The 54,157-nt window shown below is 72.5% G+C and carries 57 protein-coding genes, 2 tRNA genes and 2 riboswitches (1 of these 61 running past the window's edge); of the genes, 14 read left to right on the top strand and 45 right to left on the bottom strand.

All coding sequences use genetic code 11. The annotated features are described in order from the left end of the window. Positions 1–107 precede the first annotated feature (107 nt). From ACIQFX_RS31955 to ACIQFX_RS31965, 3 genes are all read right to left on the bottom strand, one after another. The gene (locus ACIQFX_RS31955; RefSeq protein WP_402470421.1) at positions 108–701 is read right to left on the bottom strand and encodes a lytic polysaccharide monooxygenase; all 594 of its coding nucleotides are present in this window, start codon (positions 699–701) and stop codon (positions 108–110) included. Positions 702–828: 127 nt separating this feature from the next. Then, positions 829–3,081, bottom strand: a complete 2,253-nt coding sequence (locus tag ACIQFX_RS31960; protein ID WP_402470423.1) for an SPFH domain-containing protein — start codon at positions 3,079–3,081, stop codon at positions 829–831. 287 nt (positions 3,082–3,368) lie between these two features. Next, entirely contained in the window at positions 3,369–4,997 is a 1,629-nt protein-coding gene (locus ACIQFX_RS31965) for a peptidoglycan-binding protein (RefSeq protein ID WP_402470424.1), read from the bottom strand. A gap of 184 nt (positions 4,998–5,181) precedes the next feature. On the opposite strand from ACIQFX_RS31965, the gene ACIQFX_RS31970 reads away from it, so the two are divergent. Then, a tRNA-Lys gene (locus ACIQFX_RS31970) sits at positions 5,182–5,255 on the top strand. Positions 5,256–6,206: 951 nt separating this feature from the next. Here the strand turns inward: ACIQFX_RS31970 and ACIQFX_RS31975 are convergent. The 13 genes from ACIQFX_RS31975 to ACIQFX_RS32035 form a co-directional block, all read right to left on the bottom strand. Next, on the bottom strand, positions 6,207–6,872 hold the full coding sequence (locus tag ACIQFX_RS31975) for a class F sortase (protein WP_402470425.1): 666 nt from the start codon (positions 6,870–6,872) through the stop codon (positions 6,207–6,209). Next, positions 6,869–7,489 carry a hypothetical protein gene (locus tag ACIQFX_RS31980; RefSeq protein ID WP_402470428.1) on the bottom strand — a complete coding sequence of 207 codons (621 nt, stop codon included), beginning with the start codon at positions 7,487–7,489 and terminating at the stop codon, positions 6,869–6,871. The genes ACIQFX_RS31975 and ACIQFX_RS31980 overlap by 4 nt, the downstream gene beginning before the upstream one ends. A 73-nt stretch (positions 7,490–7,562) precedes the next feature. Next, positions 7,563–8,342, bottom strand: coding sequence for an HAD-IIA family hydrolase (locus ACIQFX_RS31985; RefSeq protein WP_402470431.1), 780 nt, complete (start codon positions 8,340–8,342; stop codon positions 7,563–7,565). Between the two features lie 80 nt (positions 8,343–8,422). Further along, on the bottom strand, positions 8,423–9,964 hold the full coding sequence (locus ACIQFX_RS31990) for an alkaline phosphatase family protein (protein WP_402470433.1): 1,542 nt from the start codon (positions 9,962–9,964) through the stop codon (positions 8,423–8,425). Between the two features lie 210 nt (positions 9,965–10,174). Continuing rightward, complete coding sequence (locus ACIQFX_RS31995; protein ID WP_402470435.1) at positions 10,175–11,233, bottom strand: 2-aminoethylphosphonate ABC transporter substrate-binding protein; 1,059 nt, start codon at positions 11,231–11,233, stop codon at positions 10,175–10,177. A 95-nt stretch (positions 11,234–11,328) separates the two neighbouring features. Then, entirely contained in the window at positions 11,329–12,126 is a 798-nt protein-coding gene (locus ACIQFX_RS32000; RefSeq protein WP_402470437.1) for an ABC transporter permease, read from the bottom strand. Further along, positions 12,113–13,000, bottom strand: coding sequence for a 2-aminoethylphosphonate ABC transporter permease subunit (locus ACIQFX_RS32005; RefSeq protein ID WP_402470439.1), 888 nt, complete (start codon positions 12,998–13,000; stop codon positions 12,113–12,115). The genes ACIQFX_RS32000 and ACIQFX_RS32005 overlap by 14 nt, the downstream gene beginning before the upstream one ends. Continuing rightward, on the bottom strand, positions 12,993–14,045 hold the full coding sequence (locus ACIQFX_RS32010; protein WP_402470441.1) for an ABC transporter ATP-binding protein: 1,053 nt from the start codon (positions 14,043–14,045) through the stop codon (positions 12,993–12,995). Before ACIQFX_RS32010 ends, ACIQFX_RS32005 begins: the two co-directional genes overlap by 8 nt. Next, positions 14,042–14,719, bottom strand: a complete 678-nt coding sequence (locus ACIQFX_RS32015) for a phosphonatase-like hydrolase (protein ID WP_402470443.1) — start codon at positions 14,717–14,719, stop codon at positions 14,042–14,044. The genes ACIQFX_RS32010 and ACIQFX_RS32015 overlap by 4 nt, the downstream gene beginning before the upstream one ends. A gap of 5 nt (positions 14,720–14,724) precedes the next feature. After that, the gene (locus tag ACIQFX_RS32020; RefSeq protein ID WP_402470446.1) at positions 14,725–15,858 is read right to left on the bottom strand and encodes a TIGR03364 family FAD-dependent oxidoreductase; all 1,134 of its coding nucleotides are present in this window, start codon (positions 15,856–15,858) and stop codon (positions 14,725–14,727) included. Positions 15,859–15,989: 131 nt separating this feature from the next. Beyond that, positions 15,990–16,748, bottom strand: coding sequence for a GntR family transcriptional regulator (locus ACIQFX_RS32025; RefSeq protein WP_402470447.1), 759 nt, complete (start codon positions 16,746–16,748; stop codon positions 15,990–15,992). 51 nt (positions 16,749–16,799) lie between these two features. Next, complete coding sequence (locus tag ACIQFX_RS32030) at positions 16,800–17,651, bottom strand: hypothetical protein (protein WP_402470449.1); 852 nt, start codon at positions 17,649–17,651, stop codon at positions 16,800–16,802. Between the two features lie 128 nt (positions 17,652–17,779). Continuing rightward, positions 17,780–19,006, bottom strand: coding sequence for an ROK family protein (locus tag ACIQFX_RS32035; RefSeq protein ID WP_402470452.1), 1,227 nt, complete (start codon positions 19,004–19,006; stop codon positions 17,780–17,782). Between the two features lie 71 nt (positions 19,007–19,077). Here ACIQFX_RS32035 and ACIQFX_RS32040 point away from each other — a divergent pair, with 71 nt between their 5' ends. Next, a complete protein-coding gene (locus ACIQFX_RS32040) occupies positions 19,078–20,166 on the top strand; it encodes a Gfo/Idh/MocA family oxidoreductase (protein WP_402470454.1) in 1,089 nt (362 codons plus the stop codon). After that, positions 20,163–20,645 carry a heme-degrading domain-containing protein gene (locus ACIQFX_RS32045; RefSeq protein ID WP_402470456.1) on the top strand — a complete coding sequence of 161 codons (483 nt, stop codon included), beginning with the start codon at positions 20,163–20,165 and terminating at the stop codon, positions 20,643–20,645. The genes ACIQFX_RS32040 and ACIQFX_RS32045 overlap by 4 nt, the downstream gene beginning before the upstream one ends. On the opposite strand, the gene ACIQFX_RS32050 is transcribed toward ACIQFX_RS32045, so the two are convergent. The 5 genes from ACIQFX_RS32050 to ACIQFX_RS32070 all read right to left on the bottom strand — a co-directional run bounded on the left by ACIQFX_RS32050 (position 20,617) and on the right by ACIQFX_RS32070 (position 25,246). After that, positions 20,617–22,389 (bottom strand): choice-of-anchor A family protein, encoded by a 1,773-nt coding sequence (locus tag ACIQFX_RS32050; RefSeq protein WP_402470458.1) that lies wholly within the window; start codon positions 22,387–22,389, stop codon positions 20,617–20,619. The genes ACIQFX_RS32045 and ACIQFX_RS32050 overlap by 29 nt on opposite strands. Positions 22,390–22,465: 76 nt before the next feature. Further along, on the bottom strand, positions 22,466–23,323 hold the full coding sequence (locus ACIQFX_RS32055) for a fumarylacetoacetate hydrolase family protein (RefSeq protein WP_402470460.1): 858 nt from the start codon (positions 23,321–23,323) through the stop codon (positions 22,466–22,468). A 137-nt stretch (positions 23,324–23,460) separates the two neighbouring features. Beyond that, complete coding sequence (locus ACIQFX_RS32060) at positions 23,461–24,204, bottom strand: YidC/Oxa1 family membrane protein insertase (protein WP_402470463.1); 744 nt, start codon at positions 24,202–24,204, stop codon at positions 23,461–23,463. A 99-nt stretch (positions 24,205–24,303) separates the two neighbouring features. Then, a complete protein-coding gene (locus ACIQFX_RS32065; RefSeq protein ID WP_402470465.1) occupies positions 24,304–24,600 on the bottom strand; it encodes a DUF6412 domain-containing protein in 297 nt (98 codons plus the stop codon). A gap of 64 nt (positions 24,601–24,664) precedes the next feature. After that, positions 24,665–25,246 (bottom strand): winged helix-turn-helix transcriptional regulator, encoded by a 582-nt coding sequence (locus ACIQFX_RS32070; RefSeq protein WP_402470467.1) that lies wholly within the window; start codon positions 25,244–25,246, stop codon positions 24,665–24,667. Positions 25,247–25,522: 276 nt separating this feature from the next. Here ACIQFX_RS32070 and ACIQFX_RS32075 point away from each other — a divergent pair, with 276 nt between their 5' ends. After that, positions 25,523–26,983: an MFS transporter gene (locus ACIQFX_RS32075; protein ID WP_402470715.1), complete on the top strand. Its 1,461-nt coding sequence runs from the start codon at positions 25,523–25,525 to the stop codon at positions 26,981–26,983. A gap of 30 nt (positions 26,984–27,013) precedes the next feature. Here the strand turns inward: ACIQFX_RS32075 and ACIQFX_RS32080 are convergent, their stop codons facing one another. Then, entirely contained in the window at positions 27,014–27,832 is an 819-nt protein-coding gene (locus tag ACIQFX_RS32080) for a class E sortase (protein ID WP_402470469.1), read from the bottom strand. Between the two features lie 63 nt (positions 27,833–27,895). On the opposite strand from ACIQFX_RS32080, the gene ACIQFX_RS32085 reads away from it, so the two are divergent. After that, positions 27,896–28,906, top strand: coding sequence for an SEC-C metal-binding domain-containing protein (locus ACIQFX_RS32085; RefSeq protein ID WP_402470472.1), 1,011 nt, complete (start codon positions 27,896–27,898; stop codon positions 28,904–28,906). Between the two features lie 79 nt (positions 28,907–28,985). Beyond that, on the top strand, positions 28,986–29,288 hold the full coding sequence (locus ACIQFX_RS32090; protein WP_402470474.1) for a hypothetical protein: 303 nt from the start codon (positions 28,986–28,988) through the stop codon (positions 29,286–29,288). 15 nt (positions 29,289–29,303) lie between these two features. Here the strand turns inward: ACIQFX_RS32090 and ACIQFX_RS32095 are convergent, their stop codons facing one another. From ACIQFX_RS32095 to ACIQFX_RS32110, 4 genes are all read right to left on the bottom strand, one after another. After that, positions 29,304–30,515, bottom strand: coding sequence for a DUF445 domain-containing protein (locus ACIQFX_RS32095; RefSeq protein WP_402470717.1), 1,212 nt, complete (start codon positions 30,513–30,515; stop codon positions 29,304–29,306). Between the two features lie 70 nt (positions 30,516–30,585). Continuing rightward, positions 30,586–31,566 carry an ATP-binding cassette domain-containing protein gene (locus ACIQFX_RS32100; protein WP_402470476.1) on the bottom strand — a complete coding sequence of 327 codons (981 nt, stop codon included), beginning with the start codon at positions 31,564–31,566 and terminating at the stop codon, positions 30,586–30,588. A 12-nt stretch (positions 31,567–31,578) separates the two neighbouring features. Continuing rightward, positions 31,579–32,478 carry an ABC transporter permease gene (locus ACIQFX_RS32105; protein WP_402470478.1) on the bottom strand — a complete coding sequence of 300 codons (900 nt, stop codon included), beginning with the start codon at positions 32,476–32,478 and terminating at the stop codon, positions 31,579–31,581. Next, a complete protein-coding gene (locus tag ACIQFX_RS32110; RefSeq protein ID WP_402470720.1) occupies positions 32,471–33,271 on the bottom strand; it encodes an ABC transporter permease in 801 nt (266 codons plus the stop codon). Before ACIQFX_RS32110 ends, ACIQFX_RS32105 begins: the two co-directional genes overlap by 8 nt. Positions 33,272–33,488: 217 nt before the next feature. Between ACIQFX_RS32110 and ACIQFX_RS32115 the strand changes: the two genes are divergently transcribed. After that, positions 33,489–35,699 carry a transglycosylase domain-containing protein gene (locus tag ACIQFX_RS32115; protein ID WP_402470481.1) on the top strand — a complete coding sequence of 737 codons (2,211 nt, stop codon included), beginning with the start codon at positions 33,489–33,491 and terminating at the stop codon, positions 35,697–35,699. Here ACIQFX_RS32115 and ACIQFX_RS32120 read toward each other — a convergent pair. From ACIQFX_RS32120 to ACIQFX_RS32130, 3 genes are all read right to left on the bottom strand, one after another. Then, positions 35,693–36,013, bottom strand: a complete 321-nt coding sequence (locus ACIQFX_RS32120; protein WP_015033851.1) for a multidrug efflux SMR transporter — start codon at positions 36,011–36,013, stop codon at positions 35,693–35,695. The two genes, ACIQFX_RS32115 and ACIQFX_RS32120, sit on opposite strands and share 7 nt — an antisense overlap. A 33-nt stretch (positions 36,014–36,046) precedes the next feature. Beyond that, positions 36,047–36,114: riboswitch (guanidine-III (ykkC-III) riboswitch) on the bottom strand. Positions 36,115–36,183: 69 nt separating this feature from the next. Further along, on the bottom strand, positions 36,184–36,522 hold the full coding sequence (locus ACIQFX_RS32125; RefSeq protein ID WP_367824000.1) for a co-chaperone GroES: 339 nt from the start codon (positions 36,520–36,522) through the stop codon (positions 36,184–36,186). A gap of 46 nt (positions 36,523–36,568) precedes the next feature. Further along, the gene (locus ACIQFX_RS32130; protein ID WP_402470485.1) at positions 36,569–36,889 is read right to left on the bottom strand and encodes a DUF3618 domain-containing protein; all 321 of its coding nucleotides are present in this window, start codon (positions 36,887–36,889) and stop codon (positions 36,569–36,571) included. A gap of 126 nt (positions 36,890–37,015) precedes the next feature. Here ACIQFX_RS32130 and bcp point away from each other — a divergent pair, with 126 nt between their 5' ends. From bcp to ACIQFX_RS32145, 3 genes are all read left to right on the top strand, one after another. Next, positions 37,016–37,483, top strand: coding sequence for a thioredoxin-dependent thiol peroxidase (gene bcp / locus ACIQFX_RS32135; protein WP_402470486.1), 468 nt, complete (start codon positions 37,016–37,018; stop codon positions 37,481–37,483). Positions 37,484–37,698: 215 nt separating this feature from the next. Further along, the gene (locus ACIQFX_RS32140) at positions 37,699–37,902 is read left to right on the top strand and encodes an HNH endonuclease (protein ID WP_402470488.1); all 204 of its coding nucleotides are present in this window, start codon (positions 37,699–37,701) and stop codon (positions 37,900–37,902) included. Continuing rightward, positions 37,903–37,987, top strand: a tRNA-Leu gene (locus tag ACIQFX_RS32145). A 54-nt stretch (positions 37,988–38,041) separates the two neighbouring features. Here ACIQFX_RS32145 and rdgB read toward each other — a convergent pair. The 4 genes from rdgB to ACIQFX_RS32165 all read right to left on the bottom strand — a co-directional run bounded on the left by rdgB (position 38,042) and on the right by ACIQFX_RS32165 (position 40,186). Continuing rightward, positions 38,042–38,650 (bottom strand): RdgB/HAM1 family non-canonical purine NTP pyrophosphatase, encoded by a 609-nt coding sequence (gene rdgB / locus ACIQFX_RS32150; RefSeq protein WP_402470489.1) that lies wholly within the window; start codon positions 38,648–38,650, stop codon positions 38,042–38,044. 8 nt (positions 38,651–38,658) lie between these two features. Further along, a complete protein-coding gene (locus ACIQFX_RS32155; protein WP_402470491.1) occupies positions 38,659–39,060 on the bottom strand; it encodes a hypothetical protein in 402 nt (133 codons plus the stop codon). Between the two features lie 75 nt (positions 39,061–39,135). After that, positions 39,136–39,867 (bottom strand): ribonuclease PH, encoded by a 732-nt coding sequence (rph, locus tag ACIQFX_RS32160; protein ID WP_402470493.1) that lies wholly within the window; start codon positions 39,865–39,867, stop codon positions 39,136–39,138. A gap of 85 nt (positions 39,868–39,952) precedes the next feature. After that, positions 39,953–40,186, bottom strand: coding sequence for a glucose PTS transporter subunit EIIB (locus tag ACIQFX_RS32165; protein WP_402470496.1), 234 nt, complete (start codon positions 40,184–40,186; stop codon positions 39,953–39,955). Positions 40,187–40,421: 235 nt separating this feature from the next. Here ACIQFX_RS32165 and ACIQFX_RS32170 point away from each other — a divergent pair, with 235 nt between their 5' ends. Then, complete coding sequence (locus tag ACIQFX_RS32170) at positions 40,422–41,729, top strand: PTS transporter subunit EIIC (RefSeq protein WP_402470499.1); 1,308 nt, start codon at positions 40,422–40,424, stop codon at positions 41,727–41,729. A 286-nt stretch (positions 41,730–42,015) separates the two neighbouring features. Beyond that, on the top strand, positions 42,016–43,281 hold the full coding sequence (locus ACIQFX_RS32175) for a PTS transporter subunit EIIC (protein WP_402470502.1): 1,266 nt from the start codon (positions 42,016–42,018) through the stop codon (positions 43,279–43,281). A 119-nt stretch (positions 43,282–43,400) separates the two neighbouring features. Here ACIQFX_RS32175 and ACIQFX_RS32180 read toward each other — a convergent pair whose 3' ends face one another. Beyond that, positions 43,401–44,153 carry an MBL fold metallo-hydrolase gene (locus ACIQFX_RS32180; RefSeq protein WP_402470503.1) on the bottom strand — a complete coding sequence of 251 codons (753 nt, stop codon included), beginning with the start codon at positions 44,151–44,153 and terminating at the stop codon, positions 43,401–43,403. A gap of 203 nt (positions 44,154–44,356) precedes the next feature. Between ACIQFX_RS32180 and ACIQFX_RS32185 the strand changes: the two genes are divergently transcribed. Further along, positions 44,357–44,854, top strand: coding sequence for a type II toxin-antitoxin system PemK/MazF family toxin (locus tag ACIQFX_RS32185; RefSeq protein WP_402470505.1), 498 nt, complete (start codon positions 44,357–44,359; stop codon positions 44,852–44,854). Positions 44,855–44,865: 11 nt separating this feature from the next. On the opposite strand, the gene ACIQFX_RS32190 is transcribed toward ACIQFX_RS32185, so the two are convergent. The 11 genes from ACIQFX_RS32190 to clpS form a co-directional block, all read right to left on the bottom strand. Further along, entirely contained in the window at positions 44,866–45,816 is a 951-nt protein-coding gene (locus ACIQFX_RS32190) for a PLP-dependent cysteine synthase family protein (RefSeq protein WP_017237081.1), read from the bottom strand. 5 nt (positions 45,817–45,821) lie between these two features. Then, positions 45,822–46,100: a MoaD/ThiS family protein gene (locus tag ACIQFX_RS32195; RefSeq protein ID WP_376480262.1), complete on the bottom strand. Its 279-nt coding sequence runs from the start codon at positions 46,098–46,100 to the stop codon at positions 45,822–45,824. A gap of 102 nt (positions 46,101–46,202) precedes the next feature. Next, on the bottom strand, positions 46,203–46,319 hold the full coding sequence (locus tag ACIQFX_RS32200; protein ID WP_402470508.1) for a putative leader peptide: 117 nt from the start codon (positions 46,317–46,319) through the stop codon (positions 46,203–46,205). 44 nt (positions 46,320–46,363) lie between these two features. Further along, the gene (locus ACIQFX_RS32205) at positions 46,364–47,149 is read right to left on the bottom strand and encodes an ABC transporter ATP-binding protein (RefSeq protein ID WP_402470511.1); all 786 of its coding nucleotides are present in this window, start codon (positions 47,147–47,149) and stop codon (positions 46,364–46,366) included. Positions 47,150–47,180: 31 nt separating this feature from the next. Next, on the bottom strand, positions 47,181–48,260 hold the full coding sequence (locus ACIQFX_RS32210) for a FecCD family ABC transporter permease (RefSeq protein ID WP_402470512.1): 1,080 nt from the start codon (positions 48,258–48,260) through the stop codon (positions 47,181–47,183). Then, a complete protein-coding gene (locus tag ACIQFX_RS32215) occupies positions 48,257–49,243 on the bottom strand; it encodes an ABC transporter substrate-binding protein (RefSeq protein ID WP_402470515.1) in 987 nt (328 codons plus the stop codon). Before ACIQFX_RS32215 ends, ACIQFX_RS32210 begins: the two co-directional genes overlap by 4 nt. 61 nt (positions 49,244–49,304) lie before the next feature. Beyond that, positions 49,305–49,379: riboswitch (cobalamin riboswitch) on the bottom strand. A 35-nt stretch (positions 49,380–49,414) separates the two neighbouring features. Beyond that, the gene (locus tag ACIQFX_RS32220) at positions 49,415–50,029 is read right to left on the bottom strand and encodes an HD domain-containing protein (RefSeq protein WP_402470516.1); all 615 of its coding nucleotides are present in this window, start codon (positions 50,027–50,029) and stop codon (positions 49,415–49,417) included. Between the two features lie 158 nt (positions 50,030–50,187). Next, complete coding sequence (locus tag ACIQFX_RS32225; protein WP_402470518.1) at positions 50,188–50,613, bottom strand: Mov34/MPN/PAD-1 family protein; 426 nt, start codon at positions 50,611–50,613, stop codon at positions 50,188–50,190. 76 nt (positions 50,614–50,689) lie between these two features. Then, positions 50,690–52,126, bottom strand: coding sequence for an amino acid permease (locus tag ACIQFX_RS32230; RefSeq protein ID WP_402470520.1), 1,437 nt, complete (start codon positions 52,124–52,126; stop codon positions 50,690–50,692). Between the two features lie 321 nt (positions 52,127–52,447). Continuing rightward, positions 52,448–53,032 carry a DUF2017 domain-containing protein gene (locus ACIQFX_RS32235; RefSeq protein WP_402470522.1) on the bottom strand — a complete coding sequence of 195 codons (585 nt, stop codon included), beginning with the start codon at positions 53,030–53,032 and terminating at the stop codon, positions 52,448–52,450. After that, positions 53,032–53,337, bottom strand: coding sequence for an ATP-dependent Clp protease adapter ClpS (gene clpS, locus ACIQFX_RS32240; RefSeq protein WP_402470525.1), 306 nt, complete (start codon positions 53,335–53,337; stop codon positions 53,032–53,034). The genes ACIQFX_RS32235 and clpS overlap by 1 nt, the downstream gene beginning before the upstream one ends. 137 nt (positions 53,338–53,474) lie before the next feature. Here clpS and ACIQFX_RS32245 point away from each other — a divergent pair, with 137 nt between their 5' ends. After that, positions 53,475–54,157, top strand: partial view of a nicotinate phosphoribosyltransferase gene (locus ACIQFX_RS32245; protein ID WP_402470527.1) — the 5' portion only. 646 nt of this gene lie beyond the right edge of the window; only the first 683 of its 1,329 coding nucleotides appear in the window; the start codon lies at positions 53,475–53,477; its stop codon lies beyond the right edge, outside the window.

Here is a 54,157-nt window from a genome sequence, read left to right on the forward strand (position 1 = left end):
ATTAAACAACATATCCCCCCTCCCCCCCCCCCCCCCCCCCCCCCCCCCCCCCCCCCCCCCCCCCCCCCCCGGCCCCCCCCCGGCCCGCCCCCCCCCCCCCCGACCGGTCAGAACTTGACGTCCGAGCAGGCGTAGAACGCGTTCGCGGTGTCCGCGATCGTCCACACCGCCAGGATCAGGTGACGGCCCGTCTTGCCCGCCGGGATCGTCCCGGAGTGCGAGAGCGTCGCCGGCGGCTGCTGGTTGTTGTAGGGGACGGTCAGGAACGGCTGGGGGTCGAGCGCGGCCCGGGTCAGCTTCTGGGTCGGGTCCCAGCCGTTCCTGGTGATGTAGTACTTGAAGTCGGTGGTGCGGTGCCGGGCCGTGAACTGCCAGCGGAAGCTGTAGCTCTGCCCCGCCGTGAGGCTCGTCGCCGGCCAGGTGCCGCCCCGGGGGTCGTCGAGCTGGGCGAACTGGGTGAGCCCGGCCGAACAGATCCTGCCGTCGTCGGGACCGGCGGCCGGGAACCCCTTCGGGCCCTCGACCGACTGCGGCTCCCACTGGATGGATCCGCAGTTGGTCACGGTGCCGTTGGCGCAGAGCTTCTGGCGGCTGATCGGCGAGTCGGTGTAGCCGTGACTGCCGGCACCACCGGTGCCGAGGAGGGTGACGCCGGCGACGCCGAGCGCCACCACCGCCGCCCCGACTGACTTGTTGCGCATGCTGTCGCTCCAGGAGAACGTGGGGAGTTCCGTTGGGTCGTGCTGCACGCGTGCTGTCTTGCGGGTGACTCACTTTGGTCTGGACCAAGTACCAAGGTATGGACGGAAGTTGAACATGTCCATCCCCTCACGCGCCCTCGACCGGAGCCGTCCGCCCCGTGTAGAACGCCACCGTCAGGTCCTTGACCAGCGCCTTGCGCTCGTAGTCGTCCAGTTCCACCAGACCACGACTGGTCAGCCGGTGGACCACGTCGTCCACCGCGTCCACCACCGACGTCAGGACACTGTCCCGGTGCTTCGCGTCGAGCGCCGCGATCCGCCGCCGCTGCATCGCCGCCGCGACCTCGGGGGCGTACTCGATCCTCGTCGGCTGCGCCGAGAACACGTCCACCCCGACCGGAGCGCACTCCGCCGACAGCATCCGCGTCAGCGCCTCCCCGACCGCCTCCGCGTCCCTGAGCGTCGGCGCGTCCTCGTGGAACGCGTCCGCCGGCAGCTGCGACAGCACCCGCGCCATCGCCGCCTCCACCTGCTCCCGCAGGTACTCCTCGTGCCCGTCGATCCCCAGCGCCGCCCGGACCGTGTCCCGCACCCGCCAGACCACCAGGACCACCACGTCGAGCGCCGTGCCCTTGGCGTCCACCGCCGACAGCGGCTCACTCCGCCAGTGCCGGAGCCGTACGTCCACCCGGCGCCGCAGCAGCAGCGGGCTCACCCACACCAGACCGGTGCGTCGCACCGTCCCCCGGTACTCGCCGAACAGCGTCAGCACCCACGCGTAGCCGACCCGCCCCCGGCCCAGACCGCCGAGCGCGAACAGCGTCGCCACGACACCGAGCGCCAGCAGCGCCCACTGCCCCAGATGAATCCCGTTGTACGGCCGCACCGGCAGCCGCAGCATCCGCGCCACCGCCTCCGGTACCGCCCCCGTCCACCACAGCACCGCCGCCGACCCGACCACGGCCACCGCCGCCGCCACCACCCCGACCCACCCCGGCAACACCGGCCCGGGCCGCTCCACCAGCCCCGGATCCGCCGTCGGCGCGGGCCGCGAGCCCGACACCGCATCGGACTGCCGGGAGTTCCGTACGCCCTGCGGGGGCTGGAGTTGCTGGGGTGGCTGGGGTTGCCGGAGCTGCTGGGCCTGCTCGCCCGGCTTGGGCTGCCTGGACGGCTTGAGCCGCTTCGTCTGCTTGGGCTGCTTGGCCTGCTTCGTCTGCGCGGCCGCGGCCGGAGCAGTCGGCGCAGCCGGCGAATGCACCTTCGACGGGGCCGGAATCGCGGGCCTCGCCTTGCTCCTCGACGCGGGCGAGCCGTTCGACGTCACGGGCCCGGCCATCGCGACGGTGTCGGGCCCCCCGTCGTCGGCCACCCCCGCCGGAGCAACGCCCTCCGGCTCGTCCCGGAACAGCAGATGCACCGGAATCGACCCGGTCGTCTCGGCCCCGATCACGTTCTTCCGCCGCGCCACCCTCACCACGGCCGCCACCGGCACGGCCACGACACCGACTTCCGCGCCGGCGATCCGCCCGAAGTCGGGGAGACGGCCACCGGTTGCGGTGTTGGTGTCGGTCGTGGGGTTGGTGTCGGTCATGGGATTGGTGTCGGTCGTGGGATTGGTGCCGGTTGCGGGATTGGTGTCGGTTGCGGGGTTGGCGTTGGTTGCGGGGTTGGTGTCGCCGACGGTTCCGACTTCCGCTGCGGTGCCGGTGAGGGTGGCGGCCACCGGAATCCCCGGCGTGCCGCCGACCCGTACGGCGGCGGACGCGAAGACCTCCGCCGACTTGCGGGTGGCGATCCCGACCTTGGGCGCGGCCGTGAGCACGGCGGAGCCCGAGGGCGGAGCCGATGCCGAAGCCGGGAGGGGGGTCGGGAGGGGAGCCGGGTCCGCCTGCTCGACCGTCCGCTTGACCGCCTCCTTGTCCTCCTGCTGGACCGCTTCCTTGATCGTCTCCTTCGCCGTCTCCTTGATCGGCTGGCTGACGGGCCGGTTGACGGGCTGACTGATCGGCGTCGCAGCTGAGGGCCGGGCGGTGCCGAGCGGTGCGGGCGGTGCGGGCGGTGCGGGCGTCCGGTTCTCCGTGACATTGCCGGGCGCCCCGGTAACGGCCGAAGCGGTGCGGGGAAGCGGGGAGACTGCGGGTGGGGAGACGACGGGCGGGGAGGCGACGGGCGGGGAGGCGACTCCGGAAGCCGGATTCGTGGGGACCCCCCGCGACGCCGGTGCCGAAGCCTCCCGTGCCGGTGCCCCGGAGGCGGCCGGGCGGGCGGGGGTTGGGGCCGCCGCCTCGACGGCACCCGCGGGCACCACGGCCTGGGGCAGGGGCGCCGAGGTGAGTGCCCCGGTGGCGCCGTCGGTCACCGAAGGCCCGGTCTCCACCTCCACCTCTCCCCCTGTCCCTGCCGGTGCCGGCGCCGCTGCCGCTGCCGCTCCGGTCCCGGTCCCGGTCCCGGACTCGGCGTCGCCATCGACAGGGGCGGGGGCGGGGGGCGACGGGGGTTCGGTCGGGGTCGGGGGTTCGGTGGGGGTCGGGGGGGAGGTGCGGGGAAGGGTGCCGCTGGTGAGGCGTCTGGCCGTGCGGGCCGCGTCACGGGAGGCGGCCGCGCCGGAGTCCGCGGGGTTCGGGGTCGATGCGGTCATTCGGGGTCCACCTCATGTTCTCGGGGTCATCGGAACAAACGCCGCCAGGTCTCCGGGCCCGGGTAGCCGTCGGCCGCTCCGCCGCGCCAGCCCTGTGCCCGCTGGAACGCCTCGACGTTGCGACGGTCCGCCTCCGTCCAGCGCGGACCGGGTCCCGACAGGTAGTGCTTGCCGAAGCCCCGCTTCACCAGTTGTTTGCCCAGCTTCTCCACATATGCGTTGGATTGCCCCGGACGGAAGTAGCCACGCCCGGGAAACCCCGTCGCATTCGTGCTCGGACCGCTCGAACCACCCGATCCGCCGATGCTCCTGCCCCCGCCGGTCACGAGGAGCTTCCACGTATCGGGGCCGGGAAGGCCGTCCGCCTCCTTGCCCCTCCAGCCCTGCGCCAGCTGGAACGCCTGGGTCGCCCGACGGTCGGCCTCGCCCCACTTCGGGCCCGGGCCCTTGCTGTAGTACTTCTTGCCGCCGCGCGCGACGAGGAGCTTCCCGAGCTGGGTGACGTACGCGTTGTTGGCGCCGGGGCCGAACTTCGCCGCGCCGGGGTACGGCGTCGGCGTCGCGGTCGCGCCGCCGGTCGCGCCGCCGCTGACCACGCCCTTGTAGCGGTAGGCCACGTACCGGTCGGAGTTCTCCCAGTACGCCATGGGCGTCGCCTGCTTCCGCGTGCGCGGCTTGGTCTGCTCGTACGCGACGTAGGAGGTGTGGGTGTAGTCGGTCCAGCCGCCGAAGATCGTGACGTGCGAGCCGCGGGTCGGGTTGGCCGGGTTGTGGAAGAGCAGGATGTCGCCGGGCTGGAGCTCGGTGCGGTCGATCCGGTCGGCGAAGCGGTCGAGGCTTCCGGTCCACTCGTTGCTGCGGAGGTTCCAGGCCATCGAGATGTATCCGGAGCAGTCCTGCCGGTAGCCGTCCGACCAGTGCTTCTCCATGGAGTACGGAACCTGGGCGGCCACCCACAGCTTGGCCCGGTTGATGATCTCGGCCCGGGTCGTCTGCCGCAGCGAGCCCGTCGAGATCTGACCGGTCGTCGGGGTCGCGTTCGGGTTCGGGTTCGAGGCCTGGTCGGCGGGCGGGTTCGGCCCCGCCTGCGAGCCGGGCCCCGGCGCTCCGTGCAGCGGCCCCCGCCCGCCCTGCGGCGTCTCGGGCCCCGGCCAGGGCGTGTCCCCGGAACCGGTCGGGCCGGTCGCCTCCCGCAGGACCGCCGGGTCGGCCGCGGTCGCGTCGGCGGTGGCAGTGGCAGTGGCGTCCGCACTGTCGGCGGAGGTGGTGCCGTCCGCACTGCCGGCGGAGGCAGTGGCGTCCGTACCGCCGGCGGCGCCGGCGCTGCCCACCGTGCCGGCGGTTCCCGCGGTGCCGCGGGCACCCCCGGTGCCGGTGGCGCCCGCGGCGCCCCCCGCGTCCGCCGGGGTGAACGGCCCCACCGGGGCAGCGGGCTCCGCCGGGTGCGCGAGGGCGGCCGCCACGCCTCCCCCGCCCCCACTCAGGACCACCCCCGCCGCGGTCACCAGGACCAGCGCGCGACGCGCTCCGTGTGCGGCCGGGTGACCGCCCGCCCGGACAGGCAGACCCAGCACGAGGTCACGGCGGTACTGGGCGCAGCCCGGGCAGCCGCAGTCGGCCGCGGGTTCGAACTCCTCGAAAACCGGCACGCTCATGCGATTCCCCTCCACACTCGTCAAGATCTTTCTGACCCTTGTGTCGGGCGCCAGTGTCTCAACTGTCTGGACAAATCGCATTTTGACGGATCGAAGGCCTGATACGACCATCCGACAGGCCGGGGCCGACCACTATTGGTCGGGAGCACGCCTTCACGTCAGGTAGAGTTCTCTTTGTCAGCAGGCGCCGCTAGCTCAGTTGGTTAGAGCAGCTGACTCTTAATCAGCGGGTCCGGGGTTCGAGTCCCTGGCGGCGCACGCGAGACTGAGGCCCCCACCACTGGTGGGGGCCTCAGTCGTTCCCAAAGCCGCCGGACCGCCGAACTACCGTACGTCACGCGCCAGTTCCAGGGCGTAGCTCCCAGCCCGCCGCGGGCCCGGCGGACGACGGGCCCCGCCCTCACCGCGGCCCCGGCGAACGCCGTCCCGCCTTCGTTGCGCACCCAACGGACGGCGCCCCCGCCCGGCCCGGCCCACCCCGTCGTGGGCAATCGTTCCGCTGGGGCGGAACGGGTGGGCACAACGGAACGGCGCCCTTTGCCGGGCCTAGGCACCCCGCACCTACGACGCCCACGAGGCCCCGACCCTCTGACCAGCGCCCCCACCAGGTGGCCCGGGGCACAAACAGGGGGCGGCTGATCGCCGTGGTCAGGTTGCGCCCACCCGTTCCGCCCTTGCGGAACAGTTGCCCACAACCGGGGGCGCGGGCCCTGCGCAAACCCGAGCAACGCGGGCCCACAACCAGGGGGCGCGGGCTCGACGCCGGGCACAACCGGGCAGGACGTCCGGGCGACGCACAGCCACCACCGGGGCGCCCAGGTGGCGCGGCCACAACCGGGCGGGCCCGGCGGGCCGCGGAGCCGCAGGCAGGGCAGCGCAGGCGGAGACCCACGCCCGGGGGCCGCCGGGCGGGGTTCGCGACCAGGGGCGCGGGCAGCGGGGCAGAGCCCCGGTCCAGAGGGGAGGCCCGCAGCGCGGGGGCGGGACAGCGGGGCGAAGCCCGGAGAGCCAGGCGGGCGACGGGACGAAGCGCCGAGAACCGGGGGGGCCACGGGGCGAGGCCCGCAGCGCGGGGGCGGGACAGCGGGGCGAAGCCCGGAGAGCCAGGCGGGCGACGGGACGAAGCGCCGAGAACCGGGGGGCCACGGGGCGAGGCCCCGAAAGGCGGGGGTTGCGGGGCGGGGCCCGGGAAGGCGGGGGCGAGGGGGGTTAGGGGCCGGTGAGGTAGGCGGAGATCACCACGTTGGCGGTGTAGGTGCGGGAGGTGGGGTCGAAGGTGCCGCCGCAGGTGATGAGGCGGAGTTCGGAGCGGCGGGGGTCGCGGGGCCCGTAGGCCTTCGTGGGGTCGAAGCGGTCGCGGGGGAAGACCTGGACGTCGTCGATGGTGAATTCGGCGCGGGAGGCGTCGGCGCGGGTGACGAGGACCTTGGCGCCGGGCCGGGCGGCGCTGAGGCCGTAGAAGACGGCGGGGCGGGTCTCGGTGTCGACGTGGCCGACGAGGAGGGCGGCGCCGGGGGCGCCGGGGCGGGTGCCGGGTCCGAACCAGCCGACGGTGTGGGACATCTCGAAGGGCGGCGGGTCGATGGCGCCGGTGCTGTCGAGGCCGCGGGCGACGACGGGGGCGGAGATGCCGAGGGAGGGGATCTCGACGCGGCGGGGTTCGACGGCGGGGAGGGGGTCGCGGGCCGGGGGGAGCGCGACGCCGAGGGGGCGGCCGACCGCGGCGATGTCGCCGGTGGTGGGCGCGGAGAGGCCGCCGGGGCCCTCGGTGATGTCGCGGCCCCAGAGCCAGAGGCCGAGCAGGAGCAGGGCCCAGGCCACGCCGGTGACGAGTCGCCCGGTGCCCGCCGGGCGGGTTCCGGACGGCACGGTCACTCCTCGGCGCTGCCGGGGCCGGCGGAGGGCCCGATGGCGGGCCCGGCGGCGCGGCGGCGGGAGCTGCGGAAGGCGACGGCGACGGCGGCGAGCGCGGCCATGCCGAGGCCGAGCAGGGTGTACGGGGTGCCGAGGCCGCTGTCGCCGGCGGTCTGGGCGACGCCGGGGGCGGCCGGGGCGGCGAACGCGGCGGTGCCGCCTCCGCCGGCGCGGACGGGGGCGACGGGGCTCGGGTGGTGGGTCGGCCGGTGGGTGGGCCGGTCGCGGCGGACCTGCAGGGTTCCGACGTCCGGGTGGTCGTGGCCGTCACAGGTCACGCTGACCTTGTAGGTGCCGTCCTCGAGGCCGGACCTGAGGGTGGTGTCGCCGAAGAGGGGGTTCTTGCCGCCGTCCCTGCCGGTGAGCTCGGCGTCGGCGACGAACGCCGGGGACTTGGCGGCACCGGTGGTGCCCTTGCAGCCGTGGACGCGGACGTCGACGTCGGCGCCGGGTGACGCGGTGGACGGGGTGACGGTGGCCTGCACACCGTCGTGGGCGTACGCGCTGCCGGCCGCGGGTGCCAGCACGAGTACGAGCGCCGCCCCTGCGGCACGGAGAGCAATGGGACCTGAACGCATCGTGACCTCCTGGTACTGGCAGGGTCACCCGGATCGGCGCTCTTCGCATCCGCAGGGGCGGGGCGGGGGTGGGTCAGACGCGGTCGACGATGTCCGCGATCGAGTCGACGATCTTGGACGGGCGGAACGGGAAGCGGTCGATCTCGGCCTGGCTGGTCAGGCCGGTGAGGACCAGGAAGGTCTGCATGCCCGCTTCGAGGCCGGCGAGGATGTCGGTGTCCATCCGGTCGCCGATCATGGCGCTGGTCTCGGAGTGGGCGCCGATCGCGTTGAGCCCGGTGCGCATCATGAGGGGGTTCGGCTTGCCCGCGAAGTAGGGCTCCTTGCCGGTGGCCTTGGTGATGAGCGCGGCGACGGAGCCGGTGGCGGGGAGGGGGCCTTCGAGGGAGGGGCCGGTCTCGTCGGGGTTGGTGCAGATGAAGCGGGCGCCGGCGTTGATGAGGCGGACGGCCTTGGTCATCGCCTCGAAGGAGTACGTCCGGGTCTCGCCGAGGACGACGTAGTCGGGGTCGTGGTCGGTGAGGACGTAGCCGATGTCGTGCAGGGCGGTGGTGAGGCCGGCCTCGCCGATGACGTACGCGGTGCCGCCGGGGCGCTGGTCGTCGAGGAACTTGGCGGTGGCGAGGGCCGAGGTCCAGATGTTCTCGACGGGCACGTCGAGGCCCATGCGGCGGAGGCGGGCGTGCAGGTCGCGGGCGGTGTAGATGGAGTTGTTGGTGAGGACGAGGAAGGGCTTTCCGGTCTCCCGCAGCTTCTTGATGAACGCGTCGGCGCCGGGGATGGGCACGCCCTCGTGAATGAGGACGCCGTCCATGTCGGTCAGCCAGGATTCGATCGGCTTGCGCTCTGCCATGGGTGCGGGACTCCTGCCGTACAAACGTGCGGTGTGCTGGGGGCGCCGCGACAGCGCTGTGGCGACGCCCCCCAGCGTAATCAGGATGTGGTGACCTTGACCCCGTCGATCGTCCAGTACCAGTTGTTGGCCCCGGTGTAGCGGAAGCGGAAGCTGACGCTGGAGGCGCCGGCGGGGACGGGGACGGCGAGGGACTGCGGCTGGGAGAGGACGTCGGCGGTGTAGCTGCGGACGACCGTCGGGGTGCCGCCGTTGAAGCTCGCCAGGACCTGGGCGCTCTGGGCGCCCTCCTGGCGGTAGAGGGTGGTGAAGTCGAGGGTCGCGGTGGACGCGCCGGTGACGTTGTACGCCGGGGTGACCAGGGTCGAGTCGTACGGACCGGAGAAGGCCTTGTCGGCCCACTCGTCGGAGTCGGCGACGGCGAAGACGCCGCGGGCGCGGACGTTGAGTTCGCGGGACTGGTCGCGCTGGGTCCGGGACCAGAACTCGTCGGTGGCGAAGGACCAGCCGCGCCACTCGGTCATGCCGCCGGTGCCCATGGCGTTGTTGACGACGGACCAGCCGCTGGGCGCGGTGTGGGTGAAGCCGAGGATCCCGGTGGGGATGCCGGTCTCGTCGACGCGGCCGGAGAGGGACGGGTAGAGGGCGTCGAAGGGGTCGGTGGAGCGGAGCTGGATCGGCTTGCCGTCGAGGCCCCAGGCCGGGTCGGGGACGATGCCGAGCTGCTGGAAGACGGTGGCGGCGACGTCGACGAGCCGGGTGTCGATGGGGCGGGCGCCGGCGGCGATGCCGGGGCCCTGGGCGATGACGAAGGTGCGGCGTTCCTCGATGCTGGAGCCGCCGTGGCCGCCGCCGTCGGTGTGGCCGTGGTCGGTGGCGACGATGACCGTCCACCGCTCGGTGGCGTACGACGGGCGGGCCTTGATCGCGGCGAGGAGCCGGCCGAGGTAGCCGTCCTGGACGTCGATGGCGTCGGTGTACCTGGGGCTGGCGGCGCCGTACGTGTGGCCGATCTCGTCGGTCTCGCCGAAGTAGACGAAGAGGACGTCGGGGTTCTGGTTGCGGAGGACGTCCTCGGTGACGTCGGTGATGACGAGGTCGTTGACCGCGTAGTCGTTGTTGTGGACGAGCTTGGCGTCGGCGCCGGGGGTGACGGTGCCGTGGGTGTCGAGTTCGGGCCAGTCGACGGCGGCGAACAGGGAGAGTTCGGGGCGGACCTGGTTCAGGCGGGCGAGGAAGCCGGGGTAGCGGCTGTAGTTCTTTCCGGTGAAGGTGTTGTCCTTCACGCCGTGCTTGTCGGGCCAGACACCGGTGGAGATCGTGGACCAGCCGGGGCCGGAGGAGGTCGCGGCCATCGGGTTGGCGTAGAGCAGCGAGCGGCCGTAGGTGCCGTTCGCCATCAGGGACTTGAGGGTGGGTGCCTGGGCGGCGTCGATCCGGTCGTACCGCAGGCCGTCCATGCCGACGACCAGCACCTTGTCCTTGCTGGTGCCGTTCGGGAGCGTCGGGGCGGCGGTGGCGGCCTGGGCGGCGGGCGCGGCCGCGAGTCCGGTCGCGGCGACGGCGGCGGTGGCGCCCGCGGCGGCGAGCACGGTGCGGCGGGAGATGCCGTTGATCGGCATGTCGGAGTCCTCCGTAGGGGGGCGAAGAGGTGCGAACGCACGCCAACGCCCCTGATTCCTCAGGGGCGTTGGTCCGTACCCGTTATCTTTCCGCGATGTGCGGGGAGTGTTCCAGGGTCGTACGGTGAACTCTTGGCTTCCGGTCGGCTTCCGGTCGGCTTCCGAACGACGGCCGGTCGGCCGGTGCCGGTGCCGGTCAGGCGGTGCCGGTCAGCTGCCGGTCGCGGACTTCCAGGCGTCGACGTACGTCGTGAGGTTCTTGTCGATGTCGGCCCAGTCGGGCTCGAAGACCTCGACGCCTTCCATCAGCTTGGCGAGTTCGATGGCGTTGGCGTCGGTCGGCCTGACGTCCTTGCGGGCGGGGAAGCCGCCCCCGATGGCGCTGACCTCGCGCTGGGCCCGCTCGCTCAGCATGAAGTCGAGGAGCTTCTTGCCGTTCTCGGCGTGCGGGGCCTTGTTCACCAGGCCGGCGGCGTACGGCAGGGCGAAGGTGGTCGGCTTGCCGCCGTCCTTGGCGGGGAACCAGATGCCCAGGTTCGGCATGGACTTGGACTGGGCGAAGTTCATCTGGACGTCGCCGTTGGCGACGAGGAGTTCGCCCTTGTCGGTCTTGGGGGCGAGCTTGGAGGTGGAGGACGACGGGCCGACGTTGTTGGCCTGGAGCTTCTTCAGGTAGGCCATCGCCGGCTCCTGGCCGCCGAAGTCGTGCATGGCCTTGATGAGGACGGCGGTGCCGTCGCCGGCGACGCCGGGGGTGGAGTACTGGAGCTTGTCCTTGTACTTGGCGTCGAGCAGCTCCTCCCAGGTCTTCGGGGCGGTCGGCAGCTCCTTCTTGTTGTGCACGAAGCCGAAGTAGTTGTTGACGACGGAGATCCACTTGCCGTCGTCGGCCTTGTCGCCGCCGGCGACCTGGTCGGCGCCCTGGGGCGTGTACGCCTGGAGCAGCCCCTTGGAGTCGGCCTGCTGGATGAAGGGCGGCAGGGTCACGATGACGTCGGCCTGGGTGTTGCTCTTCTCGCGGAGGGCGCGCTGCACCATCTCGCCGGAGCCGCCCTCGACGTACTCGACCTTGATGCCGGTCTCCTTCTCGAAGTCGGCGAACACCTTGTCGTACCAGCCGTCGCCCGCCTCGCCCTTGAGGCCGTCGGCGCTGTAGACGGTGACGGTCTTCTCGTCGGAGGCGGCGGAGGAGCCGCCGCAGGCGGTGAGGGTGGCGGCGAGGGCGAGCGCGCCGGTGACGGCGGCGATCGGCTTGGCGTACGTGCGCATAACGTTGTTCTCTCCTAGCGGTACGAGCGATACGAGCAGGACGAGCGGGACCGGCGGTACGGGCAGGGCCGGCGGTGCGGGCAGGACTCGCGGGGCTAGCGGTACGAGGCCTTGGTGCGGATGCGGGAGACGGCGAGGAGGGCCAGCAGGGTCGCGGCCATGAGGACCACGGCGAGCGCCGAGCCGGTGAACAGGGAGCCCCGGTCGGTGGAGGTGAAGACGAGGACCGGCAGCGGCGTCCAGTCGGGCGGGTAGAGCATCATCGTGGCGCTCAACTCACCCATGGACAGGGCGAAGCAGAGCCCGACGGCGGCGGTCAGGGACGGCAGCAGGAGGGGCAGCTTCACCCGGAACAGGACGTACGAGGGGCGGGCGCCGAGGCCGGCCGCCGCCTGTTCGTACATCGGGTCGAGGCGGCGAATGGCAGCCGAGACCGACTGGTGGGCGAAGGCCGTGACGAGCACGGTGTGGGCGAGGATCACGATCCACCGCGTGCCGTTGAGGAGCACCGGCGGCTGCGAGAAGGCGACGAGCACGGCGAGGCCGACGACCACGGACGGCACGGCGACCGGCAGCATGAACAGGGCGTCGAGGACCCGCTTGCCCTTCTTCCCGAGCGCGGCGGCGGCGAGCGCGGCCCAGGTGCCGACGGTCAGCGCGACCACGCTCGCGGTGACGGCCGTGACCAGGCTGGTGGTCAGCGCCTGGAGGGACTCCCCGCGGACGGCCGCCGTGTAGTGCGCGGCGGTGGGGCCGGAGGGGAAGGCGCCGGACCAGTGGGTGGAGAACGAGGCGGCGAGGATGACGAGCAGGGGCAGGGCGAACAGCGGGACGAAGAGGACCGCGAAGCCGGCCCACACCGCCCACTTGCCCGTACGGCTATGCACCAGCACGGCGGCTGACCCCCCGGTAGAGGACGTAGAGGCCCACGGACAGGGCGACGTTGACGACGGCGACCACGCAGGCGGCGGCGTAGTCCGATTCGAGGATCGCCTTGCCGTACACGAGCATCGGGAGGGTGGTGACCCCCTTGGCGCCGGTGAACAGGACGATTCCGAACTCGTTGAGGCACATGACGAGGACGAGGCTGCCGCCGGCCGCGAGCGCGGGCAGCGCCTCGGGCAGGATCACCTGCCGGACGATCCGCAGCGGCCGGGCGCCGAGCGAGGACGCCACCTCCAGCTGCGCGGTCTCCAGCTGCGAGAACGCGGCCAGCAGCGGGCGCATCACGAAGGGCGTGAAGTACGTGATCTCCGCGAGCAGCACGCCCCACGGCGTGCTCAGGAACCGGAACGGTCCGCTCGCGTCCCCCGTCAGGTCGGTCCACATCCCGTTCGCCACTCCCACCGTCCCGTACAGGAACAGCAGCGCGAGCGTGATCAGGAACGACGGGAAGGACAGGAAGACGTCGATGGACTTCGACACCGCCTTCCCCCCGGGGAAGGGCACGAACGCGATCACGACGGCCAGGACGAAGCCGAGGACGAGGCAGCCCGCGGTCGAGGCGACCGCCAGCCACACCGTCGTGACGAGCGCGTCCCTGAACGACTCCGACGCGAACACGTCGGCGTACGCGCCGGGGGCGAGGGACTCCTGGACGACCAGTGCGAGGGGGTAGAGGAAGACGACGGCGAGGACGGCGACCGGGGGCAGGGCCCAGACCCAGCGCGGGACGGAGGCCCTCGGTGCGCTCTCCGCGGGGGCGGGGCGGGTGGCGGCCTCCGGCGCGGGCGGCCGCTCCACGAGGCCCTGCGCCCCGCTACCCACCGTTCACCCCCGCGGCCAGCAGCACCGCGTCCTCGGGCGCGAAGTGCAGCGTGACCTCGGTCCCCAGCGACGGCGTCTCCCGCAGCTCCCGGACGTCCGCCTTCACCCGGTGGCCGCCGACCTCGACGTACAGCCGGTGGGTGGAGCCGCGCCACTGGACCTCGGCGACGCGGCCGCGCAGCGCGTTCGGGCCGTCGCCGAGGCCGACGAGGTGGGGGCGGACGCAGAGGGTGGCGGTGGCGCCGGGCGCGGCCTCGGGGGCCGGCACCTCCAGCGGGGTGCCGTCGAAGGTGACGCCGTCCACGGCCACCGTCACCGGCAGCAGGTTCGCGTTGCCGACGAACGAGGCGGTGAACTCCGTACGGGGGCGGCGGTAGAGGTCCTGCGGGGTGCCGCAGTCCTGGAGGCGGGCCTTGTCCATGACGGCGATCCGGTCGGCGAGGGTGAGCGCCTCGACCTGGTCGTGGGTGACGTACAGGATCGACACGTCGGGCAGCTCGCGGTGGAGCCGGGCGAGTTCGGCGAGCATGCCGGAGCGCAGCTGGGCGTCGAGCGCCGAGAGGGGTTCGTCCAGGAGGAGGACGCGGGGCCGGATGGCGAGGGCGCGGGCGATGGCGACGCGCTGCTGCTGGCCTCCGGAGAGCTCCCGGGGGTAGCGCCGGGCGTAGGCCGCCATGCCGGTCATCTCCAGGGCCTCGGCGACCCGGCCGGGGATCTCGGCCTTCGGCGCCTTCTGGGCCTTCAGGCCGAAGGCGACGTTGGCGTCGACCCGCAGGTGCGGGAAGAGGGCGTACTGCTGGACGACCATGCCGATGCCCCGCCGGTGGGGCGGGAGCGCGGTGACGTCGCGGTCCCCGATGAACACCCGCCCGGAGGCCGGCCGGACGAAGCCGGCGACGGTCCTCAGGGCGGTGGTCTTGCCCGAGCCGGAGGGCCCGAGGAGCGCCATGACCTCGCCGGGCTCGACGGTCAGGTCGAGGGAGTCGAGGACGGTGGTGCTCCCGTAGGTGACGGTGACGCCGTCGAAGCGGATGCCGCTGGTCATGCCTCGGACTCCCGTATCAGTGCGGGGAGTCCGGCGACGGAGGCGAGGACGTGCGTGGCGCCGTGCTCGGTGAGCGCCGTCCCGTCGTGCGCGCCGGTGAGGACGCCCGCGACGATCCCGGCGCCCGCGCGGGACCCGCTGAGCATGTCGTACGAGGTGTCGCCGGCGACGACGGTCCGCCGGACGTCGTCCACGGCTCCGGTGCGGAGGAGGGCCGCGAGGACCATGTCCGGGTACGGGCGGCCCCGGCCGCCGGCGTCGGCCGGGCAGAGGGTGAGCTCGACCAGGTCGCGCCAGCCGAGGGCGTCGAGGATGGCGTCCTGGGTGACGCGGGCGAAGCCGGTGGTGAGGACGACGGTCCTGCCCTGCTCCTTCAGGGTGGCGATCGCCTCGGCGGCGCCGGGGACCGGGGCGATCAGGCCGTCGGCGACCAGTTCGCCGTACGCCTCCTCGAAGGCGAGGTTGGCCTGGTGGGCGCGGGTCTCGTCGCCGCCGAAGAGGTGGCGGAAGACGGAGATCTTGGACTCGCCCATGGTGGCGCGGACGTAGTCGATCATCGTGGCCGGGTCTTCGCCGAGGCGCTCGGCGGCGGTGGTGAAGGCCTGTTCGACGAGGCCGCCGTCGGCGACGGTCGTGCCGGCCATGTCGAGGACGACGAGGTTCAGCTTGTTCATGTGGTTCACCAGCCCAGTTCGTTCGCGGTCGTCTCGGCTATGGCGGGCGAGCAGGTCATGCCCCGGCCGCCGGGCCCGGTCACCAGCCACACGCCGTCGTCGACCCGCTGGCGGTGCACGACCCGACTGGTGTCGGTGCACTGCGCGTACACCCCGGCCCAGCGGCGGCGGATCTTCGGCAGCGGGCGGCCGAGGAACGATTCGACGACGCGGGTGAGGTGCTCGTAGGGGTCTTCGAGGGTGTCGAAGGCGAAGGGGTGCTCGTATTCGTGGGTGTCGCCGATGGTCAGCCCGCCGTCGAGGCGCTGCACCATGAGGAGCTGCATCTTGTGGGCGGCGGCGGTCGGGTCCTGCGGCTGCGCGGCCTGGAGGGCGTCGAGGGCCCCGGAGGCGTACGCCGGGTAGTAGCGGAAGGAGTCGGCGTCGGCGACGGAGGTGGTGAGCGGTTCGCCGAGGGGTTCGGTCTGCATCATCTGGAGCCGGACCCGGCGGACGGGTATCGGGCCGGCGATCTCGCGGACGAGGCCGGAGAGCCAGGCTCCGGTGCACAGGACGACGGCGTCGCCGGTGTGGGTGTCCCCGTGGTCGTCGCGGACGCCGCTGCGCCCGCCGGCGCCGCCGATGACGTCACGGACTTCGCGGTTCGGCAGGAAGGTGTACTTCCCGGTGGCCAGGAGGGCCTGCCGGAGGGCGAGCTGGGCGAGGCGGGGCTCGACGGCGGCGTCGCGCTCGCACCAGAGGGCGGCCTCGAAGTCGCCGCGCAGGGCGGGGTTGACGATGCGGGCCTCGCCGGGGGTGAGCAGCTTGTAGCCGCGGGCCGCGGCGTCGGGCCTGGCCAGGGCGGCCTCGGCGACGGCGAGTTCGAGCGCGTTCCGCACGGGGGTGAGGGAGCCGATGGCCCGGAAGCCGAGCCCCGGCACGCGGGCGCCGATGCCCTCCCACAGTTCGCGGGCGCGCAGGGCGGTGTCGAGCTCCTCACCGCCCGCGCGGCCGCTCACCCAGATCTGGCCGAAGTTGCGGAGGGAGGCCCCGCGGGCCTCCGCCTCGCGCTCGATGTGTACGACCTCGTGGCCGCGTTCCACTGCGTGCCAGGCGTGCATGGTTCCCACCACGCCGGCTCCTACGACGATCACCTTCATGTCGAAGACGGTCGCGCCGATGTGTGGACCGGACGAATCCGGCCGGCAACAGGACGGTGAACAGACCGCCAAGCTTGGACCAGACCCGTTACCTTTACGTAATCAACGGTGCTCCGCGACCTGCCGTTTCGTCACCCTTGCCGCCCCAGATGGGCGGTGAAGCTGAAGCGGTCGCCCCGGTAGAGCGTGCGGACCCGCTCCAGGGGCCGCCCCTCGGTGTCCCGGGAGACGCGGTGGAGCAGCAGCATCGGCAGGGCGGGCGGGGTGCCGATCAGGAGGGCCTCGCGCGGGGTGGCGAGCACCGTCTCGATGCGCTCGTCGGCGTCGCCGAACGAGATGCCCAGGCGGTCGTGGAGATAGGCGTAGAAGGACGAGTCCGGGTCGAACTCGGCGTCCAGGTGCGGGACGCGGGCCTCGGAGACGTACGTGCTCTCCAGGCCGACCCGCTCGTCGTCGGCGAGCAGCACCCGCTCCATGTGCCAGACGGGCGCGCCGCGTTCGGCACCGACCTCCGGGGCGAGCGCCTCCGGGCAGGGGAAGCGGTCGAGCGAGATCAGGCTGCGGCCGGGGCGGCGGCCCTGGCGGCGCACGCCCTCCGTGTAGCTGGCGAGCGACAGGGGCTGTTCGAGCTTGGGGCCCGCGACGACCGTGCCCCGGCCCCGGCGGCGCAGCCGCCCTTCCAGGAGGAGTTCGCGCAGCGCCTGCCGGACGGTCTCGCGGGACACCTCGTACCGGACGGCGAGGTCCCGCTCGGTGGGCAGCGGTCCGCCCTCGCCCAGCTCGTCGACGAGCAGGGTCAGCTTCGCCTTCACCGCGTAGTACTTGGGGACACGGCCGTGCTCGGGGACGCCGGATCGGACGGGGGCGCCGGGGGTGCTCTGGTAGTTCACCCGAGGGATGGTCGCAGACGGTCATGAACGGGAAGGTGTACGGAGCGTGGCTCAGCGGTGCCGGGCGCGTCGGCCGGCCCGGACGAGCACCGCACCGAGCAGGGCGAGGGCCACGGCGAACGGGGCGAGGACCAGGACCTCGTCACGCCCGGACCCCCCTCCCGTACGGGCGAGTTCGCGGCCCGCCTCGGGCACGCCGGGCACGGCCGGCTCCTTGGCCCCCGGGACCGTGACCGGTGGATCGACCCGCTTCCCGGGCACCTCGGGCGGCGCGGATGCGTCAGGTCCGGTGGGCGCGGGCGGGCCGACCGTCAGGCGGTAGTCGCCGGACTCGCCGACCCAGTCGCCGTCCGCGCCCCGGCGCTGGACGACCGCCGCGTTGACGACGACCTCGTCGGGGGCCGCGTCCGCGCCGAAGGCCAGCCGCACGGGGACGGTGAGGGTCCCGCCCGCCGGCACCGCGAAGCCGCCGAAGTCGGTGAACGCCCCCACGCTCTCCGCCTCCTCGGTGGCCTCGAAGGCCACCGGCCGCCAGCGCGCGGACCCGGCGTCGTAGAACTCGAAGCGGATCTGCGCCGGCCGCAGCGTCCGCCCGCCGTCCGCGAACACCAGCACGGGATGGATGTCCGAGCAGGGCGCGTCCGTGCCGTTGGTCAGGTCGAGCTTCCACTCCTGGAAGGCCCCGCCGGCCGGGTAGTCGACCGGCCCGCCGTGGATCCGCGTGTCGATCGGAAACCCGGTGTCGGGCGCGTCCCCGCAGGTGGGGGCGGTCGGCGGGTCAGGGGCGGGGGCTCCGAGCGCCGGTGCCGCCAGGGTGAGCAGCGCCGCCGTCGTGGCGGCCGCCGTGGCCGCGGCTCGGGGGGTGCGCTGCCGGGGGCTGCGGCGCTGGGGTGCTGATGCCATGGGCGGGGCCTTTGCTGCTCGCGGGGCGGGCGTACGGGTCGGCCGCGACGCTGCCACGCGGGAACGGGCGGGGACGGCAGCGACACCGCGCGTACCCCTGGACGGCCCGGCCGTTCCGCCCGATCAGCCTATTGTCCGAAGATCGGACCGAGGACGAGCCAGACCGCACCCTCGGCCACGGCACCGGCGCGCGACACGGCGACGGCGGTCGTTCCCGCGTGCACCGGCCCGGCGGCTGTTTCCGTGCCCGCTGCCCCTGCGTCCGTTCCCGCGTCCGCTGCCCCGGTGTCCGTTGTCGTGTCCCCTCCACCGGCGGCCGTCCCCCCGGCGGTCGTTCCCGCGTCCGCTCCCCCGGCGTCCGTCTCCGTCACGACCGTCACCGGGGCCGTCAGCCCCAGACCGGCCAGGACCTCGCGGACGCCGGCGGCGAACACCTCGGGGGCGGCGAGCACCACGCGGCCGCCGAGGAGGACCTGGTCGATGTCGAGGAGGCGTACGAGATTGGCGGCGCCCGCGCCGAGGATGCGCGCGGCCTCGGCGAGTTCGCCGCGGGCCACCGCCGCCAGGCACAGGACCTCCAGGCAGCCGCGCCCGCCGCAGGCGCACGGGGGGCCGTCGAGCTGGACGGTCTGGTGGCCGAGCTCGCCCGCACCGGTCCGGTCGCCGCGCAGCGGCACGCCGCCGAGGACGAGGCCCGCGCCGAGGCCCGTACCGAGGTGGACGTACGCGAAGGAACCGGGGGCCGCGGGGCGGAGGGCCAGCCCGAGGGCGGCGGCGTTGGTGTCCTTGTCGAGGACGACGGGCAGGCCGAGGCGCCGGGCCAGCTCGTCCCGTACGGGCCGGCCCTCCCACTCGGGGAAGCCCGTGACCCGGCCGGGCACGCCGGCCCGGTGGTCCAGCGGCCCCGGCATGGCGACCCCGGCACCGAGCACGGTCCCGCCGGGCGGGACGGCGGCGAGCAGCGCCCGCACCTCCTCCGTCACGGCGTCCAGGACCGGGCCCGCACCCGCCCCCAGGTCCAGGGGCCGGCGGCGCAGGGCCACGGCCGTGCCCGCGAGGTCGGCCAGGAGGGTGGTGAGCTCGTCGCGGTCGAGGTGGACGGCGACGGCGTACGCGGCGGTGGGGACCAGGCGGAGGACCGTGCGGGGCTTGCCGCCGGTGGAGGCGCGGTGGCCCGCCTCGGCGGCGAGGCCCTCGGCCCGGAGGCGGGCGGTGATCTTGCTGACGGCCTGGGGGGTGAGCCCGGTCCGCTCGGCCAGCTCCAACCGGCTGATCCCCGCCTCGCCCGCCGTGCGCAGCAGATCGAGCACGAGCGCCGCGTTGTGGCTGCGCAGGGCCGGCACGTTCACTCCCACCAGGTCTTTCCTCACTCCCCCATTGTCGCCGTCGCTTGCACTTTGGCAACAGCGTTGCTTAAGTGAGGAGCATGACTGGCACCGACCCCCGTACCCCGCTCCGCGTCGGACTCGTCGGCTACGGCCTCGCGGGCTCCGTCTTCCACGCCCCGCTGATCGCCTCCTCCGAGGACCTCGTCCTCGCAGCCGTCACCACCGGCAACCCCGAGCGGGCCGCCGAGGCCCGGGCCGCCCACCCCGGCGTCCGCGTCGTCGACCGCCCCGAGGACCTGTGGGAGCAGGGAGCGGACGACCTCGACCTGATCGTCGTCGCCTCGCCGAACAGGACGCACGTCCCGGTCGCCACGGCCGCGCTGGAGGCCGGCCTCCCCGTCGTCGTCGACAAGCCGCTCGCCGGCACCGCCGTCGAGGCCCGCGCGCTCGCCGCCCTCGCCGAGCGCCGCGGCCTGCTGCTCTCGGTCTTCCAGAACCGCCGCTGGGACAACGACTTCCTGACCCTCCGCCGCCTCCTCGACGAGGACGCGCTCGGCGAGGTCCAGCGCTTCGAGTCCCGCTTCGAACGCTGGCGCCCGCAGCCGAAGGGCGGCTGGCGCGAGTCCGGCGCCCCCGAGGAGATCGGCGGCCTGCTCTACGACCTGGGCAGCCACGTCGTCGACCAGGCGCTCGTCCTCTTCGGCCCGGTCACGTCCGTGTACGCCGAGTCGGACGTGCGCCGACCGGGCGCCGAGGCCGACGACGACACGTTCCTCGCCCTCACGCACGCGAACGGCGTCCGCTCCCACCTCTACGTGAGCGCCACCACCGCCCAACTCGGCCCCCGCTTCCGGGTGCTCGGGCAGCGCGCCGGCTTCGTGAAGTACGGCCTCGACCCCCAGGAAGCCGCCCTCCGCGAAGGCCTCCGCCCCGTACCCGGCACCGTCTGGGGCACGGAGCCCCCGGAGCTGTGGGGCCGGCTCGGCTCCGGAGAGTCCCCGCTCACCGGCGGCGGCACCCCGGTCGAGTCCCTGCCCGGCGACTACCCGGCCTACTACGCGGCCGTCGCCGCCGCCCTGCGCGGCACCGGCCCGAACCCGGTCACCGCCCACGAGGCCGCCACCGCCCTCGAAGTCCTGGAAGCCGCCGGACGCTCGGCCCGCGACGGCGTCACGGTGACGCTGTGAGCAGCCCGGAGGTCCTGGAGGTCGAGGCCCAGGAAGCCCGCCTGGTCCTCCCCCGGTTCACGTACGAGGACGCCTGGACGCTCGGCACCCTCCTCGTCGGCATGGCCCGCGAGCGCCGCGCGCCCGTCGCCATCGACATCCGGCGGGGCGCGCAGCAGCTGTTCCACTGCGCGCTGCCGGGGTCCAGCGCGGACAACGACGCCTGGATCGAACGGAAACGACGGGTCGTCGAGCGCTACGGCACGAGCTCGTTCCTGGTCGGGGCCCGCTTCCGCGCGAAGGGGACCACGTTCGAGGCGTCCTCGCGCCTCGACCCCGACCGGTACGCCGCCCACGGCGGTTCGTTCCCGGTCGCGGTCGAGGGAGCCGGCGTGATCGGCTCGGTCACGGTCTCGGGACTCCCGCAGGCCGAGGACCACGCCCTCGTCGTCGAGGCGCTGGAGCGACTGCTCAGCTCGTACGCCGCCGGCGACGACTGACCAGCACGAGCGCTCCGCCGCCGATCGCCAGGCCGACCGCCGTGGCCCCCATGGCGATCTCCCCGGCACCCGCTCCGGTGTCCGGCAGGTGACCGTTCGGCCCGTGGTTGCCGCCCGCGTCACCACCACCGCCCGTCGCACCACCGTCCGTCGCACCACCGCTCGCGGGGTCCGTGGGGGTGGGCTTCGGGGTGGGGTCGGTCGGGGTCGGCGTCGGATCCGTCGGGGTCGGCGTCGGGTCGGTCGGCGACGGGGTGGGATCCGTCGGAGTCGGGGTGGGATCCGTGGGAGTCGGCGTCGGGTCCGTCGGCGACGGGGTGGGATCCGTCGGAGTCGGGGTGGGATCCGTGGGAGTCGGCGTCGGGTCCGTCGGGGTCGGCGTCGGATCCGTCGGAGTCGGGGTCGGATCCGTCGGCGACGGGGTGGGATCCGTCGGAGTCGGCGTCGGGTCCGTCGGGGTCGGCGTCGGGTCCGTCGGGGTCGGCGTCGGATCCGTCGGAGTCGGGGTCGGATCCGTCGGCGACGGGGTGGGATCCGTCGGAGTCGGCGTCGGGTCCGTCGGGGTCGGCGTCGGATCCGTCGGGGTCGGCGTCGGATCCGTCGGCGACGGGGTGGGATCCGTGGGAGTCGGCGTCGGATCCGTCGGCGACGGCGTCGGCGACGGCGTCGGGTCCGTGCACGACGGCAGGTCGCCGTTGAACGGGTAGGCGTGGAGTTCCTGGCCGCCGCCACCGCCGGATTCCGAGGTGTGGGTCAGGTTGCCGGTGGTGAAGAAGCGGCCGTTGACGCCGGGCATGGTCACCGTCGCCGTGCTGGCCCGGTTGCCGATGAGCACGCTGCCCGCGAACTGGGCCGTGCCCTCGAACTTGACGGTCGCCGCGTCGGGGAAGTTCCACAGCACGCGTTCGCGCAGCCCGTCCGGCAGGCCGTTGACGAACGAGTCGATGGTGCGGTCGGCGCCGAGGAGGTTCACGAGGACGGTGGCGTCGGCGGGGATGCGGGCGAAGGCGATGCCCTGCTGGCCCCCGTTGGCCGACTCCAGGTCGAAGTCCACGTTGAAGACCTGGAGCGCCGAGGTCCCGTCACCCGTGAAGAGCGTCTCGTAGTCGTTGTTGACGGCGGTTCCGGTGGGGGTGCGGGAGGCCCCGTTCACGTACGCGTAGCACTGGCTGGCGTCGGTGAGTTGGTCGCGGAGCGCGGTGTACGGGGCGGCGGCCGCGGAGGTGTGCTCGGCGACCGGGCTCACCGTGCCGGAGAGGTCGCCGCCGTACCGCACGACGCCGTGGACCGCGCCCTCCTCGGCGAGCAGGCGCTGGCCGGCGGCGACCGTGAGGTCCTCGCCGACGGTGAGGAAGTCCGTGCCGTCGTCGGGCGGGACGCGGGAGCCGACGCCCGCGACGCCGACGTTGTAGACGGCGGAGACGCCCGCCGCCTTGTTCTGGTCGAAGCCGCCGAGGACGACGACCTTGCCCTCCGCCTCCGCCGCGGACCGGCGGACGAGCATGTCGCCGCCGACGAAGACGTTGATGTTGTCGTCGCGGTACCGGACGGTGCCGCTGCCGTTGTCGTCGGGGTACTTCGGGGGGCACTTGCCCGGCTTGCAGGGGCCGAGGCCGCCCGGCAGCGGATCGGCGTGACCCGTGACGGCCAGCGCGCCGACGAGGGCGGTGGCCGCGACCGTGGACGCGGCGATGAGGGCGAGACGGCGCCGGTCGCGCCGCCGATCATCGGATCTTCTTTCCATATCCGGCAATATGCAAAAATCATACGAAAAAGGCGACGCCCCACGCGGGGCGCCGCCTTTTTCACCTCACGGACCGTCAGGCGCTCTTGAGCTCCTGGCGCTGCCTGCCGAGGCCGTCGACCTCCAGCTCGACGACGTCGCCGGGACGCAGGTAGGGCTTGGGCTCCGGCTGCCCCATGGCGACGCCGGCGGGCGTGCCGGTGTTGATGACGTCACCGGGGTAGAGCGTCATGAACCGGCTGACGTACCGGACGACCTCCGCGACCGGGAAGATCTGGTCGGAGGTGTGGCCGTCCTGCTTGAGCTCGCCGTTGACCCGGAGCCGCAGGCCGAGGGCCTGCGGGTCGGGTACCTCGTCGGCGGTGACCAGCCACGGGCCGAGCGGGTTGAAGGTCTCGCAGTTCTTGCCCTTGTCCCAGGTGCCGCCGCGCTCGATCTGGAACTCGCGCTCGGAGACGTCGTGGGCGACCGCGTAGCCGGCGACGTGCGCGAGGGCCTCCTCGTCGGTCTCCAGGTAGCGGGCGGTGCGGCCGATGACGACGGCGAGCTCCACCTCCCAGTCCGTCTTCACGGAGCCGCGCGGGACGAGCACGGTGTCGTCCGGGCCGACGACGGTGTCGGCGGCCTTGAGGAAGACGACGGGCTCGGCGGGGGTGGCCTGGCCGGTCTCGGCGGCGTGGCCGTGGTAGTTCAGCCCGATGCACACGACCTTGCCGATCCGGCCGACCGGCGGGCCGACGCGCAGCCCGGTGGCGTCGAGCGCGGGCAGCACGCCGGCGCCGGCCGCCGCCCGGACGCGGTCGAGGGCGGAGGCGTCGGCGAGCAGACTGCCGTCGATGTCGTCGACGAGTGCGGACAGGTCTCGGAGCGTCCCGTCCTGGTCGAGCAGGGCGGGACGCTCGGCTCCCGGCGGGCCGACACGCAGCAGCTTCATGGTCTTCTCCCTGTGGTCGAGGTGGGCCCGGGAAGGGCCCTGCGGTACCCCGGCCGATGGAGTGCGGCCATCGGAGGATTGGTCGATCCTCCAAGAGAACGGGTCACTCTGCAAGACCCCGTTCACACACTGGACCCTTACGCGCGAGTAGCAAGCGCCCCGGCGGCCCCCGCCGCACCGTCCTCGTCCCCCGCGCCCGTACGGAAGAGCAGGGCCCGCTCGACGGCGGTCCAGGCCGTACTGGTGACGATGTAGAGGGCGGCGGCGAGCGGCACCACGGCGACCGAGATCAGGGTGGCGAAGGACAGCAGCGGCATCACCTTGGTGATCGCGCCCGCCCCCGGCGTGGGCTGCCCCAGGTCGAGGGGCTGGGCGGCGAGCTGCGCCTTCGTGCGCCGGTACGTGAACGTGGCCACGGCGGCGACCAGCGCGAACAGGACGAGGTAGACCCGCCCGGCCGGCCCGAAGACCCCGCCGTGGGACAGCGCGTCGGCCCAGTGGCCGCCGAGCGGGGCGGCGAGGAGGGTGTGCCCGGTCATCCGGTCGCCCGAGAAGAGGTGGTACATGAGCAGGAACGCGGGTGCCTGCAGCAGGCTGGGAAGGATCCCGGCGAACGGCGACACCTTCTCCCGCGCGTGCAGCTCCACGACCGCCTTCCTGAGCCGCTCCGGGTTCTTGGCGTGCTTCTTCCGGAGCGCCGCGAGCTCCGGCGCGATCCGGGTGCGGGCCTTCTGGCCGCGCGCCGAGGCCCGGGACAGCGGATGGATCGCGAGCCGTACGAGCATCGTGAAGAGCACGATCGCGGCGGCCGTGGCGGTGGTGGCGAAGAGCGGCTGCAGCAGGTCGGCGAGCCGCTCGACCAGGGAAGCGAAGACGGACAAGGGGAGCCCTCCGTGGGGTCTCGTCGTGCCGGGGAGATGTCGGTTCTCGGCATGACGGATCCGCGCGCGGGCCTGTCCGGTGTGGTGTGCGGGGGCTCCCTACGCGGCCGTCGGGAGGCGACGGCCGGGAGCTCGGGGTCTTCTGCGGCCTGCGGCGTCGGGGTCCCGCTGCGGCAGGAAGGCGGTCCGCCGCTCCCGGTCGCGGATGGCCGTACGGACGGCGGTGGGCGGCACGGCCGGGGCCGTACGCGCGCCGATCAGGGCGCAGACGACGGTGGTCGCGGCGAGGGCGACGGCGGCGGAGACGCTCGCGCCGTCGGAGAGGAGCAGTTCGGCGAGGGCGAGGAGGAAGAAGAGCGGTGCGAGGACGCGCAGGAGCAGGTCCCTGGCCGCCATCACCACCACCTCCTCGTCGTGCTCGCACCGCCCGTCGTGCCCGTCCCGCTCGGCACGCCGCGTCTCACCGTGAGGACGCGCGACGCCCCTCGGGAGTTCCCCCGGGCGGGAACTCGCCGGATCTCCCGTGCTCCAGGGGCACCAGGAGGCGGCGGGGCCGGAGGAGGGCGCGGCTCACCGGGTCGCCCGGGTCCGGGTCGAGGCCGGTGCCGGGCCGCATCTCGACGTCGGCGGGCGGCACGGGGACGCGGCACGCGGGGCATTCGCCGTACGCGCCGAGTTCGGTGCCGCAGTCGGCGTGGTGGAAGTGCCGCACCGGCACCGCTCCGGGGACCTCGGCCCGCCCCCAGGCGCCGAGCGCGCGCAGGACGGGCCACAGGGCGAGGCCGCGTTCGGTGAGCACGTACTCGTCGCGCGGCGGCGACTCCCGGTAGCGCCGCCGGTCGAGCACGCCCGCGTCGACGAGGGCCTGGAGGCGGGCTGCGAGGACGGCCCTCGGGGCGCCGAGGTGGACGAGGAAGTCGTTGTAGCGGCGGACGCCGTAGAAGGCGTCGCGGACGACGAGGAGGGTCCAGCGCTCCCCGACGACCTCCAGGGCGCGGGCGATGGAGCACTGCTGGTGGGCGTAGTCCTTGCCGAGAGCCATGGAACCCATCCTACGCATCACAGGTTCATTGACCGAACCTTCCTGGTACGTTGAGTTCATTCACCGAACCGACGGGTGGAGGTCCTGTCCGTGGAAGTCCCCGCCGCACCCCGCCCCACCACGACCGACCACACAGACCGCACCGACGCCGGCCGCGCCGAAGCGACCGGGCCCCGCACCGAAGCCGACCGCAGCGACGCCACCCGCACCGAAGCCACCGGGCCCCGCCCCGGCGCCACCCTCGCCGTCACCGCCGCGGCCACCGCCGTCGCGCTGATGAACTACACCGCCCCGATGCTCACCCTCCCCGCGATGGCGGCCGCCTTCCACACCCCGGCCTCGGCCCAGGCCTGGCTGCTCAACGGCACCCCGCTCGGCCTCGCCGTCCTCCTCCTCGTGGCCGGCAGCCTCGCCGACGCGCACGGACGCCGCCGCGTCTTCCTCCTCGGCACCTTCGCCCTCGGCGTCACCACCGCCCTCGGCGCCCTCGCCGGCTCCACGCTCGCCTTCACCCTGGCCCGCACCGCCCAGGGCGCCGCGAGCGCGGCCGTCCTCGCGGGCAGCCTCGGCCTCCTCGCCGAAGCCCACCCCGCGGGCCGCGACCGGATCAGGGCCACCGGCGTCTGGGGCGCGGCGGTCAGCGGCGGCATCGCCCTCGGCCCGCTGCTCGCCGGCACGCTGAGCCTCCTCGACTGGCGGCTCGCGTACGGGGCGCTGGGCGCGGCGGCCCTCGCCGTCGCGGCAACGGGAACCCGCGCCCTCGCCCACGACACGGCGGGAGCACGCACCCTCGCCCACGACACGGCGGGAACCCCTACCCCCGTTCGCGACACGGCGGGAGCACGCACCCTCGCCCACGACACGGCGGGAACCCCTACCCCCGTTCGCGACACGGCGGGAACCCCTCCCCTCGCCCGCGACACGGCGGAAACCCGCGCCCTCGCCCACGACACGGCGAAGCCGGACCGCCCCGCGCGGCCCGACCTCGCGGGCGCCGTCACGCTCGGCCTCGCCCTCGCATCGCTGCTCACCGCGCTCACCCTCGGCCGGGACGGCTGGCTGCGCGCCCCCGTGGGCCTGCTCCTCCTCGCCTCCGCCGCCCTCACCGCCGCCTTCGTGGCGGTCGAGCACCGGAGCCGTACGCCCATGATCGACCTCGCCCTGCTGCGGCGGCCCGCGTTCCTCGCGTCGACCCTCGGGGCGCTGTTCACGGGCCTGGCCGTCATCGGCCTGTTCAGCGTCGTGCCGGCGCTCCTCCAGAGCGGGGCCGGCATGTCCCCCCTGGGCGCCGCCTGGCTGTTCGTCCTCTGGTCGGGAACGGCGTTCGCCGTGGCCCTCCAGGCCCGCCACCTCGCGGGCCGCCTGTCCGCCCCGTACCAACTCGCCCTCGGCTTCGCCCTGTCCGCGGCCGGCGTCCTCGCCCTGCTCGGCGGCCTCGACGGACCCTGGCCCCGCCTCCTCCCGGGCCTCCTCACGGCAGGCGCCGGCAGCGGCCTCCTGAACGCCGCCCTCCCCCGCCTCGCCGTCGACTCCGTCCCCCCGCAACGCGCCGCGATGGGCTCCGGCGCCAACAACACCGCCCGCTACATCGGCTCCTCCGCCGGCGTGGCCCTCGCCCTCGCCCTCGCCGCGACCGACCCGGACACGGCGCTCCTCGCCTCCGCGGCCCTGGCCCTCACGGGCGCGGCACTCACCCTCGCCCTGGGACGACTCGTACGGGCACGTCCGCGGCGCTGAACTCCTCCGCCGCACCCTGCGCGCGACCGTTCACCCCGCCGACACCAACCTCGCCCACACCACCAGCCGGTAGGCGCTGCTGAACTCCGGCGTGCACGTCGTCAACGTCAGGTACGCCCCCGGCGCCCCGTACCCGTACGACGGCTTCACGATCGACCGCGGCACCGGCCGGATGACCCCGACGTCCCTCGGCGACGTCGCCCGCAGCACCTGGTCCACGCGGTACACGTACGTACGCGCCCGCGTCCGCACCGAGATCTCGTCCCCCACCCCGAGCCGGTTGATGTACCGGAACGGCTCCCCGTGCGTGTTCCTATGCCCCGCCAGCGCGAAGTTCCCCACCGCTCCCGGCGCCGCGGTCCCCCGGTACTGCCCCACGTACCCCTTGTCGAGCACGGCCCGCTTCGACACCCCGTACGCCACGGGCGCGGCGAGCCCGATCCGGGGAATGCGCAGCACGGCGAAGGCCGCGGACGGAGCGGCGGACCCGCCCCCGGACGCGCCGCCGCCCGCACCCGGCTCCCCGGGCGCGACGGCGCCTCCGCCACCCCCGGGATCCACAGGTCGGACGGGTTGCACGGAAGGCACGGCATCCTCGGAAGGCACAGCACCCACAGGGTCACCGGGGAGAGACATGTCCCACTCCCGCTCCAGCGCGCTCACCCGGCCGCCGGCCTCCGCACGGGCTTCCTGGTTGGTCCACCACAACTGATGGACGACCAGGAGCAGGACGACAACCCCGCAGGTGACGACCGTCTCGGCACAGACCCACAGCACACGCGCACCCGTACGGCGCCGCCCCCGCCCCTGGACGACGACCGGCACCCGCTCCCGCACCCTGGCCCGCACGCGGGGCACCATAAGCGTTGAGGCGCCAACTCTCCAGGCCCGTACAGCAGTACGGTGGAGAACATGCGCCCCGACACCCCTGCCGCCCACACCACCGAAGCCGAGCGCCTGCTGCGCACGGCAGCGCAGTACCCGGGAGACCGTGAACCCCTCTACCTCCAGGCCGCGGCCCACCTGGAACTGGCCGGCGACCGACCGGGCGCGACCGCCCTCTACGACACGCTCCTCACCGGCGAACCGGCGAACCCCCACCTGATCCGCGCCCTCATGGCGGCGAACCTCTGGGAGTACGGTCACGAGGCCGAGGCCCGCGCGATCATCGACGGCATCCGCCGCGCGACGCCGTCGGACGCGGCGGCCTGGGAGATCACGGCGGAGACGCTGGAGGCCCACGACGAGCTGGAGGCGGCGGAGTCGACGCTGACGGAAGCGGCGACCCTCCTCGCCGCCGCAGCCGTGGAGGACCTCCCCCACGCGACCCGCTCGCTCCTCACCACCCGCCACCGCATCCGCCGCATGCTCGCCCTCCCCCACGACGGCTGGGACGACCTCGCGGACCGCCTCCACCCGGCCGCCGTCCCCCTGGACGAACTCCACGACCCCAAACGCCTCTGGTCCCTCGGCTCCTCCGACCCCGCGGAGCTCCAGGCCGAGATCACCCGCCTCCGCTCCGAACTCGGCACCTACCGCACCGCGCTCTCCCGCCCCTTCCCGGTCGCCGTCCTCCACTGGCCCGAACCGGAACTCGACGAGCTCCTCGCCGCCTACCCCGAGCTCGAAGCCGAGTACCCCACCTACCGCGCCCACCTCACCGACCTCGAGGCCTCCCTCCGCGAACTCGCCCAGGCCGGCACCCCCAACCTCGGCATCGTCCGCGCCACCGTCCCCTCCTACGAGGCCTTCGCCGCCTCCGAATCCACCCACCCCTCCAACCCCGCCCTCCTCCCCCAGTACGCGACGACCCTGGCGGCCCGCGCCCGCGCCACCCCCTGGCCCCCGGCCCGCACCGCCCCCTGCTGGTGCGGCACGAACGCCACCTACGCCACCTGCCACGGCGGCCCGGTCTCCTCGTGACCTAGGCCGTCTCGCCGATCGGCGTCGATGCGCCGTGCCCTACGCTCGGAGGAAATCCAGCGACCCGAAAGGCACCGCCATGTCCCGTGTTCCTGCTTCCGCCGTTGCCGCTGTCGGGCTTGTCGGGGGGTATGCCGTTGCCCGGTGGACGAAGAAGAGGCCGCTCGGGGGTGTGGTGCTGGCGGCGGCCGGCGGGGTGGCCGCGCGGGAGTGGCGCGAGGTGGGTGGGGGCAAAGTGGCGGCGGGGCTGACGGCCGGGTACGTGGCCGCGTTTGCCGGGTCGCATCCGCTGGCGAAGAGGATCGGGGCGTGGCCGGCGGTGTTCTCGGTGGCCGGGGGGATGGCCGCCGCGTCGTGGGCGGTGACGCGGGCGAAGGGCTGACGTCCTGGGGGTGGGTCAGCCGCCCGCCGCGTGGCTCACCGTGTAGATCAGGAGACCGGCGAGGGCGCCGACCACCGTGCCGTTGATGCGGATGAACTGGAGGTCGCGGCCGATGTTGGCCTCGATCTTGCGGGAGGTCTGGACGGCGTCCCAGCCGGCGACGGTGTCGGTGATGAGGGAAGTGATCTCGTCGCGGTAGGTGGTGACGAGGTGGGCGGCGGCGTCTTCGGCCCAGCCCTCGACCTTCGCCTGGAGGCGGGGGTCGGTGGCGAGGCGCTTGCCGAGGGAGATGAGGGAGGCGCGGGCGCGGAGGCGGAGCTGGCTCTGGTCGTCCTCGGCGGCGGCGATGATGAGGTTGCGGACGGAGGACCAGGCGGAGGCGATGATGTCCTGGACTTCCGGGCGGGCCAGGAGGTCGGACTTCAGGCGTTCGACACGGGCGCGGGTGTCGGTGTCGGCCTGGAGGTCGGCGGCGAAGTCGGCGAGGAAGCGGTCGATGGCCCCGCGGGCGGGGTGGCCGGGCATGTCGCGCATCTCCGTGACGAAGCGGAGGAGCTCCTTGTAGACGCGCTCGCCGATGCGGCGGTCGACGAAGCGGGGCGTCCAGCCGGGGGCGCCGCCCTGGACGGCGTCCATCACCGATTCCCCGTGCGTCACCAGCCAGTCGTGGGCCCGGGTGCACACCAGGTCGACGGCGCGGCGGTGGGCGCCGTCGGTGACGATCTTCTCCAGGGTCTTGCCGAGGCCCGGTCCGATCTCGACGGCCTCGGCCCGGCGGGTGATCGCCTCGCCGACGACCGCCTGGACGTCCGCGTCGCGCAGGACCGTCAGCGCGCCCCGGAGGGCCGTCGACGCCTCCGCCGTGACGCGGTCGGCGTGCGCCGGTTCCGCGAGCCAGGTGCCGAGGCGGCGGCCGATGCCGAGGGCGTGCAGCCGGCCCCGTACGACGTCGGCGGAGAGGAAGTTCTCGCCGACGAAGGAGCCGAGTGAGGCGCCGAGCTGGTCCTTCTTGGTGGGGATGATCGCCGTGTGGGGGATGGGCAGGCCGAGGGGCCGCCGGAAGAGCGCGGTGACGGCGAACCAGTCCGCGAGGGCGCCGACCATGCCGGCCTCGGCCGCCGCGGCGACGTAGCCCGCCCAGGCGCCCCAGCCCGCGTTGTCGGCCCAGGTCGCGAGGGCGTAGATCAGGGCGACGCCGACGAGCAGGGACGTCGCCAGCGTTTTCATCCGCCGGACGCCCCTGCTCTTCTCCTCGTCCGCCGCCGTGTACGAGAAACTCACCAATGCACTCGACCTCCTACATCAGGGACTCCCGGCGCTCGTCCCGAGTTCCCCCGTACATCTTCGCGATCACCGCCTCGATGTCCGGCTCCCGCACCGAGAGGTCGACGAGGGGATGACTCGCGGCGACCGCGGCGACGAGCGGGGCGGCCGAGGCTCCGGCCGGGAAGGCGAGCCATTGGCGGGGGCCGTCCGCGCGTACGAAGCGGGCGCCGGGCACGTCGGTGATCGGGGGGAGCTCGCGCTCCAGGTCGACGACGAGGAGGCGTTCGCTCTCGCCGACGGCGTGCAGGCCGGCGAGTTCGCCGTCGTACATCAGGCGCCCGTGGTCGATGACCATGACGCGGGAGCAGAGCTGCTCGATGTCGGTGAGGTCGTGGGTGGTCAGCAGCACCGTGGTGCCGCGGCTCGCGTTCAGCTCGCGCAGGAAGTCCCGTACGCGCGCCTTGGAGACGACGTCGAGGCCGATCGTCGGCTCGTCGAGGTAGAGCACGTCGGGGTCGTGCAGGAGGGCCGCCGCGATGTCGCCGCGCATCCGCTGGCCGAGGGAGAGCTGGCGGACCGGGACGTCGAGGAGTTCGCCGAGGTCGAGGAGGTCGACGCAGCGGTCGAGGTTCTCGCGGTAGCGGGCGTCGGGGATGCGGTACATGCGGTGCATCAGCCGGTACGAGTCCCTCAGCGGCAGGTCCCACCAGAGGGTGGTGCGCTGGCCGAAGACCACTCCTATCCGCTGGGCGAGCCGGGTGCGCTCGCGCGCCGGGTCGATGCCGGCGACCCGCAGCCGGCCTCCGGTGGGGGTGAGGATGCCGGTCAGCATCTTGATCGTGGTCGACTTCCCGGCGCCGTTGGGGCCGATGTAGCCGACCATCTCGCCCCGCTCCACGCCGAAGCCGATCCCGTCGACCGCCCGGACCTCCCGCTTCTCCCGGCGGAACAGGCCGGCCTTGCGGCGGACCGTGAAGATCTTCTCGACCCCGTCCAACTCGATGAAGGGCATGGCTCCCGGACCTCAGCTTCCTGTCGATCGGTACGAGCGGACTCCGGCGCGCCAGGCGAGGCCGGCGACTGCGCAGCAGACGACGGCGACCAGCGGCGACGCGAACGCCGCCGCGTCCGGCACGCCCGCGGGGGCCGGCCTGCCGAGGAGGTGCAGGGCGGGCAGCCAGTTCACGAACGCGAGCGGCACGACGTACACGACGCCCCGCACCAGCTCCTGCGCGAAGATCGTCGGCGGGTACTGGAGGAGCGTGTTCCCGCCGTACGTGAACGCGTTCGTGACCTCCGCCGCGTCCTGCATCAGGAAGAGCGCCGACGCCCCGAGCACCATCACCGCGGCGAAGATCACCGCCCCGCACACCAGGGTCACCGGCAGGAGCAGCGCCTTCACCGGCGTCCACTCCACGTCGAGCAGTACCAGGGCCCACACCAGGACCATCAGCCCCTGCGCGACCCGGCCGAACCGCCGCAGCGCGAACTTGTCCGCCGCCACCTGCGCGAGCAGCGGCGCCGGCCGCATCAGGAACGTGTCGAGCGAACCGTCCCTGACCCGCCTCCCCATCCGCTGGAGCGAACCCATCGTGAGGTCCGCGATCCCGAACGACGTGCCCGTCAGCCCGTACAGGAGGGCGACCTCCGCGAACGAGAAGCCGCCGAGGCCCTCGACCTGACCGAACATCAGCAGGATGACGACGAAGTCGAAGAAGGTGACGCAGAAGCTCGTGAAGACGGTCAGCGCGAAGGACGCCCGGTAGGTCATCGTCGAGCGGATCCACATGCCCGCGACCATGCGGTACGTGCGGAGGGAGTCGGCCACCGGACGGAACGCGTACGGGGACCCGGCCGCCGCCCGGGGCGGGTGCGGAGCGGCACCCGCCCGGCCGGTCGCACCCGCCCGGAGGTCCTCAGCCACCCTGGACCACCACCTTCCGGGTCGCCGCCGCCTGCGCCGCGCGGCCCGCGCCGAGCAGGACCAGGGCCCAGCAGGCCTGGAAGGCGTACGCGCCGGCGAGTGCCCGGCCCTCGTAGCGGCCGAGGTACACGTCGGCGGGGACCTGGAGGAGGGAGGCCCAGGGCAGCAGGCGGGCGATCTCGCCGAGGGTGCCGGGGAAGACGTTGAGGGGGAGGAGCATGCCGGAGAAGAAGAGGCCGCCGAGCCAGGCGACCTGCACCACGCCCTGGCCGTCGAGGAACCAGAAGGCGCTCATCGCCACCGCGTACCAGATCGCGAAGCCGACGACCGAGCCGAGCGCCACCGCTACCAGGAAAGCCAGCCAGGCGCCGGGGCCGGAGGGCAGGGTGAAGCCGAAGACGAGCGCGCCGAACACCATCGGGGCGACGCCGCGGCCGAGGAACTGGTAGGCGGACCGGCCGGCGTTGGCCGAGAACCACCAGGCCTGGAGGTCGGCGGGGCGGTACAGGTCGACGGCGATGTCGCCCGTCCTGATCCGCTCGATCAGTTCGTCCTCGAAGCCGCCGCCCATCAGCCCGCAGACGGTGAGCAGCCCCTGCCCGATCCACACGTAGGCGAGGGCGTCGTCCATCGAGTAGCCGCCGAGCTGCGGCCGTTCGTCCCACAGGGCGATGTACGTGTACGACAGGACGAAGCCGAAGACGCTGTTGGTGAACACCCCCGCCAGCGTCGCCACCCGGTACGTGGCGTGGCGCCGGAAGCCGCCCGCGGCCACCGTCGCGTACAGCCGCAGCATGAAGCTCCCCTCCCGGCGCGTACCTCTCGGCGCGACCTCGGCGCGACCTCTCGGCGCGACGTCCCGGCACGGCCCCTCGGTACGTACCTTTCGGTACGAATGACAGCGAAGCGCACGACCCTAGCGGTGTGCGGCGGGGCACCGCGAGCGGATTTCGCGTCAGGATCGGGTCGCGTTCAGGACTTTCGTCCCGTTCCGTGCAGTATGTGATGCCATGTCCCCTTCCTCAGGTACGAGCGACACCCCCCGGCCATTCCGCCCGGACCGGGAAGCAAGCTGGGAACCGAGGGACCCCACCCTCCCCTCCCCGCGACCGGACGAGCGGGCGGAACGACGCCGCCGCCGTCCCCGGCACCCCCGACGCCCCGGCGGTGTCCGCCGCGTCCTGCGGACCCTCTTCGGGCTGCTCCTCCTGGGCACGCTGCTGCTCGCCGGCGCGTTCGCCGCCGGCTACCTCCTGGTGGAGATCCCACCCGCCAACGCCGCCGCCGTCGCCCAGTCCAACGTCTACCTCTACCGCGACGGCAGCCCCCTCGCCCGCGACGGCGAGGTCAACCGCGAGAACGTCCCCCTCGACCACGTGCCGCTCACCGTCCGGCGGGCCGTCCTCGCCGCCGAGGACCGCGACTTCCACACCTCGCGGGCCGTCGACCCCAAGGCCATGCTCCGCGCCGCCTGGAACACCGTCACCGGCAAAGGCCGCCAGTCCGGCTCCACCATCACCCAGCAGTACGTGAAGAACTACTACCTCGGCCAGGAGCAGACCCTCACCCGCAAGGCCAAGGAGTTCTTCATCTCGATCAAGCTCGGCCGCGAGAAGAGCAAGGACGAGATCCTCGAGGGCTACCTCAACACCAGCTACTTCGGCCGGAACGCGTACGGCGTCCAGGCCGCCGCCCGCGCCTACTACGGCAAGGACGTCGAGCACCTCGACACCGCCGAGGGCGCCTACCTCGCCTCCCTCCTCAAGGCCCCCAGCGCCTACGACGTCACCACCCACCCCGAGAACCGGGCCACGGCCGTCGCCCGCTGGAACTACGTCCTCGACGGCATGGTCGGCGAAGGCTGGCTCGACCCCGCCGCCCGCGCCGCCGCCCGCTTCCCCGCCCCCCAGACCGCCCGCCCCGCCACCGCCCTCTCCGGCCAGCGCGGCTACCTCGTCCAGGCCGTCGAGGAGTACCTCACCGACCAGGGGATCATCGACGAGAAGACCCTCGCCGGCGGCGGCTTCCGCATCACCACCACCCTGGAACCCGCCAAGCAGGACGCCCTCGTCCAGTCCGTCGAGGACCAGGTCACGTCCCGCCTCGACCCCGCGCGCGCCCCCGCCGACCGCTACGTCCGCGTCGGAGCCGCCGCCGTCGACCCCGGCACCGGCAGGGTCCTCGCCCTCTACGGCGGCATCGACTACACCCAGCAGTACGTCAACAACGCCACCCGCCGCGACTACCAGGTCGGCTCCACCTTCAAGCCGTTCGTCTTCACCGCGGCCGTCCAGAGCGGCGCCCAGACCCAGCAGGGCCTGCCCATCACCCCGTACACCCTCTACGACGGAACCAACCGGCGCCCGGTGGAAGGCTGGAACGGCACCCCCTACGACCCCGCCAACGAGGACGACGCCAGCTACGGGGAGATCGCCGTCGGCGCCGCCACCGACCTGTCCGTGAACGCCGTGTACGCCCAGATGGCGGTGGACGTCGGCCCCGCAGACGTCCGGCGGACCGCCGTCGCCCTCGGCGTCCCCGGCTCGACCCCCGACCTCACCGCCTCCCCCTCCATCGCCCTCGGCGCCGCCACCGCGAGCGTCCTCGACATGGCCGCGGCGTACGCGACCCTCGCCGCACACGGCCGGCACGGCACGTACACCCTCGTCACCGCCGTCACCCGGGGCGGCCGGGAACTCGCCCTGCCCGGCGGGACCACCCGACAGGCCGTCAGCCGGGAGGCCGCCGACACCACCACGTCCATCCTGCGCAGCGTCGTCGAGACCGGCACCGGCACCGCCGCCCAGGCCGCCGGACGCCCCGCCGCCGGCAAGACCGGCACCGCCGAGGACGACAAGGCGGCCTGGTTCGCCGGCTACACGCCCGAACTCGCCACGGTCGTCGCCCTCATGGGCCAGGACCCCGAGACGGGCCACCAGAAACCCCTCTACGGCGCCCTCGGACTCCCCCGCGTCAGCGGAGGCGGACCACCCGCCGCGATCTGGGGCCAGTTCACCCGGAACGCCCTGGCCGGCACCCCGGCCAAGGACTTCGACCTCCGGCTGATGCCCGGAGCCGAGGAGACGACGGCCGTACCGCCCGCGCCGGACGCCACGGGCGCACCGGAGACCGCGGAAGAGGAGCAGGTGACGGGCGAGGCCGGACCGGGAGCCGCCTCACGCGACCCCCGCCCCACGCGCACCACCGTCCGCGGTCAGTGACCCGAGGTCGCCTTCAGCCCCACCACGGCGACCAGCAGCAGACAGACGAAGAAGATCCGGGCGGCGGTCGCCGGCTCACCGAGCACCACCATGCCGAGCACCGCCGCACCGGCCGCACCGATGCCCACCCACACGCCGTACGCCGTACCGATCGGCAGCGTCTTCGCCGCCTGCGACAGCAGCAGCATGGAGGCGACGATCCCCGCACCCGTGAACACGCTGGGCCACAGCCGGGTGAAGCCGTCGGTGTACTTCATGCCGATCGACCAGCCGACCTCGAGCAGACCCGCGACGACGAGAAGAACCCAAGCCATGACGACGACACCTCCGCGAGACGGGACAACAGGAGTGCGTCGTCTTGTCCTGGCCCGGTACGGCGCGTCTCGTCGGGTGTCCCCAGGCTAGCAAAGAACGCACAAAGGCCCTGGTGACGGTCGTCACCAGGGCCCTCGAAGAAAGGTCCCGCAGGTTCGGAGGGATGCCCCTAGAGGTACAGGCCGGTCGAGTCCGAAGCGCCCTGGAACCGGTCCGCGGCCACCGCGTGCAGGTCCCGCTCCCGCATCAGGACGTACGCGATGCCCCGCACCTCCACCTCGGCACGGTCCTCGGGGTCGTACAGCACCCGGTCGCCGATCTCGACCGTGCGGACGTTCTGGCCGACCGCGACCACCTCGGCCCAGGACAGCCGGCGGCCCACCGCGGCGGTGGCCGGAATGAGGATGCCCCCGCCGGAGCGCCGCTCCCCCTCCGGAGAGTCGGTGCGGACCAGGACCCGGTCGTGCAGCATCCGGATGGGCAGCTTGTCGTGCGTGTTCTCGCTCACGAACCGAACCTACCTGCCCGGGCGTGTCGCCCGTAGCCGGGAGGAGTCATCCCCGGCCCTTCCGCGAGGACGTCACGAGGAGCCCCACGACCGCCACGGTCGCCAGCGCCACCGGAACGACCCGCTCCAGCCGGGGCGTGCCGTCCTCGTGGGTGAAACGTGCCTTCACATCCGACACGACCCGGTTGACCGCGACGAAGGCCCGACCGACGGTCTGGTCGACCGACGAGGCGACCTTGGCCTTCGCGTCCCCGATGATCGTCTGCGGGTGCACCCGAATACCGATCTCGTCGAGAGTGACGGCGAGCTGCTCGCGCCGGCGGACGATGTCCGCCTCGATCTGCGCAGGGGTCCTGACGTCCGGCACCGCGCTGCCTCCGTAGTCGTGTATCCAGTCGATTACGACCAGTCTGTCAGTTCCTGCGCCGAGGGGGCGCGCCAGACCCCCATTAGGCTCTGAACGCGTACGCGAACACTCCGAGGAGAGCCAGCCATGAGCGAGCGACTGCAGCCCGGCGACACCGCCCCCGCCTTCACCCTTCCCGACGCGGACGGCAACGAGGTCTCCCTCGCGGACCACAAGGGCCGCAAGGTCATCGTCTACTTCTACCCCGCCGCCCTCACCCCCGGCTGCACCAAGCAGGCCTGCGACTTCACCGACAACCTCGACGTCCTCGCCGCCGCCGGCTACGACGTCATCGGCGTCTCCCCCGACAAGCCGGAGAAGCTCGCCAAGTTCCGCGAGAAGGAGAACCTCAAGGTCACCCTCGTCGGCGACCCCGACAAGGCCACCCTCGAGGCCTACGGCGCCTTCGGCGAGAAGAAGCTCTACGGCAAGACCGTCACCGGCGTCATCCGCTCCACCGTCGTCGTCGACGAGGACGGCAAGATCGAGCACGCCTTCTACAACGTCAAGGCCACCGGCCACGTCGCCAAGATCATCCGCGACCTGGGCGTCTGACCTCCGCGCCCACCGGAACGGCCCGCACCCCGCAGCACGGGATTCGGGCCGTTCCGCGTTCCGAACGCGATGGAGGTACGCGAGCGGAGGCCGTGGCGGCATCCAGCAGCGCGTGGGACGTTCTCCGCATGCTCGGCGCACCCGGAGCAGCCGGAGCACCCGGCCGCAGCCGGAGCACCCGGAGCACCCGGAGCAGCCGACTGAAGAGCGCGCTCTTGGAGACCGACGTCAAGGAGGAGTGCGCACCGTGCGAGGTCGGGGCGACCCGGCCCGGCCACCCGCTGCCGCTGGGGGTCGATCACATCGACGGCAATCGGCGTGACAACCGGCCGGAGAACCTGCGGTCGCTCTGCCCCAACTGCCATGCGGTGACCGACACCTGGTGCCGTGGCGGCGCCCGCTACGATGGCAGGACTTGAGCGGCGGTGGTGCAATGGCTGACACAGCAGACTTAGGATCTGTGGCCCTTGATCGGGCTTGAGGGTTCGAATCCCTTCCGCCGCACAGGAACGGCCTGCGAATCGAAAGATCGATGCGCAGGCCGTTCGCATGTCGTACTCAGCCCAGCAGTTCCTTCACCACCGGCACCAGGGCGCGGAAGGCCTGGCCGCGGTGGCTGATGGCGTTCTTCTGGGCCGGGGTGAGTTCGGCGCAGGTGACGTCGTGGCCGGTGGGCTGGAGGACGGGGTCGTAGCCGAAGCCGTTGGTGCCGGTGGGGGCGTGGCGGAGGGTGCCGCGCAGGGCGCCTTCGACGACGCGTTCGGTGCCGTCGGGGAGGGCGAGGGCGGCGGCGCAGGCGAAGTGGGCGCCGCGGTGTTCGTCGGCGATGTCGGCGAGCTGGGCGAGGAGCAGGTCGAGGTTGGCCTTGTCGTCGCCGTGGGTGCCGGACCAGCGGGCGGAGAAGATGCCGGGGGCGCCGCCCAGGACGTCGACGCAGAGGCCGGAGTCGTCGGCGACGGCGGGGTGGCCGGTGGCCTGTGCCAGCGCGTGGGCCTTGAGGAGGGCGTTCTCGGCGAAGGTGACGCCGGTTTCCTTGACGTCGGGGACGTCGGGGTACGCGTCCGCGCCGACGAGTTCGAGGTCGAGGCCTGCGTCGGCGAGGATCGCGTGGAGTTCCGTGATCTTGCCCGCGTTGCGGGTGGCGAGGATCAGTCGCTGTCGGGTCATGGGCCCGATTATCCCGGGGTGCAGACCTTGGCCACTTCGCCGGCGGCGTCGGTGATCGGGGTGATGTCCGGGGTGGTGTCGCCGTTCTTGACGGCGGTGCGGACGGTGTCGACGCCCTTGGTGAGGTCGTCGACGGCCTTGGTGAGGTCGGCGTTGTCGGTGGTGTTCTTGAGGTTGCCGAGCTCGGTGGATATGGAGTTGAGGGATTCCTCGATCTGCGTGACGTCGTTGGAGGCGTTGGAGACGGCCTGCTGGAGGTTCTGCACGGACGTGGCTATCGCGTCGGCGGTCTTGACGCAGTCCATGGCGGTGTCGAGGGCTCCACAGCCGCTCAGGACGGTGGTGAGTGCGGCGGCCGTGGCCACGGTGAGTGCGAGACGGCGCTTCAAGGCGGGTCCTCCCCTGTGCATGACGGTCGTACGGGCGCACGGATCGTACCGGGTACGGTTCCGTGCGCCCGATGCCCGTCAGGACGCAGGGAGGCGTCAGAGGGTTCCTTCGAGGGCCTTGCGCTGGATCTCGGCGAGTTCGGCGCAGCCGCCGGAGGCGAGGTCGAGGAGGGCGTTGAGCTCCTTGCGGTCGAAGGGCTCGGCCTCGGCGGTGCCCTGGACCTCGACGAAGCGGCCGTCGCCGGTGCAGACGACGTTCATGTCGGTGTCGGCGCGGACGTCCTCCTCGTAGCAGAGGTCGAGGAGGGGGGTGCCGTCGACGATGCCGACGGAGACGGCGGCGACGGTGCCGGTGAGGGGCTTGCGGCCGGGCTTGACGAGCTTCTTGCCCTGGGCCCAGGTGACGGCGTCGGCGAGGGCGACGTAGGCGCCGGTGATGGCGGCGGTGCGGGTGCCGCCGTCGGCCTGGAGGACGTCGCAGTCGAGGACGATGGTGTTCTCGCCGAGGGCCTTGTAGTCGATGACGGCGCGCAGGGAGCGGCCGATGAGGCGGGAGATCTCGTGGGTGCGGCCGCCGATCTTGCCGCGGACGGATTCGCGGTCGCCGCGGGTGTTGGTGGCGCGGGGGAGCATGGAGTACTCGCCGGTGACCCAGCCTTCGCCGCTGCCCTTGCGCCAGCGGGGGACGCCTTCGGTGACGGAGGCGGTGCAGAAGACCTTGGTGTCGCCGAAGGAGATGAGGACGGAGCCCTCGGCGTGCTTGCTCCATCCGCGGTCGATGGTGACGGGGCGGAGCTGTTCGGGGGTACGGCCGTCGATACGAGACATGGGACGAGCGTAGCGGGACATGACGGAGGGCCCGTTCCCCTGCCGGAACGGGCCCTCGGTCGGGTGGTGAGCGGGGGGCTCACGCTCACATGAGGTCTTCGATCTCCGCGGCGATCGGGTCGGCGTCGGTGCCGATGACGACCTGGATGGCGGTGCCCATCTTGACGACGCCGTGGGCGCCGGCGGCCTTGAGGGCGGCCTCGTCGACGAGGGAGGCGTCCACGACCTCGGTGCGCAGGCGGGTGATGCAGCCTTCGACCTCTTCGATGTTGTCGATGCCGCCGAGCCCGGCGATGATCTTCTCAGCCTTGGTGGCCATGTATGTCTCCCTGTCCGTTCCGTTCGCGAGAACGCGAATCTCGGCGCACCTGTGGTCCGCTTTGTCACGGTAACCCACGGTTGGCCCAACTTCGCGAGCGCGTGCCGCCGTTCTGCCGAATGATGACGATCACCGGCGGCCTGTCCCCAGTGGGCTCCCGGAGCCTACCGCAACTGGTCTACACCAGTCTGCAACGAGACGCGGACCCGGCTTGTTCCGGGCAGGGAGGACGCCGATGAGTACCGACAGCGCCGCGGCCGCACCCGGACCGAAGAGGTCCGTGTCCTGGGGCGGGCTCTTCCAGGGGCTCCAGAAGATGGGCCGCAGCCTCCAGCTCCCCATCGCCGTCCTCCCGGCCGCCGGCATCATCAACCGACTCGGCCAGCCGGACGTGTTCGGTGCCGACGGCCTCGGCTGGGACAACGTCGCGAAGGTGATGGCGGGGGCCGGTGGCGCGCTGCTCGACGGCGGTCTCGGCCTTCCCCTGCTGTTCTGCATCGGTGTCGCGATCGGCATGGCGAAGAAGGCGGACGGCTCGACCGCCCTCGCGGCCGTGGTCGGCTTCCTCGTCTACTACAACGTGCTGCGCCAGTTCCCCGAGACCTGCCCCGGGGGCACGGTGGACGTCAATGCCGGCTGCCTCTCGCCCGAGCAGGTCTTCAGCGGGTACACGTACCAGAACCCGGGGGTCTTCGGCGGCATCGTCATGGGCCTGATGGCCGCCTGGTTCTGGCAGCGGTACCACCGGAAGAAGCTCGTCGACTGGCTGGGCTTCTTCAACGGCCGCCGGCTCGTGCCGATCATCATGACGTTCGTGGCGATCGCCTTCGCCTCGCTGTGCCTGTGGGTCTGGCCGCCGATCGGTGACGGTCTGGAGAACTTCAGCGACTGGCTGGTGGGGCTCGGCGCCTGGGGTTCGGGCATCTTCGGCGTCGCGAACCGGGCGCTGCTCGTCATCGGCCTGCACCAGTTCCTGAACGTGCCGATCTGGTTCCAGTTCGGCACGTACACCAAGCCGGACGGCACGGTGGTCCACGGCGACATCCCCATGTTCCTCGCGGGCGACCCGAACGCCGGCCAGTTCCTGACGGGCTTCTTCCCGATCATGATGTTCGCGCTGCCGGCGGCGGCGCTCGCGATCACCCACACCGCGAAGCCGCACCGCCGCAAGGCGGTCGGCGGCCTGATGCTGTCGGTCGCGCTGACGTCGTTCGTCACCGGCATCACCGAGCCGATCGAGTACTCGTTCCTGTTCATCGCGCCCGTGCTGTACGCGATCCACGCCGTGCTGACCGGTGTCTCGATGGCCGTGACCTGGGCGCTCGGCGTGAAGGACGGCTTCAGTTTCTCGGCCGGCCTGATCGACTACGTGATCAACTGGAACCTCGCGACGAAGCCGTGGCTGATCATTCCGATCGGTCTGGCGTTCGCCGTCGTGTACTACGCGATCTTCAGGTTCGCCATCGTGAAATTCGACCTTCCGACCCCCGGCCGCGAACCGGACGAGGTCGAGGAGGAGATCGAGCGGGACAACGTCAAGTAGCCCTCCGATCACCCCGCGAATCCTGACCGATTCAGGGCTTTCGCCCCCCTCGTAAGCCCCGCCAAAGGCCCTCGGACCTCACCGTCCGGGGGCCTTATGTCGTGCATTTCAGCCTATGGGCGAGCCCACAAAATTCGCAGGTTCCTTATCTAAGTCTCACGTGCTAAAACTGGTCTACACCACTCATTGGTGTAGACCACGCGGTCCAGACCACCGCGTTCCACGAGACGTCGCCTCCCCCCGTGTTCACGTCCCTGGCGGCGCCTTGCCTTACTGGAGGAAGTTGATGAGTACGGCCACCGCCCAGGCCGCCGCTCCCGCGAAGAAGCGCGGATCCGGCCTGTTCCAGGGCCTGCAGAAGGTCGGTCGCAGCCTGCAGCTGCCGATCGCCGTACTGCCGGCCGCGGGTATCTTGCTCCGTCTCGGCCAGCCCGACGTCTTCGGCGCCGACGGCCTCGGCTGGGGCAAGGTCGCTTCCGTCTTCGCCACCGCCGGCGGCGCGGTCTTCGACAACCTGCCCCTGCTCTTCTGCATCGGTGTCGCCATCGGCTTCGCCAAGAAGGCGGACGGCTCCACGGCCCTGGCCGCGCTCGTCGGCTTCCTGGTCTACAGCAACGTGCTGAAGGCCTTCCCCATCACCGAGGCCGTCGTCAACACGACCGCCAACAAGGGTGTCGACGTCGCCGCGACGTTCAACAACCCGGGCGTCCTCGGCGGCATCCTGATGGGTCTGCTCTCCGCCGTCCTGTGGCAGCGCTTCCACCGCACCAAGCTGGTCGACTGGCTCGGCTTCTTCAACGGCCGCCGTCTCGTCCCGATCATCATGGCCTTCGTCGGCACCGCCGTCGGCGTCGTGTTCGGTCTGGTCTGGGAGCCGATCGGCGAGGGCATCTCCAACTTCGGCGAGTGGATGACCGGCCTCGGTGCCGGTGGCGCGGGCCTCTTCGGTCTCATCAACCGCGCGCTGATCCCCGTCGGCATGCACCAGTTCGTGAACACCGTCTCCTGGTTCCAGATCGGCGACTTCACCAACGCGGCCGGCGAGGTCGTCCACGGTGACCTGAACCGCTTCTTCGCCGGTGACCCGAGCGCCGGAATCTTCATGTCGGGCTTCTTCCCGATCATGATGTTCGGCCTGCCGGCCGCCGCCATCGCCATCGCCCACGCCGCTCGCCCGGAGCGCCGCAAGGCCGTCATGGGCATGATGGTGTCCCTCGCGCTGACCTCCTTCGTCACCGGTATCACCGAGCCGATCGAGTTCACCTTCATGTTCATCGCGCCGGTCCTCTACGCGATCCACGCGGTGCTGACCGCCGTCTCGATGGCCGTCACCTGGGCGTTCGGTGTCCACGCGGGCTTCACCTTCTCCGCCGGCGGCATCGACTACCTGCTCAACTGGAACCTCGCGACCAAGCCGTGGCTGATCATCCCGATCGGTCTCGTGTTCGCGGCGATCTACTACGTGGTCTTCCGCTTCGCGATCACCAAGTTCAACCTCCCCACCCCGGGCCGCGAGTCCGACGAGGAGCTCGAGGAGCTCACCAAGGGGTGATCCTCACCCGCACCGAAGGGAAGGCCCCGGAACCGACAGGTTCCGGGGCCTTCCCCTTGTCCGTACGAGCGGATCGCGTACCGGCGGATTCCGTACGAGCGGATTCCGCACGAGCCGACTCAGACCTCGTACACCGCGCCCGGCCTGGCCAGCTCCGACGGGCCCGTGTAGAGCGCGCGGGCGTCCGTCAGGTTCTGCTCGCCGTCGGTCCACGGGGGGATGTGGGTGAGGACGAGACGGCCGACGCCGGCGCGGGTCGCCTGGGCGCCGGCCTCCCGGCCGTTGAGGTGGAGGGCGGGGATGTCCTCCTTGCCGTGGGTGAAGGAGGCCTCGCAGAGGAAGAGGTCGGCGCCGTCGGCGAGGTCGTGAAGGGCTTCGCAGACGCCGGTGTCACCGGAGTACGTGAGGGAACGGCCGCCGTGCTCGACCCGGATGGCGTACGCCTCGACCGGGTGGCAGACCTTCTCCGTGCGGACGGAGAACGGGCCGATCTCGAAGCTGCCCGACTTCAGCGTGCGGAAGTCGAAGACCTCGCTCATCGCCGTGGCGGACGGGGTGTCCGCGTACGCCGTGGTCAGCCGCTGCTCGGCGCCCTCCGGCGCGTAGACGGGGATCGCGTCGCAGCGTCCGCCCTCGTGCCGGTAGTAGCGGGCGACGAAGTACCCGCACATGTCGATGCAGTGGTCCGCGTGCAGATGACTGAGGAAGATCGCGTCGAGGTCGTACAGACCGATGTGTCGTTGCAGCTCGCCCAGGGCGCCGTTGCCCATGTCGAGGAGCAACCGGAAGCCGTCGGCCTCGACGAGGTAGCTCGAACAGGCCGAATCCGCGGACGGGAACGACCCGGAGCAACCGACGACGGTGAGCTTCATGGAGCGTGAACCTCCGTGGACGGGTACGGAAAGCGCGCTGGGGAGGGGGGAGGCTGTGCGATCTGTCGAGCGTAAGGCGCACCAGGGCCTGTCGCTCCTTCGTGGTGGCCCGTTGTGGGCGAACTCACGGGCTCTGTCACCGGTTCGGATGGATGGCGGGCCGCTACGGCGAAGTGAACCGTGCGCCGGTACCGTCTTGAGGTATGGACACGTCGTGGTGGCCCGCGCTGGTCGCGGTCGTGGTGATCGCGCTGGTGGTGGCGCTCGCCGACGGGCGGAAGCGGTCGTCACGGCGGCCGCGGCGGGGGCCGTCGGGGCGGACGCGTCCGCCGGCCCGGCCGCCGGTCCGGCCGAAGGCGCGGCCCGAAGGGCCCCGGCGGGCTCCGGGGCGGGCGCCGCGGGCGGCCGAGATCTGGTGGGCCGACGTGCCCTTCGAGGACGGGCCCGGGTCGAAGGACCGGCCCTGTCTGGTGCTGTCGGTACGCGGGGGCAGCGCGCTCGTCGCGAAGATCACCAGCAAGTACCACGACGAGCGGCCGGGGGTGATCGCGCTGCCGCCGGGGGCGGTGGGCGACGCGCAGGGGCGGCCGAGCTTCCTGGAGACGGACGAGCTGCGGGAGGTTCCCGTGGGGGATTTCCGCCGGAGAGTCGGAACGGCGGACCCGGTCGTGTGGGACCAGGTCCGCCATCTCGCGCGGTAGCGGGGTGGGGGCTACGCCCAGAGCTGGCCCTGGACCGTCGCGATCGCCTCTTCCGTGGTGGCCGCGGTGTAGAGGCCGGTGGAGAGGTACTTCCAGCCGCCGTCGGCGACGACGAAGGCGATGTCGGCGGATTCGCCTGCCTTGAGGGCCTTGTTGCCGACGCCGATGGCCGCGTGGAGGGCGGCGCCGGTGGAGACGCCGGCGAAGATCCCCTCCTGCTGGAGGAGTTCGCGGGTGCGGGTGACGGCGTCGGCGGAGCCGACGGAGAAGCGGGTGGTGAGGACGGAGGCGTCGTAGAGCTCGGGGACGAAGCCCTCGTCGAGGTTGCGGAGGCCGTAGACGAGGTCGTCGTAGCGCGGTTCGGCGGCGACGATCTTGACGTCGGGCTTGTGCTCGCGGAGGTAGCGGCCGACGCCCATCAGCGTGCCCGTCGTGCCGAGGCCGGCGACGAAGTGCGTGATGGAGGGGAGGTCGGCGAGGATCTCGGGCCCGGTGGTGGCGTAGTGGGCGCCCGCGTTGTCCGGGTTGCCGTACTGGTAGAGCATCACCCAGGACGGGTTCTCGGCGGACAGCTCCTTGGCGACGCGCACCGCCGTGTTGGAGCCGCCCGCCGCGGGGGACGAGATGATCTCCGCGCCCCACATGGCGAGCAGCTGCCGCCGCTCCTCGCTGGTGTTCTCGGGCATGACGCAGACGATGCGGTAGCCCTTGAGCTTGGCGGCCATGGCGAGGGAGATGCCGGTGTTGCCGCTGGTCGGCTCCAGGATGGTGCAGCCGGGGGTGAGCCGGCCGTCCTTCTCCGCCTGCTCGATCATGTGGAGCGCGGGGCGGTCCTTGACCGAGCCGGTCGGGTTGCGGTCCTCCAGCTTCGCCCAGATGCGGACGTCGTCCGAGGGCGAGAGCCGGGGGAGGCGGACCAGCGGCGTGTTGCCGACCGCGGCCAGCGAGGAGTCGTAGCGCATGTGGATCAGACCATGCCGCCGGCGACGGCCGGCAGGATCGTGACGCTGTCGCCGTCGGTGAGCTTGGTGTCGATGCCGTCGAGGAAGCGGACGTCCTCGTCGTTCAGGTAGACGTTGACGAAGCGGCGGAGCTTGCCGCCGTCGACGATGCGGGCCTCGATCCCGTTGTGGCGGGACTCCAGGTCGGCGAAGAGCTCGGCGAGGGTGTCACCGCTGCCCTCGACGGCCTTCTCGCCGTCGGTGTAGGTGCGGAGGATGGTCGGGATGCGGACCTCGATGGCCATGGCGTGGGCTCCTGTCGGAAGTGGCGTGGTGGGCGCGCTGCTGGGGCCCCGCGCGGAGGGGTCGTGCGGTGAGGTGCGCTCGGCCGGTCGTTCGCCGGTCGTTCAGAACGCAGCGCGGGTCGTACACATCGCGCTGGCGAGGCGGCACAGGTCGACGTGCAGGCGGCCTACGAGCATGAGTGCGCCCGGAGTCTCTTCGCTCACGTCGTGGGAAACCATGGGCTCATCGTATCGATTCCCGGTCCGGGTTCCGGAATGTGATCTCACATGGTGGATGGTTCCTGACCGCCTGGCGGACCGTGCAGGTAGACGACGGTCGGGCTGCCCGTCCTCGGGTGCGGGATGACCTCGGCGTCCACCCCGTAGACGGCGTCGAGGAGGGCGGGGGTGAGGACCTCGGCGGGGGTGCCGCCGGTGACGATCCGGCCGCGTTCGAGGACGTAGAGGCGGTCGCAGTACGCCCCGGCGAGGTTGAGGTCGTGGAGGGCGAGCAGGTTGGTGGTGCCCAGGGTGCGGACGAGGGCGAGGACGTCGAGCTGGTGGCGGACGTCCAGGTGGTTGGTGGGCTCGTCGAGGACGAGGAGCGCCGGGTCCTGGACCAGGGCGCGGGCCACGAGGGCGCGTTGGCGTTCGCCGCCGGAGAGGGTGGGGTAGGGGCGGTCGGCGAGGTCCGTGAGGCCGACGCGGGCGAGGGCGGCGGCCGCGTGCTCCCGGTCGGCGTCCGTGTCGCCCTCCCAGAAGCGCTTGTGCGGGGAGCGGCCGAGGGCGACGAGTTCGCGGACGGTGAGTTCGAACTCGGCGCCGGCGTCCTGCGGGACGGTGGCGACGCGGCGGGCGCGGGCCTTGGGGCCGAGGGCGCGGAGGTCGTCGCCGTCGAGCGTGGCGTGGCCCGAGGTGGGGGCGAGGGTGCCGTAGACGCAGCGCAGGAGGGTGGTCTTGCCGCTGCCGTTGGGGCCGATGAGGCCGACGGTCTCGCCGGGGCCGACGGTGAGGTCGACGGAGCGGAGGCGGTCCTCGTAGGAGAGTCCGCGCAGGCGGAGCTCGGTCACGGGCGGGGTCCTTCCGGGTGGTGCGGCGCGGTCACAGGGGCGTTCCTTCCGGGCGGCGGCGCATCAGCCAGAGGAAGAAGGGGCCGCCGGTGAGGGCGGTGAGGACGCCGACGGGGATGTCCTGGGGTGCGGCGACGGTGCGGGCGGCGAGGTCGGCGAGGACGAGGGCGAGCGCGCCGCCGAGCGCGGCGACCGGCAGGAGGCGGCGGTGCGGGGCGCCGACGGCGAGGCGGGCGGCGTGCGGGGCCATCAGGCCGACGAAGCCGACGGCTCCGCTGGCCGCGACCATGACGGCGGTGACGAGGGAGGCGAGGACGAAGACGGCGGCGCGGAAGCGGGCGGTGTCGAGGCCGAGGACGGTGGCGCCCTCCTCGCCGGTGAGGAGCAGGTCGAGGGGGCGGGCGAGGGCGAGGAGGACGCCGACGCCGGCGGCGAGGACGGCGGCGGGCAGGGCGAGGGTGTCCCAGCGGGCGCTGCCGAGGCCGCCGAGGGACCAGTACATCGCCTCCTGGAACTGCTCGGGCCGGCCGGCGACGACGAGGAGCAGGGTGGCGAGGGCGGAGAGGACGTAGGAGACGGCGACGCCGGCGAGGACGAGCCGGGCGCCGGTCATGGTCCCGCCGCGGCGGGCGAGCCCGTAGACGAGGACGAGGGCGAGGAGGGCGCCGGCGAAGGCTCCGGCGGGCAGGGCGAGGGTGGTGGTGACCCCTCCCCCGATGCCGAGGACCAGGACGAGGACGGCGCCGGCGGAGGCTCCGGAGGAGATCCCGAGGAGGAAGGGGTCGGCGAGCCGGTTGCGGACGAGGGCCTGGAGGACGGCGCCGACGACGGCGAGTCCGGCGCCGACGACGGTGCCGAGGAGGACGCGGGGCAGCCGTACGTCGAGCACGATCGTCCGGTGGGGCGAGGGGCCCGCCCGTCCGGTGAGGGCGTCGAGGACCTGGCCGGGCGGGATGCGGACGGAGCCGAGCGCGAGGGAGGCGAGCGCGGCGGCGGCGAGGGCGAGGACGAGTCCGGCGACGACGAGGGCGTACCGCGCGGGGCGGGCGGGGCCGGGGCCCGGGGCCGCCGTGCGGGCGGGGGTCCGGGCCGGGCGGAGGGCGGTGCTCACCGTGCGGGGTGGGGCTGGGCGGGGTGGAGCTGGGCGGCGAGCTTGTCGACGGCGGCGGGGACGCGGACGCCGAGGACGGTGTCGGAGAGGGGCATCACGGCGAACCGGTGGTTCCTGATGGCGGGCACGTCCTTGAGCGCCGGGTCGTCGAGGAGCCGCTTCTTCTTCTGTGCGACGGTGGTGGAGCCGTAGTCGTAGATCACGATGACGTCCGGGCGGCGGTCGACGACCTGTTCCCAGGTGGCGTCGCCGAAGGCCTTGTCGAGGTCGGCGAAGACGTTCCGGCCGCCGGCGCGGGTGATGAGCTCGTTGCCGATGCCCTTGCCGCCGGCGGTGAAGGCGGTCTTGTCGCCGCTGTCGTACACGAAGACGGAGACGGGCCGGGTGGCCTTCAGCCGCTTCTCGGTCGCGGCGACGGTGGCACGGGCCTGCCGGATCCACGCCTCGGCCCGGTCGGGTACGCCGAACGTCCTTCCGGTCTCGCGGACTTCGCGGTAGAGGTCGTCGACGGAGGGCGAACCGGTCGGGCAGTACTCGGTGTTGAGACGGGTCGCGATGCCGGAGCGGCCCAGGTCGTCGCGGCTCCGGCCGTCCTTGGCGGAGAACGCCGAGGAGTAGCCGCCGTACACGAAGTCGGGGTTCGCGGCGAGGAGCGCCTCCTTCGACGGGTACTCCTTCGCCAGGACGGGCACGCTGTCGTACGCCTTCTCGTACGCGGGCAGGATCGCGTCGTCGAGGTAGGCGGTGCCGACGAGCGACTTCTCCAGGCCGAGGGCGAGCATGATCTCGGTGACGTGCTGGTTCATGGTGACCGCGCGCCGGGGCGGGGCCTGGTAGGTGTGCTGCACACCGCAGTTGGTGACGGTGTACGGGAATCCGGCGGCGGGCTTCGCGGGCGGCGCGGCGGCCTCGGGGGCGGCCGAGCAGGCGGCGAGCAGCGGGATCAGGGCGGCTGCGGACAGCAGCGGGCGACGCCAGGGCATGGCGGAACGGGCCTCCTCCGGGGATTTCCACGTCCCCGATCGGTGGTGGGAGGCGGCAGGTCAGTTCCTGGCTTCCGCCTCCCCGGGGGAGGCGGTCACAGTGGCGGGACCGTGCCGGATTCGCACCGGCTTCCTGGGTCCTGCCGCCCTTGGTCCCGGCCAGTGTCTCACTCACTCGGGCCAGGACGGGTCGCGGATGGTGGTCACGAAGTCGCCGGGGACGAAGCCGGGCACGTGGTGGCGCGGGACGTCGGCCTTGACGTTGCCGAAGGCGGTGTCCGGCTTGGGGGCGATGCCTTCGGCGAAGGCCTCCAGGATGCGGCGCTTGAAGTCGGGGCGGGGGTGGGCGGCGACGATCGCGGCCCGGTCGCCGGGGCGGACGGCGGCGGGGTCGTCGTAGCCGATGCCGAGGACGTCGTACTCCACGCCGGCGGTGACGAGCGCGACCTCGGGTTCCATGAACGCGGGTACGCCGGGGGTGGTGTGGAGGGCGATCGCGGTCCAGACGCGGCGGACGGCGTCCTCGTCGGCGCCCTGGGCGCGGAGGAAGGCGGCGGCCTCCTCGGCGCCGTCGACCTCGAAGCGGCGTCCGCTCCTCCGGTGCTTCTCGCCGAGGCCGAGGTCGTGGAACGTCGCGCCGTCGTAGAGGAGTTCGGCGTCGAAGGCGAGGCCGCGGGCGCGGCCCTGGAGGGCGCCGAAGAGGCGGACGCGGCGGGAGTGGTCGTAGATCAGGTCGCTCGTGGTGTCGCGGACGAGTTCGGTGGCGGCGGTGGCGGGCGCGGACACGCTGGTCGTGCCGGGGAGCGACGAGACGCTGCGGAGGGCGTTCGCCCGGCATTTCGGGGTGACGCCCCCCGCCTGTCTGGCGCGGTTCCGCACGACGGCGGCGGACGCGTCCTACGCGTAGGAGCGGGTGGGTTCCGGTCCACGCGGAGAGGCGGGTCCTATGCGTAGGACTCGACGATCTCGACGTCCTCCTCGGTCACGACGCCGTCGACGATGGTGAAGGAGCGGAACTGGAAGGGGCCGGCGTCGTCGGTGTCGGCGGTGGAGACGAGGACGTAGTGGGCCTGGGGCTCGTTGGCGTACGTGATGTCCGTGCGGGACGGGTAGGCCTCGGTGGCGGTGTGCGAGTGGTAGACGATGACGGGCTCCTCGTCCCGGTCGTCCATGTCGCGGTAGAGCTTGAGGAGGTCCGCCGAGTCGAACTCGTAGAAGGTGGGCGAGCGGGCGGCGTTCAGCATCGGGACGAACCGCTCGGGGCGGCCGCTGCCGGCCGGGCCGGCGACCACGCCGCAGGCCTCGTCGGGGTGGTCCGCGCGGGAGTGTTCCACGATCTGGTCGTACAGGGCCCGGGTGATGGTCAGCATGCCGACAGGATAAGCAGACGGGCCGCTCCGTACCGAGGAGTGGTACGGAACGGCCCGGATGCTGAGACCTGGCAGGTCAGGAACGCTTGGCGAAGGCGGCGCCCTCGGGGTTGCGGGCCTTGAGGACCAGGTAGGAGACGGCGAGGACGAGGCCCCAGACGGGGGCGCCGTACAGCGCGACCCGGTTGCCCTCGTCCATGCCCATGGTCACGATGACCAGGGCGAGGAAGGCCAGGGCGAAGGCGCTGAGCCAGATGCCGCCGGGCGCCTTGAAGGAGGACTCGGGCAGCTCGCCGCGGTCGGCCTTGGAGCGGTAGCGGATGTGGCAGATCAGGATGGCGATCCAGGCCCACATGCCGGAGATGGTCGCGAAGGAGACGACGTAGTTGAACGCCTCGCCGGGCCACTGGTAGTTGATCCAGACGCCGACCATCATCAGCGCGGCCGAGAAGGTGGTGCCGATCAGCGGGGTGCCGGAGCGGGTCAGCTTCGTGAAGACCTTCGGGCCCTGGCCGTTGAGCGCGAGGTCGCGCAGCATGCGGCCGGTGGAGTACATGCCCGAGTTGCAGGAGGAGAGCGCGGCCGTCAGGACGACGAAGTTGACGATGGCGGCGCCGACGCCGAGGCCCATCTTCTCGAAGGCGGCGACGAACGGGGAGACGCCCGGCTTGAACTCGGTCCACGGGACGACCGACAGGATCATGATGAGCGCGCCGACGTAGAAGACGGCGATGCGCCACGGCACGGTGTTGATGGCCTTGGGCAGGACGGTCTTCGGGTCCTTCGACTCACCGGCGGTGACGCCGACGAGCTCGACGGCGAGGAAGGCGAACATGACCATCTGGAGGGTCATCAGGGTGGAGTAGATGCCGTCCTTGCCGGCGAAGAAGCCGCCGAGGTCCCACAGGTGGGTGACGGAGGCGGTGTCGCCCGCGTCGGAGAAGCCGAGGGTGAGGATGCCGGCGCAGATGAGGATCATGCCGACGATCGCGGTGACCTTGACCATGGAGAACCAGAACTCGAGCTCACCGAAGAGCTTCACCGAGATCAGGTTGGCACCGTAGAGGATGACCGTGAAGACGAGGGCCGAGAGCCACTGCGGGATGTCCCACCAGTAGGTCATGTAGGTGGCCGCGGCGGTGACCTCGGTGATGCCGGTGACGACCCAGAAGAGCCAGTACGTCCAGCCGGTCACGAAGCCCGCGAAGGGGCCCATGAACTCGCGGGCGTACTCCGAGAAGGAGCCCGAGACCGGGCGGTACATGAGGAGCTCGCCGAGCGCCCGCATGATGAAGAAGATGACGAGTCCGGCGGCGGCGTACGCGAGGATCAGGCTCGGTCCCGCGATGGAGATGCCCTTGCCCGCACCGAGGAACAGTCCGGTGCCGATGGCGCCGCCGATCGCGATCATCTGGATCTGGCGGGCGCCGAGTGCCCGGTGGTAGCCCTCGCCCGGTGCGGAGTCCTCGGCCTCATTGCCGTCGTGCTGCTGATCGACCTGCACTGAGGTCATGGTGGTGCGCCTTTCTCCATACCGATCCGCGCGACTGCGAGTGAGTCTGCTGCGGACCAGTTCCTGATCCCCCCGGATGTGGATGGAGTGCCACCGGCGGTCAGCCGGTCCAAGCGCCCTCGGGAACAGGGGTGGCGTCCCCGAGCGGTCGTGAAGATTTATCACGGGGTGGGAGGCGATCGAGGGAGTCGCGCGTGACCTGCGCCACATAAAAATGCGGACAAAAGGAACTCAAGATGGCACGGCGGACGCTCCGATAACGCATTCGTTATCCGGATTTGAGCGTCCGCTGAGCGAACACCCGCCGTCGGGGAGACCCCGCTACGGCATCAGGGTCATGACGAGGGACTCCTGGAGCGCCCCCAGCCAGAGGTACGCCATCACCATCGGCTTGCGCGGATCGGAGTCCGGCAGCCGGTACAGCTGCTCGCTCTCCTCGTCGTCCGTGACGTCGAGGCGGGTCCCGATGGTCAGCCGGAGGTCGTTGAGCGCGCCGAGCCAGGCCCGGGACTCGTCGGGGGTCAGCTTCAGGACCGCGCCGCCCTCGCCCGCCACCTCGGCGGAGAGCCCGTCCAGGGCGCGGACCACCACGAGGGCGTCCTCGCGCTTGCGGGCCCGCAGGTCGTTCTCCGTGTAGCGGCGGAAGTCGGAGGCGGCCGCCCGCAGCTCCTCGCTGTCGTCGCCGTACGCGTCGGGGAAGAGGCGCTTGAGCGCCGGGTCGGACGGCGGCTCGCTCGGCCCCTCGGAGAACAGCGCGGCCAGCGGGTCGGCGTCCGCCGCCGGCTCGTCGCCCGGCCCGATCAACTCCATGAGCTGCACGGCGAGGGAGCGGAGGATGGAGATCTCGACGTCGTCGAGCGCGACGGCGGCGCCGCCGCCGGGCAGGGACTCGAAGTGGCCGGCCATCAGAAGCGGTCCTGGGTGAGGGTCGCCCAGAGGCCGTAGCCGTGCATCGCCTGCACGTCGCGCTCCATCTCCTCGCGGGTGCCGCTGGACACCACCGCACGGCCCTTGTTGTGCACGTCGAGCATCAGTTTGTGCGCCTTGTCCTTGGAGTAGCCGAAGTACGACTGGAAGACGTACTCCACGTAGCTCATCAGGTTGACCGGATCGTTGTGCACGAGGGTCACCCACGGCACGTCGGGTTCGGCGACCGCGGAGACCTCCTCGGCCGATTCCGTACGTTCGATCTCAATAGGCGCGACGCTCACTCACCCCATGTTGTCACCCCTGGGGGCCCGTCGCACAAACGGGGCGTGTCCCGGGTCCCGTACGGGCGGGACCCGGGCGGAAGACATCCGGCGATAGAAATCGTCAGACTGACGATTTCTGCGCTAGCATCGCCGACATGAACGCTGCGGACCTTGGGCTGCCGGTGGACGTGCCGTCGACCGCGCTCTTCACCGATCAGTACGAGCTGACCATGCTCCAGGCGGCCCTGCGGGCCGGAACCGCCGACCGGCGCTCCGTCTTCGAGGTCTTCACCCGGAGGCTGCCCGAAGGGCGCCGCTACGGCGTCCTCGCGGGCGTCGGACGCGTCCTGGACGCCGTCGAGAACTTCCGGTTCGACCCCGCCGTCCTGGGCTTCCTGCGCGAGCGCGGCATCGTCGACGAGCCGACGCTGGAGTGGCTGGCCCGCTACCGCTTCTCCGGCGACATCTGGGGGTACCCCGAGGGCGAGGTGTACTTCCCCGGCTCGCCCGTGCTGCGCGTCGAGGGCTCCTTCGCCGAGTGCGTGCTCCTGGAGACGGTGATCCTCTCCATCCTCAACCACGACTCGGCCATCGCCGCGGCCGCGTCCCGCATGTCGGCCGCGGCCGGCGGACGGCGCCTGATCGAGATGGGCGCCCGCCGCACCCACGAGCTGGCGGCCGTCGCCGCCTCCCGCGCCGCCTACGTCGGCGGCTTCGACTCCACCTCGGACCTCGCGGCCGGTTTCCGCTACGGCATCCCGACCGTCGGCACCTCCGCCCACGCCTTCACCCTGCTCCACGACAGCGAGCGGGACGCCTTCCGGGCCCAGGTCGACTC

The sequence above is a fragment of the Streptomyces sp. NPDC093089 genome (assembly GCF_044754405.1).
GTDB lineage: Bacteria > Actinomycetota > Actinomycetes > Streptomycetales > Streptomycetaceae > Streptomyces.

What these genes read in the sequence shown, in the direction of transcription:
- ACIQFX_RS31955 (WP_402470421.1), bottom strand. Translation starts at nt 701, where the DNA reads ATGCGCAACAAGTCAGTCGGGGCGGCGGTGGTGGCGCTCGGCGTCGCC.
- ACIQFX_RS31965 (WP_402470424.1), bottom strand. Translation starts at nt 4,997, where the DNA reads ATGAGCGTGCCGGTTTTCGAGGAGTTCGAACCCGCGGCCGACTGCGGC.
- ACIQFX_RS31980 (WP_402470428.1), bottom strand. Translation starts at nt 7,489, where the DNA reads ATGCGTTCAGGTCCCATTGCTCTCCGTGCCGCAGGGGCGGCGCTCGTA.
- ACIQFX_RS31985 (WP_402470431.1), bottom strand. Translation starts at nt 8,342, where the DNA reads ATGGCAGAGCGCAAGCCGATCGAATCCTGGCTGACCGACATGGACGGC.
- ACIQFX_RS31990 (WP_402470433.1), bottom strand. Translation starts at nt 9,964, where the DNA reads ATGCCGATCAACGGCATCTCCCGCCGCACCGTGCTCGCCGCCGCGGGC.
- ACIQFX_RS31995 (WP_402470435.1), bottom strand. Translation starts at nt 11,233, where the DNA reads ATGCGCACGTACGCCAAGCCGATCGCCGCCGTCACCGGCGCGCTCGCC.
- ACIQFX_RS32010 (WP_402470441.1), bottom strand. Translation starts at nt 14,045, where the DNA reads ATGACCAGCGGCATCCGCTTCGACGGCGTCACCGTCACCTACGGGAGC.
- ACIQFX_RS32015 (WP_402470443.1), bottom strand. Translation starts at nt 14,719, where the DNA reads ATGAACAAGCTGAACCTCGTCGTCCTCGACATGGCCGGCACGACCGTC.
- ACIQFX_RS32020 (WP_402470446.1), bottom strand. Translation starts at nt 15,858, where the DNA reads ATGAAGGTGATCGTCGTAGGAGCCGGCGTGGTGGGAACCATGCACGCC.
- ACIQFX_RS32030 (WP_402470449.1), bottom strand. Translation starts at nt 17,651, where the DNA reads ATGGCATCAGCACCCCAGCGCCGCAGCCCCCGGCAGCGCACCCCCCGA.
- ACIQFX_RS32040 (WP_402470454.1), top strand. Translation starts at nt 19,078, where the DNA reads ATGACTGGCACCGACCCCCGTACCCCGCTCCGCGTCGGACTCGTCGGC.
- ACIQFX_RS32050 (WP_402470458.1), bottom strand. Translation starts at nt 22,389, where the DNA reads ATGGAAAGAAGATCCGATGATCGGCGGCGCGACCGGCGCCGTCTCGCC.
- ACIQFX_RS32055 (WP_402470460.1), bottom strand. Translation starts at nt 23,323, where the DNA reads ATGAAGCTGCTGCGTGTCGGCCCGCCGGGAGCCGAGCGTCCCGCCCTG.
- ACIQFX_RS32065 (WP_402470465.1), bottom strand. Translation starts at nt 24,600, where the DNA reads ATGGCGGCCAGGGACCTGCTCCTGCGCGTCCTCGCACCGCTCTTCTTC.
- ACIQFX_RS32070 (WP_402470467.1), bottom strand. Translation starts at nt 25,246, where the DNA reads ATGGCTCTCGGCAAGGACTACGCCCACCAGCAGTGCTCCATCGCCCGC.
- ACIQFX_RS32075 (WP_402470715.1), top strand. Translation starts at nt 25,523, where the DNA reads ATGAACTACACCGCCCCGATGCTCACCCTCCCCGCGATGGCGGCCGCC.
- ACIQFX_RS32085 (WP_402470472.1), top strand. Translation starts at nt 27,896, where the DNA reads ATGCGCCCCGACACCCCTGCCGCCCACACCACCGAAGCCGAGCGCCTG.
- ACIQFX_RS32090 (WP_402470474.1), top strand. Translation starts at nt 28,986, where the DNA reads ATGTCCCGTGTTCCTGCTTCCGCCGTTGCCGCTGTCGGGCTTGTCGGG.
- ACIQFX_RS32095 (WP_402470717.1), bottom strand. Translation starts at nt 30,515, where the DNA reads ATGAAAACGCTGGCGACGTCCCTGCTCGTCGGCGTCGCCCTGATCTAC.
- ACIQFX_RS32100 (WP_402470476.1), bottom strand. Translation starts at nt 31,566, where the DNA reads ATGCCCTTCATCGAGTTGGACGGGGTCGAGAAGATCTTCACGGTCCGC.
- ACIQFX_RS32115 (WP_402470481.1), top strand. Translation starts at nt 33,489, where the DNA reads ATGTCCCCTTCCTCAGGTACGAGCGACACCCCCCGGCCATTCCGCCCG.
- ACIQFX_RS32120 (WP_015033851.1), bottom strand. Translation starts at nt 36,013, where the DNA reads ATGGCTTGGGTTCTTCTCGTCGTCGCGGGTCTGCTCGAGGTCGGCTGG.
- bcp (WP_402470486.1), top strand. Translation starts at nt 37,016, where the DNA reads ATGAGCGAGCGACTGCAGCCCGGCGACACCGCCCCCGCCTTCACCCTT.
- rdgB (WP_402470489.1), bottom strand. Translation starts at nt 38,650, where the DNA reads ATGACCCGACAGCGACTGATCCTCGCCACCCGCAACGCGGGCAAGATC.
- ACIQFX_RS32155 (WP_402470491.1), bottom strand. Translation starts at nt 39,060, where the DNA reads ATGCACAGGGGAGGACCCGCCTTGAAGCGCCGTCTCGCACTCACCGTG.
- rph (WP_402470493.1), bottom strand. Translation starts at nt 39,867, where the DNA reads ATGTCTCGTATCGACGGCCGTACCCCCGAACAGCTCCGCCCCGTCACC.
- ACIQFX_RS32165 (WP_402470496.1), bottom strand. Translation starts at nt 40,186, where the DNA reads ATGGCCACCAAGGCTGAGAAGATCATCGCCGGGCTCGGCGGCATCGAC.
- ACIQFX_RS32170 (WP_402470499.1), top strand. Translation starts at nt 40,422, where the DNA reads ATGAGTACCGACAGCGCCGCGGCCGCACCCGGACCGAAGAGGTCCGTG.
- ACIQFX_RS32175 (WP_402470502.1), top strand. Translation starts at nt 42,016, where the DNA reads ATGAGTACGGCCACCGCCCAGGCCGCCGCTCCCGCGAAGAAGCGCGGA.
- ACIQFX_RS32180 (WP_402470503.1), bottom strand. Translation starts at nt 44,153, where the DNA reads ATGAAGCTCACCGTCGTCGGTTGCTCCGGGTCGTTCCCGTCCGCGGAT.
- ACIQFX_RS32185 (WP_402470505.1), top strand. Translation starts at nt 44,357, where the DNA reads ATGGACACGTCGTGGTGGCCCGCGCTGGTCGCGGTCGTGGTGATCGCG.
- ACIQFX_RS32190 (WP_017237081.1), bottom strand. Translation starts at nt 45,816, where the DNA reads ATGCGCTACGACTCCTCGCTGGCCGCGGTCGGCAACACGCCGCTGGTC.
- ACIQFX_RS32195 (WP_376480262.1), bottom strand. Translation starts at nt 46,100, where the DNA reads ATGGCCATCGAGGTCCGCATCCCGACCATCCTCCGCACCTACACCGAC.
- ACIQFX_RS32200 (WP_402470508.1), bottom strand. Translation starts at nt 46,319, where the DNA reads ATGGTTTCCCACGACGTGAGCGAAGAGACTCCGGGCGCACTCATGCTC.
- ACIQFX_RS32215 (WP_402470515.1), bottom strand. Translation starts at nt 49,243, where the DNA reads ATGCCCTGGCGTCGCCCGCTGCTGTCCGCAGCCGCCCTGATCCCGCTG.
- ACIQFX_RS32225 (WP_402470518.1), bottom strand. Translation starts at nt 50,613, where the DNA reads ATGCTGACCATCACCCGGGCCCTGTACGACCAGATCGTGGAACACTCC.
- ACIQFX_RS32230 (WP_402470520.1), bottom strand. Translation starts at nt 52,126, where the DNA reads ATGACCTCAGTGCAGGTCGATCAGCAGCACGACGGCAATGAGGCCGAG.
- ACIQFX_RS32235 (WP_402470522.1), bottom strand. Translation starts at nt 53,032, where the DNA reads ATGGCCGGCCACTTCGAGTCCCTGCCCGGCGGCGGCGCCGCCGTCGCG.